The following is a 54,625-nucleotide window of genomic DNA, read 5'->3' on the forward strand; positions in this document are numbered from 1 at the left end:
AATGCTATCGCTCTCTATCTACACGCCCCCAGTCCTACCGTCCGTACAAACTAAAACACCGCCGTTGCTTTTTCTCCGCTAGCTTTTTACCCCCCCCCCCCCCCCCCCGCTTTATTGCGACAGGGGCAGGGTTCGCGTTGTGGCCAGGATTCAAAACGGTCTTGTCGAAATTTTTTCGGTAATTCCGCCACCTCACCGCGGCTTCTACTAACTTTAATGCGAGGTATAGCCTTATGCGTGCCACTGCAAGCAACAAAACAAAACACCCGCTCGACATACAAACATTCAACATCAAGCCAACCGAGCTACACACGGTGAAACTTGGCCGGTTCAGGTTCTCCGACCCAGAACCAAAGTTTCAGATCATCTACCACGAACAGGACGTTGAAAATCCGAACGTCGTCAGCTATCACGACGTTGCCGTACAGCTAAATAGCAGCACCTACAAGGTCTACCGACACTTCCAAAGCTACAGCCAGCAGGTGCACCGGCTGACTGTGCGCTTTGCGAGACAAGAAGATCGAGCGCTAGATCAGAGCTAGGCAGGATACTTGATTGCGAATGCTCGTACTCCGTCGATGAGCAGCCGCACGTCACTATCCACATAGTCACTGTACTGCCCATGTGCTGCGGAATTACGAAGACCGAGCCAAGCTGTAACCTGCTTCTGCTCCAGCGCTCCATATATAGACGCCTTCTTGAGGTCGGCGTTCATCGTATCAGCCTTCTTCGGCTTACCATTCGCATCCGCTATCGCCACTCCATGCTTCACGCAGAGCGCTCGAATATGCACTTCCAAGGATGATCCAGCAATAACAGCTGCTGCATCCTTATACTTCTTGGCAAGCAACTCCTCGGCCATCTCCAGGAAGTCACTATGAACATCAGCGTGAATCAACTCAACCAGAGACTCAATCCATCCAGCGTCTAAATCAGCGCGCAGAGCAAGCACAACGCCACCCAACCCGAGCAACCGCAGATGTGTTGGTTGATTCCTCAAGGTATCTGCTTGTCGTGCATACGTGCTGGAAGGAACCGTCAGTCTATCCACAGCAGCCTGAAGCCGATTAGCCATGATGCGGCTTTCGTCGTGCAGATCGGACATGTCATCATACTGGGAAAGCTTCGCCATTCCTTTATACTCTGCGATGAGCGTATCTAACTGACTTATGGCTGTCTGGACAGAATTCATGCCGGTCATCATACAGTAATCGACGTTCCGATACTCCTACTTCACCTCATACATCAGCGACTCATACACCGGCGCATCAGCAAACGGCTGAAGCTGCCCGAACCGCTGCCATCCCCAGGACAGGTAAGCACTCTTCGCTGGAATGTTGTCTGGCTTGACCAGCAAAGTAGCTCGTTCTTCGGTCCGCCCGTCAAGCAAGGCATCGTGCAGTTGGTGAGCATAACCGCGCCGTTGCCACTGCGGTAACACCATAAGTTGCGTCACCGCGAAGGAGCGTTTGCCGTCTTCGGTCAGCTGCTCCGGACTGGCGTCACCTTTGTAGCCTTGCCACCATTTTGAGCCGTCCGGCAAGGTGTAGCCGAGCGAATAGCCAATCAAAGTTCCGTTCAGCCAACCAGTGACCAAGCTAAATCCCGGCCAACGGGCGTACAGCTCCAGCCGCTCCCAAAAGCGTTCTGGCGTAAAGAACGGGTCGGTAAGCATGTCGGCATATACCTGCTCGTAGACCGCCAGCAGCTCTGCCTTCTGAGCGTACATGCCTTCGGCATCGTGGTGACGGACTTCGAATTTGGGCACAGCGCTGCTCACGAAAGCTTCCTCCATATTCTTAGTTAGCCGCGGCTTGGTAGCGGTCAAGCAATTGACTTACGCCTGGTACGGCTGTATACGTCGACAGACGCTTCAGGACACGAGCGAATTCCATATTGACTCGCCAGCTTTCGAGTCCATCGTCGATAGCGTCCAGGACTTCGTTGGCAGCTTCGACGGCACCATCTACTGCACCAGCTCGTTCGCGGGCGCCAGCCAACCGAACCCGATACAAGGCGACATTGCGAGCAAAGCCATCACCGTAAGCCGCAATGGCTTGTTCGAGCAGCTTTTCGGCCCGGACCGCCTTGTTCGCCTCAACCGCACAGGTAGCTTCGACGGCGTCGATTTCCATCGGGGACATAAAAGCTGCCCAGCTGGCCGTCTCACTGCTTTGGTCAGCATCGAGTGCTTTACGGGCGCGAGTAATTGCCGCTTGGCTGCTCTGGAAGTCACTGCTGCGAGCACTGGCAACTGCCAGATGCAACAGGGGTACCGCCGCCATTCGCGAACGTTGCCCAAAGCCACGAGCAGCACTATCTGCTGCACCGGAAAACCGCAAGCCTTCGCGAGGTCGACCGATCAGGTTGCTCTGGAAACCCAGACCGGCTAAGGCACGACTTTCGATCTCAGCATCACCAGCTTGGCGCCCAATGGTCAGCGCATCGGCAAAGCTGTTGCGGGCAACATCATGCTGCCCAGCATCACAGGCCAGCCAACCAGTACGAATTTGGAGATTGCCGGTAGCCAGCAACAGTTGTTGGCCGACGCTGTCACCGTAATGGCCTTGTTCCAACATAGCGTGCGCACTGCGAGCAGTCGAAACGCCAGACTGCCATAAGGTTTCGCCGCCGTGTTGGTGGTCAAGCTTGCACAGGCGATTCGTCGTGCGCTGTAACTTCGCGATATCGGCTTTGCCGACCTGACCAATACTTTCGGTACCAAATCCACTGGCGGCAGTGGCGGCTACGCCCCACTTCATTAGCGTCCGTCGCTTCATGGGATCGAACGGTACGCCCAAGTCTTCCGCCAGGTTGGCCTGGCCATCTGTTGGCGGCGAGCTGTCTTCCGCCAGCAGCGATTCGAGCTGTACGGCGTTCAGGCCGAGCAACCGGCCAAGTTTTGGTCGCTTGTGCGGCAGCGGCTCGGTGTCGCCAGCTTCCCAGCGAACGATCGTGCTCCGGTCGATCCCCAGAGCCTCAGCCAGGCCTTCCTGGGTATACCCAGCAGCCTTTCGCGCCCGAGCTAGCGCTACTCGCTTGGTCATCGACTGAGCCTTTCTTTCGCTGCGTGATCAGTAGGTTACCGCAGGTCAGGCTGCTCGGTGCATCATCCGGGCATCCAAACTGCCGCATCCGCGCTCTGGTTCAGGTTGCAGACCGTGACCAGGCTTCTGAACCGGTAGGCAGGTGCTTGGTCACCGCCATACCGCCCAGACGGACACGGACGGAGCGGACAAAGATGACGGCCTGCGCAGAACGGCCGGTACTGGAAGACCAGCCGGAGAACGATCAGCTCACACGGCCTTTGGCCTATGGCTACATGCGGGTGCCCTGTGACATCCCGGACGACAAAGTACGCCGGATGGAACACGAACTCCGGCGCTGCGCTGAGCGTCAGGGGTGGTACCTGGTGACCATCTTTTCTGAGCTCGATTGCGGCCGTCACGAGGCCTTTGACGAGTTGACGCTTGAGCTTCAGCGAGCCGATGCCCACTACGTCATCGTGCCGACCTTTCGGCACCTGGCCCGCAATGCCGTCTTGCAGAACGTCCTGTTGGCCCGGCTGGAGTTCGAGGCTGGGGCCGAAGTACTCGAACTGGTGGAAACCTCGTGATGGCAGACCAAAAGTCCAAGGTCACCCGCGAAACCATCGAGCTGGTCAACGCCCTCAGAGCAGTGACCGGCAACATCTCCGGCATTGCAGATGCCCTGCTCATCGGGCAGATGTCGACCACCAAACAGCACGAGTACGCCACGTTGCTTCGGGAGCTGGCCGACCTGCTCGATACCCACGCTGACGACCAGGATGGGCCTACCGATGCCTGAACCGAAGAAGTTGGCCGATCACCTGGAAATTATGCAGGTTCACCTGGCTGACGTGACCAGGCGCTTGGCTTCTGGACAGATACCAGCCGCTGAGCTGCACGAGTTCAGCAAGCTGCTGACTGCCTTGGCGGAAGCCGTAGCGCTGTATGCCGGAAATATGGGCCGACAGTTGCCGCCGTCTTGTGTCCGTCAAGCACTCAGGAAGCGAGCGCCCTGGCCGGAAGACGAGCCACCACCGGCCGCATGATCGGCTGGGCAGTGTTCGCCCTGGTCATCCTCGGCCTGCTCGTCGCGGTGGTCGTGACATGGCTTTGGTCAGAGCACCTGGCAGTCCAACGGCGAGCACGAGCCATAGCCAAGTACCAGCCAGAACACACGGTCGCCGCCATCCAAATGAGGATCGCCGAAGAGGAAGCCGCGGAACGGCTATCCGAAGCTCCCACCGAGGTCATACCGGTGATGGCAACAGATGACGTACCCACGGAAGTACTGCCTGCCGTTTTACCGGTGCGGCGGAAGCGCCGGTACGTCCAGCGGCCAACCCCGTATCCCCGGAACCGCAAAGATCTACGCCCGCCTGATCGAGACCTGATGCATCGCGTCCTAGACGGCCTGAAGCGTCTGGACTGACAGGCAACCCAGGTTCCTCCGTACTGCTACGGAGGTTGTTGTCCCACAAGAGAAAGAGGACTGTTGAGAAAGCCTGCTATTGCTTCCACTGCTGCACTTCTGGCGTTGTCCGGCTTGTTCAGCTCTGGTATCGCTACGGCCGTCCAGCCGGACTTGGTCGGCGGCAGTGAAGCCACCGGCAACACGAGCTGGATGGCGTCCGTCCAGTACGACGCTCCCGATTACGGCCGGGTCGCCTGGCATACCTGCGGCGGTGCGCTGCTGTTCAGGAGTTGGGTGGTCACCAATGCTCACTGTGTGAGTGACATGCCGGACAACCCTGGCGGCATCCCCACGTCGGCCAAGACATTCTCTGTGCGGGTCGGCTCTAAAGACCGTACCCAGGGTGGCGAGACCGCCAAGGTCACAAAGATCGTGGTGCACCCTGGCTGGCAGTGGTCGGCTGGCGCCCCTGAACAAACCGTCGATGACATCGCGCTCCTGAAGCTCGACCACGAGGTCGACAAGCAGCCGATTCAGCTCGCTGGCCGTCCGGCTCGGACTAGTGAACGCGTCATGCTCTACGGCTGGGGCGCTGACCAGCCGGACGGCAACCCGTCCAACCTGCCGCGCAAGCTCCAGCAGCTCAGTACTCGAGTCCTGCCGCCGGCCAGGTGCTCCGATGCTCAGCAGTCAGCTGGCGAGATCTGCACCAACAACCCGCACGGCACTGATGGGCCCGGTTCTGGAGATTCGGGCGGCCCGGCCGTCGAGGTGATCGACGGCGTAGCGAAGCTGGTGGGAACGTGCAGCCGGGCGGCAGCTCGATACCCCGGCGAAGCTCCGACCGTGTACACCAGCTCGCCAGAGTTTCGGGGATGGCTGTACGACACGGCACGAGGTGCGCCTGCTGGCGCATAGCTGATCTAGACACAAACGCCAGGTCACACAGGGGTGCTGTGGCCTGGCGTTTGATGTTGGGCATCTACAGTTTGTAGTGGATCTCACTTCCAGCCGAACCAGTGATTTAGTCCGGCGAGGACTAGGCCGCCAATTACCGTGACAACGAAGGCTTGCGCAATGGCAACTGAAGTCTTAATCGCTTTACTCGATGCCTTCGGATGACTCCGTCGAATAGACTTGTCGAGTCGGTTGGGTAGGAATAACACGACCTGGTATAGGACTCGTACCACCGTAGAACGGTTCCTTCTTGATCGTGGCTGTCTCCTCTGCGGCTTCCTGCTGTGAGCTACAGCCGATCGTTTGCCCCGTCGAGCCGGATCGCTCTGCGGGCGCGCCTGCGCCTGGCTTACGTGCTGCTGGTTGCGACTTGGCTTGTCGCTGCGCCTCTGCTGGCGACGCGGGCGCGAGTTTGGGGAGGACGCTTGGGTGACGTGTGGACGCTTCACCGCACTACGTAGCCTTCGAAACCGAGTGCGCGACCTTCGCGTGATCCCGCGCGTCCCGTCCCACGGTGTAACGGACTCGATCACCCACGCGCAGACCGGCTGAATCGCGCGACTGAAGCACAACCGAGTGCCGTCCAGAGACAATAAGTCCATCTCTTGAACCATTCGGGAGTGATTGGACGGTGCCAGTGAACAGATGATCATCTACCCGGCCGTGAGTCGACCATTTACACTTCAGTTTGTACAGATGCTCACGCCCCATCCGACTTGTTACGAGTCCATAATCCAAGGTACGCAGCACAAAGTCGCTGGGCATCGGGACTGGCCGATGCGGGTCATAACCTGAGTCAGTGATCCGCACGAACCACGTTGCAAGGGTTGTATTCCCTTTGAAAGCGTCGATTGAGAAGCTTTTGAGATCGTTGAAGTGCGCCATCGTGACAAGATCCGCGATCATGTCCTTGGTGATCACGTCACGACGAGCGTACGGCCGAACCTGGTTGTTCAGCCACCGTGCGCCACACTCAGCATAGTACGCTGCGGCATCACCTGGGGTGCGCCGCGGCTGCTTCCCCTTACCCGCTGACTGCACCGGCCGTCGACTGACAGCACCAGCACGTTGCACACCTGTGCGTCTGTTGTTCGCTTGAGACATGGACATTCTTACCTCCTGAACTTGGGCATGAAAGTCTCAGCCGCATCAGCCAGAAGCTCGTGAAGATCTAAGTTATCTCCCTGTGACGAATGCGGCCCTCTCCCTTGGTGCGTACCTTTGTCGACCAACGGCTTCCGACCGTTACAAAGACATTCGAATGGCGTAGTGACCGATAATTGAAAACGTACCCCCGGTGTTTCACGGAAGCGTCCAACAACTGGCATCCTAGGCAACCTAGGCGAGGCGTTACCGAACCTCGTCCTAACCGTGACAACCGACAGCCATTCGCAGATCGACATCAAGGAGGGGCACCGCACCTCAAGTTTGCAAATAAGTCAAACTAAACTAGCAATCATGGAGCTTGCCGAGCAACGCGTCAGGGTCTTTCACGTAGACGGCAGTCGCATACTGGCGCATTCCCGGAATGCCGATGATGCGAAACCATATTTCGGAAGTGCGCGGCTGTTCCCCAAGCTGAGGAGCAGACGACACCGAACGTCCCCTGGTCTTGCAGAGAGCCGTGACTCTGTCGCCACTGTTGAAGGTACCGTTCGCCACTTTGTCGCCCGGCACACCAGACGCACCCGGGTATACCTGGATGATCGGGGAACCACCGCCCAGATCATCGAAGATGAGCGGTTGGCCTTCGTTGGCGCTAGGGGTGGTCGGGCCGCCAGCCTGCGGATCACGAGCGCCGCTATCGCCGGAGTTCACAATCAAGTAGACGGCGATACCAAGCACTACAACAAGCACTGCGGTAGCGCCAGCCAGTAGTGGCTTAGAGATTACGACACCGTTCTTGGTCGACACGGGCGATGGATCATCAGTTTCGCCAGATATCTTATGCTGCACTTCGACAGGCTCAACGGAGAGAACATCAGGCTGATCTTCACAAGGCGACGGCAAAACAGTTACAGGTTCAGCTACCTCCTCACTCGTCGGCAGCTTGGATACCGGCTCGTACCCCGTAGCCAAAATCAGTCTCTCAAGTTGCGCTAGTATGATGCGCTTGTAGCGGCGGCCTTGCGCATCGGGCGCACGCGCCTCAGTGAGGCGCTTTCCGAGCAGGTCACACTTCGCGTTCGACGCGAGATTGAAAACGGCGTCGAAGACCTCGTTGAAGTAGACCACATTATCCGGCCTGAGCCGCTTTTCTTCCGCGGATTCATCATGCGGTATCGCAGCCTTGAGCTTAAGTAGCTCGCTTCGCACGTGATTCCGAATCGCACCTTCGTCCCAGGCTTCCGAGACGCACCAAAATTTCCACAAGTCCGGAGTCTTTGTCTGCAAAAACTCGGCAAAGTCGCTCCGCCGAATTCCTTCACGCTGTCCAAGTTCGCTTAACTGCCCTTGGAGCACGGACTCTTCATGCTGTCTTTCAGGTTCCTCAGACACTCAGATTCCTTTGCAGTGCACAGTAAAGATCGTCAGCCATAGTAACTTACGGTGCCGTAGGTTACGGTACCGTAAGTTAGCATACTGACATGCCGTTATCAAAATGTTACGCTATTTGTTAGTTAACGGAGCTAACGAAACATGACGGGAGAACAACAACCAAGCGGTGAAGATCAAGGCCATGCGGGTCTACTTTTTCCGCTCGCGGGCTTGGGTTTTACGGCGGAGCGCCTAGGGCAATACCGCGAACAGCGTGGACAGCTGCGACGGGCACTAAGTGTCTACCAACGACGCATCAAAGATGACGCTCAGACTACTGGTCGAATATACGAAATCCTTGCGGATATTCAAGTCAAGCGCGCTGAACTCGACGCTATGGAAGTTTTCCATCGACTCCGCCTGGCAGACGTAGCACTTAAGAGTATGGATGCAACCCGGGAGTTCCAGGAATTCGCTGGTCCCTTCCTTGGAGTTGTCGCCGGGATGGAGACGCCGCCGTTACCGCCAACGGCCGAGCCGCCCAGTCCTACTAATCAGTAGCAACACTGTTAACTGATCTTTGACCGGTCTGCTGACCGGTCTTTTTTGCTGGTTGCAACGGCATCTGACCAGGGCAAAACGGTTGCGCAGTGATCAGACCGGTCAGGCGACCGGTCAAACATCAACTCAGGTATTTACGGGCTTGGCTCGTACTCCTAATGTCGTTCTTGTCCGGCGCTGAAGACGCCGCACATCACATAGAACATCTGCTGCTTCTTAACTCCAGAGTGAGCCATAGTCATATCCACTTCATGCGCCAAGACAACCGTCTGGCGCTATTCAAGCATGCACAAGAAAGGTACGAACGTGTCCGACATTCAACCCTGGCAACCTGCTCCTATGGTCAATCTCGACCGTGGGGCGCGAGCGATCATCAAACAGACCAACCACGAAGTGTTGGCCGAACAGGGTAAAGCAGTTCGCAGTGCCACGGTGATTCGTAACAGCGTGGCTTTGGCGGACGGCCTCATGACCGGCATCGACCAGCTCCGGCGACACGAAGCACGAGCTGCTTCCGAAGATCCGGTTGTTGCGGATGAGTACGCCCGCATCCGCCGAGCTGTTGCCGACCTGGGTCTCAACGAGATCAACCGCTACGGACAGCGGCCGTGGCTGTGAGTGGCTGGCTGGCGGTCGGGGCGATTGTCGTCGCCCTGGCCGTCCTCGGCGGCTTCTACCTCCATGACCTGGGGCGTTTCTTGAGCAGACCGCCCGATCCCTCAGTCCTGGCCGAGATGGAAGCCATGCAGACGGCTGCTCGTATCGCGCACCTGACCAATGCCGCCGAAGACCACATGGACGTGTTCATCAGGGAGCGGCAACAGCACCAGAAGGGACGGCCGCAGTGGCCCCAGGAAGACACCGACGAAAGGACTGGGCCGTGGTGAGCGTCGGCCTGACAGTGGCTCTGACCTGCGCGGCTTTCCTGGCCGGCCGCGGTTGGCAGTGGTTCCGAGATGCCAGGACCGCCATGGGCCCCAACAAGAGAGGAAGAAAGTGACCGAAGAGAACGACTTGGCAGTCAAGCTGAGGCGACTGTCCAAGCTGCTCAACAGCACGATCCAGCGCATGGAGGAGGTGGAAAGTCTCCAGGCCGTGACGGTGGGCGAACAGGACGAGCTCGGCGAGCGGCTGTCGGCGCTGGCTGAGCGCTTGCGTATCGCTATGGAACGGCGCTGCGCCTGCATGAGGCAGGAGACACTGTCGGAAGACCCGTTCCGTAACAGCACTGAGCACGAGGAGTACCGGGGGTCGTGACGCTGCGGCCCCCGCCGGGCGGCAAGGCCGTCCTGGTACGCATCGGCCTGGCTATCGTGTTGGTGGCCTACTTCGGCCATGCCATCGCGGACATGGCAATGCCGTTGGCGACCTGGATTATTAGCATCGCATGTGTCGCCACTATCGGCACCGCCATCTTGCGCCGTTTCTGGCGCTAGACCATCGACGTAGCTATACCGATCGGTGTTGTGGAATAGACAATCCATATTGCACACCTTGGCGGACTACGGCATAACGAGAATATAGGGGGGTGTTGCTCCAGCCGGAGACACTTCATGCAGCAATGGAGGATACGTGTTCGCGGTACGCCGCGCGAGGAGGTAAACGAAAGGCTCCTTATCCAAGCCATTATTGCCCTCGGCAAGCAACTCGCCCGTGAGGCTGAGTTGCCCGCCGAGGCCCCACAACCTAACCAAAAGAGAAAGGAGGAAGTTTGAATCTAGCCTTAGCTATATTCGTGGGCGGTGTCGTCATACTGGGCGTCATCGTCGGCGCACGACTTCTGAACAGTCTGCGCTGGCGTTCATCGCTCACAGCCTACCGGCTCCAACTGCCAGCCGGTCTGACCGCAGACGACGTCACGCGCTGGCTCGGTATGTTGGCCGCCCACACGCATGCGCCGCAGTGGTCGCTGTTGCCGCTGCCACCCATCGTGGTCGAGGTCGAAGCCGATGCGGACGGCATCAGCCACTACGTGCTTGTACCCCGTGATCAGGCGTCGCATCTGCTGGGCAGCCTGCGCGCCGGTCTGCCTGGCGCGCGCATTGAAGAAGCTCCGAAGTACCTGGATAAGCCGTTTTCCGGCTTGGCGGCTGGGGAGTTCACGGCCACGAGTCGCACTCGACCGCTGGCGGTTGAACGTAATGAAGCCACCAGCGGCGCGTTCCTTGCCAGCCTCCAGCCACTCAACCGGGGTGAGCGGCTGCGCTGGCAGGTCACCCTGACCGGGGCCGGAACTCCCGCGCCGGTGCACAGTGCCTCACCTCGACCGGAAGATCGGTGGTGGTCGAGCTACCTGCTGGAAGGTGAGCCGCCCGCCGACGCTGACGCCGTACGCGCTGCCCGTACGAAGCAGAAAGATCAACTGCTCCAGGTCACGATGCGCTTGGGCGCCAGCGCGCCAACCCGGAAGCGCGCTCGTTTCTTGCTGGGCCGCACCTGGGGAACAATCCATGGTGCCAACGCCCCAGGCGTCCGGCTCGTGCGCCGCTTCTTGTCGACGGCCGACGTTGCAGCTCGACTCTCCCATCGCACGCTTCCGGTAACGGCCTGGCCTCTCCTGCTGTCGACCACTGAGCTGGCTGGACTCATCGGCTTCCGGCTGACCGACGTGGCCTTGCCGGGATTAAGCCTTGGCGCTGCACGGCAATTACCGCCACCAGCACAGATGGCCGGAAAAGGGGCAGTCGTACTCGGCATGAGCAACTACCCCGGCATGGCCGACCGCCCGATCACGCTGGCTCCCGAAGATCGCTTACGCCACATGTCGATCTTGGCTCCTACCGGCGCTGGCAAGTCCTGGCTGCTGGCCCGCATGATCTCCAGCGATATTGCCGCTGGTCACGGTGTCTTCGTCATTGACCCGAAGGGTGATCTCATCCCTGATGTGCTGGCCCGCGTCGCCGACAAGGACGCAGAACGCGTCGTCGTACTCGATGCCTCCCGGCGTGAGCAACCAATCGGACTGAACGTCATCGGCCAGGCGCACGACGAAGCCAGCCGGGAACTGCTCGTCGATAACGTGCTGTCGGTCTTCAGCTCGATCTGGTCAGGCTTCTGGGGACCGCGTTCAGACAGCTTACTGCGTATGGCCTTGACGCTACTGGTTAACAGCCGCGGCTTCGACGGCTCGGCCCTGACCCTCACTGAGCTGGTACCGCTGCTCACACAACCGGCGTTCCGGCGATATCTGGTGAACCAGCCGACCGTACCGGCAACGGTGCGGGCCTACTGGCAACGCTACGACCAGCTCTCTGATGGCGAGCGGCAACAGTCGATCATGCCGCTCCTGCACAAGGCCGAGGCGTTCACGTCGCGGACAGCGATCCGCCTGATGCTCGGCCAAGCCGAAGGACTCGACCTGTCCGCCATCTTCCGCGAGCGCAAGGCAGTGCTGATCTCCCTTTCGGAAGGCACGCTCGGCCGCGAGACTGCCAGCCTGCTCGGTTCACTGCTGGTATCGCTGCTCTGGCAGACGACCTTGGCTCGCATCGCTGTTCCCGCAGACAAACGCGGACACACGTTCGCCTATATCGACGAGGCACCCAACCTGATGCGCCTGCCGCTGCCATTGCCCGAAATGTTCAGCCAGGCGCGCGGCCTTGGCCTCGGCATCACCACGGCAGCGCAGTACCTCCACCAGTTGCCGGAAGCAATCAAGGCCGCGCTGTTTGGGACCGTACGATCACAACTCAGCTTCGCCGTCGAGCAGGACGACGCGGTGTTTCTGGCGAAGCGCTTCAATCCGCTGACCGTCGACGACCTCAAGGGCCTGGCCCGCTTTGAGGTAGCCATTCGCCTCTGCGTCGGTGGCGTCACCCAGGCCCCGGCGACCATGACGACCCTGCCACTTGACCGCGCCGTCCGAGACGCTGAAGAGCTGGCGAGTGACAGCCGTGAGCGCTATGGCGTCACACGCTCAGACGTCGAAGCTGCCATTGCGGCTCGCAACACTCCACCAACGAGTCATGGTTCCGACGCTGTGCCATTCGGCCGCCGCAAGAAGGGCGGCAAGCCATGACAACCCACCCGCTCGCTCTACCGATCGCCTCGCCGGCCGCGTTGAGTGCCCCGATCGAAGTACCGAGGTCAGCGACCTATTCACGGCACGTTCGTCCAACGACTCATGCCCTCCTATGGAGGGCATACTTCTTCCCCCGGAGTTCCTCAATGACTCGTCGACGGCTGACCACAGTCACGCTTGAAATGCTCCGCGGCCAGCTGAGTACCCGCGACCTCGCTGTCCTCGCAGACCTCGCCAAGGTTCGCGTTCTGTCCGGTGATCAGCTCACCCGCCTGCACTTTGCTGATCTTTCTCCCTCTGCTCGTGATCGCACTCGGCGGCGGGTGCTTTCCAGACTGGTTGGTTTTGGCCTTGTGACCACGCTCGAACGACGGATCGGCGGTGTACGAGCTGGCAGCGGCGGCCTGATCTACTCCCTTGGTGCAGCCGGGCAGCGGTTGACAGCGGTTCTTGTCGACCCGTCTGCTCGATCGGCCAACGCTCGCGCCCGGCACCCGTGGACACCAGGTCGACTGTTCCTCAACCACACGTTGGCTATCAGCGAGCTGTACGTACAGCTCCGTGAAGCTGAGCAGGCGGGCCGCTTCGCAATTCTTGAGTTCAGAACGGAACCGGCTGCCTGGCACGTCGACGGACACGGCGGAGTGATCAAGCCAGATGCTTACGCCGTACTCCAGTCCGCTGACGTCTCGGACTCCTGGTGGCTGGAGGTCGACCGAGCTACCGAGAGCTTGCCGACACTGCGACGCAAACTACTGGCCTACACCGAGTTCGCCCGTGACGGACAGCTTGGCCCGGATGATGTCGTGCCGCGTGTTTTGGTGACCGTGCCCGATGATCACCGCCGTGCGGCCGTACAAGGGCTCATACAGACCTTGCCTGACCCCGGAGGGCAGCTCATAAGCGTCAAGAACCATCCGCAAGCAACGAAACATATGAGCAGTGTTGTCAATAATATTGTAGACTGATCATGTGCACTGCGTTAGAATCAATAGTCGTTAAGCAGGAGCGCGATGTGTGTATCAATAAATAAGCCAGCAATGACTACTCGCCACATTGGCGACACCGCTTGATCTACCATCATCACGTCACCTGAAAATTCTACCCTAACTGCATAATCGACGTGTCTACTCGTGAGCCCAGCCGTTCACGCAATCTACGCTCAACAACTACGACTTAACGAGAGGAGGACACTGACATGAAACAAACGCTAACCACCACAGAGATGATCGAGCTTATTGCCGAATTGCAGGAACTCGCACCTAATCGACCGCTTAGCTACGGAGAATCACTCCAGGTCGCTCGCTTGCAGGCTGCTCGCCTGCGCGAACTGCTCAACGCCACCGAGCAGCCCGACATAGTCTTGACCTGGCTCATTCGGCAGAAGCACCTACCAGTGCACTTCGTCCCAAGCATCAAACTGGACGGCGGCAATGGCAGCGGCTTGACCACGAATGCCAACGACAATAAAGTCCAGATCTACATTAATGAGAGCGAGCCGTCCGTACGTCAACGGTTTTCACTCTTACACGAGTTCAAACACGCGCTCGACTTCAAGGAGTTCGACACCTTAAGCGCCCGACTTGGCAGCGGAAACCCAGAGCGACAAAGACTGCAAGTTGAACTAATATGTAATGAGTTCGCTGCACAGGCACTTATGCCTGCCACGATGGTGAAACGAGTCTGGTCTACCATGCACGACATTGAAGTAACTGCACTCTTTTTCAACGTCTCAGCCGAAGCAATGCGAACTCGACTCAGCCGTCTGGGACTTATAGACCGACCGGCAACAAGAACGTTCCTACGGAGCGCGGGAAACCTTAAACAGACCGCGTGCTGCATCTAACGAACGTCGTTCCTTAACAGAAAGGAGGCGAGTAGCGATTGTCAACCGCATCGCTCAATCGCCACGTACGAAACGAGGCCGCTAAGCCTGCACTCCGCGTCGTGCTCTACTTACGTGTGTCGAGTAAGCGACAGATGGATACTGACGCTGACCTTGACCCAGACGGCAACTCCATCGACACCCAGCGGAAGTACTGCCAGGACAAAGCTCGGCAGATGGGTGCGGTCATCATCGGTGAGTACGTCGAACCCGGTAATTCCGCACAGACCATCGCAAAGCGGCCAGTCTTCCGCGACATGATGCGCCGCATTAACGAAGATCGGGACGTTGATGGCGTGCTGATCTACATGCGCTCACGCGCATTTCGTAACTACGTCGACGCCGGAAACACCAAACTGGCGCTAAGCAAGCTGAACGTCAAGCTCATCTCAGCTAAAGAAGACTTCGGCGAAGGCATCATGGCCGAAGCGATGGAAGCCGTCACCGACGTCTTCAACTGGCTGCAAGTCCGCATGTCCGGCGAGGACATCAAGGTCAAGATGGGGAACAAAGCCCGGAACGGTGGAACTCTCGGTCGCGCGCCCGTCGGCTACCTCAACACACGTCTGCTGATCGAAGGACACCACGTCAACACCGTGGTTCCCGACCCCGAGCGAGCCAAGTTCGTCCGCATGGCCTTTGAGCTGTACGCCACGGGCGAAGAGACTTACGAAACGCTCTGCGCCAAGCTGACCCGCGCCGGACTACGGATGCCACCGCGCGCTGACCGTCCCGGCAACCCGATCAGCACCAAGAAGATCGGCCCCCTGCTCCGTGACCGGTACTACCTGGGGTACGTCTCGTATGAAGGCATCGAGTACCCCGGTCGGCACGAGGCGCTGATTACGCCGGAACTGTTCGATCAGGTTCAGCAGATGCTCGCCAAGCACACCGATGACCACGTACGACACCGAACCCACCATCACTACCTCAAGGGCCTCGTGTGGTGCGACCGATGCAAACATCGCCTGGTCGTCACACACGCGACAGGCCGTCATGGTGGTGAGTACTACTACTTCTACTGCCGTGGCCGTCAACAGGGACTGTGCGAGCTTCCCGGTATCCCCGTAGAAGTCGCTGAGGCAGCTGTTGAAGCTCACTACGGCGTGGCCCTGGCCATGTCAGCCGACTGGCTAACTGCCGTACGAGCGGGCATTGACGACGCGATAGCTGCCAGTGCCCAGCTCACCGATGATGTCCGGAGCAGCTACACCACGCGTCTTCGGAAGCTCGACCAGAAAGAGGACTACTTTCTCGACCTGGCAGCCGAAGAGGGGTGGCCCAAACCCAAGCTGAAGGCCAAGCTCGATGGCTTGCGCGCTGAGCAGCGGGAGATCACGAGCGAGCTGGAACGCTCGGACATGCAGCTCACCCACAGCCGCACGGTCTTATACCAGGCGCTCGAACTGCTGCGGGAACCTCAGCAGGCGTACCAGGTGGGTGACGAAGTCGTACGCGGCATTCTCAACCGGGCGTTCTTCACCCGGCTGTATCTCGAAGGCGTCAAGGTCACTGACCAGCAGCTCAAAGAGCCGTTCGGCGCGCTGACAGAGAGCTACCTGATTAACCGCCCAACGAACAAGAGCGCCGCACCGGCTAAGCGGTACGACGCCCTGAACGTTTCGGCTTCCTCACGCTTGCCCCTTGCGGGTCAAGGTTGTGATAAGGCCGGTTGGGTGGAGCTGAGGGGAATCGAACCCCTGACCTTCTCGATGCGAACGAGACGCGCTACCAACTGCGCTACAGCCCCTCGTTTGAAGCTCCATGAGCCTATCAAGGGCTCATGGAGCCTCGCGCGCGGGGGTATTACTCCCCCGAAGCCCGCCTGAAAGGCCTTGTCCCGGGCTCGTCGAGCTCGTGGAATGCCGGGTCCTCGTCGTCGAGGTCGACGACGACGGCCTGTCGCCGCAGCCGGGAGGTGGGCGACGGCCTGCGCTCGACCACCTCGCGGCGCGCCGCGGAGACGACTTCGATGTCTTCGAGTGGCTCTTCTTCGATCTCTTCGAACCGGTCGCGGACGGGCACGCGTCCGCCACCGCCGACGTGGCCGTGGCGGGCCATGCGGCGGGCGCGGATCTCGGACTCGATGCGGACCTGGCGGCGCAGGTAGCCGAGGTAGGCGATCAGCACGAAGTCGGCGACGCCGTTGCCCCACCAGGCCAGTGGCCAGACGAAGCCGGCGACGGCCGCCGTGATGACCACGAGCACCAGCAGGGCGACGACGACACGCTGGCGGTAGGCGTACTTGGCCCGTGCCGCGATTTCCGCGGCCTCCGGGTCGAAGCCGCCGCGGCCGGGCCGGTAGCCGCGCGGTGAGTCGGAACGGGCTGGCACCCGTTTCGGCTGCGGGAGCGGGTCCGGTTCGTCCTCTTCCAGGTCTTCGTCGAGGCCTGCTTCAAGCTCGGCGAGATCGTCTTCGACCGACGGCTCCTGGGCCATGGCGAACTCCTCCCGTGCGTCGCTGCGTGCGCTCCCGCTTCGGACCACCCTGGCGGCCAAGGCCGAGTCGGCGGTCTGTGCCACCTGCTGGCGCTTGCGCGCGACCATAGGCACGAGAACGACGAGCCATGCCACCGCCAGTGCGACGATGATCAACGAACTGGGCACTCCCGTCACCTCCCCCGATCCACTTCTGTCGTCACGCTAGTCACAGGAGTAACAGATCGGACGGAGGCTCGCCGATCTAGATCAGGAAAAGGCGTCACCGAATTAGGTGATTCTCACGCCATGTGGTAACGCGATTACGGTGTTGACCTTGTAATCAGCGATCCGCGTACTCGGCGCGCCCCGAAGCCACCAGCCTGGGCACCAGCCCGTCGCCGATCTCCTCCGAGGTGATCGCGAAGCAGAGGTGGTCGCGCCACCCGCCCGCGACGTCGAGATAGCGCCGGAACAGCCCCTCTTCACGGAACCCCGCCTTGGCGAGAACCCGCAGGCTGGGCGTGTTCTCGGGGCGAACGGTCGCCTCGAGCCGGTGCAGCCCGCCGACCGTGAAGACATGGTCGGCGACCAGTGCCACGGCGGCCGTCGCGACGCCGCCGCGGACGATCTTCGACGAGACCCAGTAGCCGACCCAGGCCGACCGGAGTGAGGCCCTGATCACATTACCGACGGTGATCTGGCCGGCGAAAACGCCGTCGACGGTGATCGCGAACGGCAGGCATTGGCCGCGTCGCGCGAGCGAGCGGAGCGCCGCCCACTGCGAAGGCCAAGAGAGGAACGCGTTGCGGTCGGCCCATGAGCCCGGCGCGCTGGGTTCCCACTTCTCCAGATGCGCTCGGTCGTGCAGCCTCGCCTTGCTCCACTCGCCGGCGTCACGCAGGCGTATCGGGCGCAGCGCGACCGTTCCCGCGGCGACCTGGAGCGGTCCGAGCTTCATCGGCCAGCCGGGATGACGGCTCTCAACGTCGTAAACCGGCCTGGCCACTACGCCCGCTGCGCCAAGAAGGTGACCTTGACCTGCTCGCCTACGGCGACTTCGGTGAGGTCCTCGTCGATGTTGATCAGGCAGTTCGCCTCGGCGAGCGAGGCGAGCAGGTGCGCACCTGAGGTGCCGAGCGGCTGTACGAGGTACTCGCCGTTGCCTTCGTCACGCAGCAGCTGCCCGCGCAGGAAGCCCTTCCGGCCCTTGGTCGACGTGATCGGCGACAGCAGCCGCGCGCTGACGATCCGCCGGTGCGGGTTGCGGGTGCCGCGCGCCGCCCTGATCAGCGGCCGGACCAGCACCTCGAACACGACGAGCGCGCTCATCGGGTTGCCGGGGATGAGGAAGGTCGGCACCGAGTCGGGGCCGAGCCTGCCGAAGCCCTGGACCGAGCCGGGGTGCATGGCGATCCGGGTCATGTCGATGCGGCCGAGGTCGGACAGCGCGGCGTGCACCTCGTCGCCGCTCGAACCACCCGCACCGCCCGCGACGACGACGATCTCGGACATGAGAAGGCGGCCCTCGACGATCTCGCGCAGCCGTTTCGGATCGCTCGAGACGATCCCGACCCGGCTGACCTCGGCGCCGGCGTCGCGTGCCGCGGCGGCGAGCGCGTACGAGTTGACGTCGTAGACCTGCCCGACCGACGGGGTCCGGTCGATGTCGACGAGCTCGTCGCCGACGGAGACGATCGAAACCCGTGGCCGCGGGTAGACGAGGACCTTGGAGCGGCCGACGGCGGCGAGCAGGCCCACCTGCGCCGAGCCGATCGTGTCGCCCTTGCGGACCGCGACGTCGCCGATCTGGACGTCTTCGCCGGTGCGGCGCACGTAGCCCGCCGACGGCACTGACCGGTGCACGGTCACCTTGGCCTGATGGCCGTCGGTGAACGCGGTCGGCACGACCGCGTCGGCGAGCGTCGGCAGCGGCGCGCCGGTGTCGACGCGCACCGCCTGCCCTGGCTGCAGCCGCCGCGGCTGGCGGCTGCCGGCCGCTATCTCGCCAACGACGGGCAGCTGGACCGGCTCCTGGCCTGCGCTCCGCACGTCGACGCTGCGCACCGCGTAACCGTCGACGGCGGCCTGGTCGAACCCCGGCAACGCGTGCTCGGCGACGACCTCTTCGGCGCACAGGAGCCCTTGCGCCTCGGAGATCGCCACGCGCACGGGCCGGGGCCGCACGGCGGCGTCCAGTGTCAGCGCGATCTGCTCGTCGACGGAACGGAACTCCGCCGTGGATTCGGTCTCGGCCGCCTCGCCGATGGGCTCCGTCATGACTGGGGGGTCTCGATCCGTTCGGTCAACCAGGCACGCAGTGAAGGTCCGTACTCCGGGTCCTCCAACGCGAAATCGACCGCCGCGCGCAGGAAGCCGCCGGGGTTGCCCAGATCGTGCCGTCCGCCGCGGTGGACGACGATGTGAACGGGGTGTCCCTCGGCGATGAGCAGCGCGACCGCGTCAGTGAGTTGCAGTTCACCACCGGAACCAGGGGTGATGCGGCGCAAAGCGTCGAAAATCGCCCGATCGAGCAGATACCGGCCCGCGGCGGCGTAGGTCGACGGCGCGTCCTCCGGCTTCGGCTTCTCGACCATCCCGTGCACCTGCTTGACGTCAGGGTCGTCGGTGTCGGACACGTCGAACACGCCGTAGGGCGAGATCTGCTCCTTGGGGATGTCGAACGCGCAGAGCACGCTCCCGCCCAGTGCGGCGCGGACGGCGGACATGCGGTCCAGCACGCCAGAGGGCAGCACCAGGTCGTCCGGCAGCAGCACGGCGACGGCTTCGTCCTCGTCGGTCAGGTTCGGCTCGGCCTGCGCGACGGCGTGGCCGAGGCCGAGCGCCTGCTTCTGGATGGCCACCTCGACGGCGATCAGGTCGGGACCGCGGCGTACCTTCGCGAGCAGCGCGGTCTTGCCACGGCTCTCCAGCTCGTTTTCGAGCTCAGGCGAGTGCTCGAAGTGCTTGATCACCGATTCCTTGCCGGGTGAGGTCACGATCACCAGCCGCGTCGCGCCCGCGTCGGCCGCTTCCTTGGCGACGAGCTCGATCGCCGGTGTGTCGACCACCGGGAGCAGCTCCTTGGGCACGGACTTGGTGGTCGGCAAGAACCGCGTGCCCAGCCCGGCGGCCGGCACGATCGCGGTTCGGAACGTCTGGTTGGTCGCTGCGCCCGTCATGGGCGCAAAGCCTAACCTGACCTCGTGCACGGGCTGGGCAATGAGCACCTGAGTAAGGCCGAGTGGCGTTCCAGGATAACCACCGAACGGCGTTCGATGGACGCGGAGAGTCACGCCGCGGAGGCGCTCGCGCTGGCCGCTTCGGCGGCGCGATTACCCGGTTCCGTCGTGTGCGCCTACGTACCGTTCGGCACCGAACCGGGCTCCCCCGCACTCCTTGATCAACTTCGGGACCAGGGAAAACGGGTGCTGCTGCCGATCGTCCCCGAAACGCCGGGTCCGCTCGACTGGGCTCACTACGAGGGTCCGTCGACGCTCGGGCCGGGGAGGCTTCGCGGGCTCATGGAGCCCTTAGGAAGCCGGTTAGGGGTGGACGCGATCGGCGCCGCCGACCTCATACTGGTCCCCGCGCTCGCGGTCGACGACGATGGCGTCCGACTGGGTCGCGGCGCGGGCTACTACGATCGATCGCTGGTCTTCGCCGCGCCAGGCGTCGAGCTGGTGGCCGTGGTTCGGGACGCCGAACTGGTGCGCCGGCTTCCTGCCGAAGCACATGATGTCCGGATGAGCGGAGCACTGACCCCAGGTCAGGGCCTGGTTACCCGGCCGGTGTGAGCAAGGGGGGTTTGCGCGCGGGGAATGCGGTGAAGCACAATTGGGTTAGCACTCTTGCCGACCGAGTGCCAGTTCGTAAGGAGCAGCAGTGCCGACTTACCAGTACGCGTGCAAGGAATGCGATCACCGGTTCGAAGCCGTGCAGTCGTTCTCCGACGCGAGCCTCACCGAGTGCCCTCAGTGCTCAGGCCCGCTGCGCAAGGTATTCGGGTCGGTCGGCGTCGTGTTCAAGGGCAGTGGCTTCTACCGCACGGACTCGCGTGACTCGAAGTCCGCTTCGACGACGGCCGCGGCGCCCGCGAAGACCGAGCCGAAGAGCTCGTCCTCGGACAGTGGCTCCTCCTCGTCCTCTTCGTCGAGCACTACGAGCCCCTCCTCATCCTCCTCCTCGGGTACGACAAAAACGGCGACAGCGGCTCCCTGACGGCCGAGTTATCCACATCTACCCAGTTATCCACAGCTCGGCTTTTTCGGCCTTCCCCGCTTGCCGGGCCGGTCCTAGCGTCGATGTCAGCGCGAGGGCGACCAGCCTTCGCCTGACTCCGGCAAGGGGATCGTCATGCGTATTCCGCGCAAGCCAGCTCTTCTCATCGACCTGCAAGCCCGGCTTCGCGGGCGTCCGGCACGCGTGCTCCGGCGGGCGACCGCCGTGGGCCTGCTGATAGCCGGGCTGTTCGAACTACGGCACGGCAATCCGGGTCCCACGGCCGTCGCCACCCCACCGCCGGCGCCCGCTGCCGACTCCGTCATCAAGCCGGCCGCCGACGGCGAGTCGGTCGTGCCGATCCGGCTCGCCGACGCCGCCGTCGCGGAGCTGCTGCGCCCCGGTTCCCGGATCGATCTCGTCTCGGTCGGCAGAGGCCCGAGTCTTCGGCAGGTGCTGGCCAGCATGGCCTCCGTGGTCCAAGTGCGGACTTGGGACGGCGAGTCCCGGCATGGCCCGCCTTCATCCGGCCAGGGGCCGATCGTCTTGGTCTCCCTGCCCGCCGATGTGGCGACACAAGTCGCCGCCTCGTCGCTGGGAAAGGAGCTAGCGGTTACGCTCCGCTAACCCCACCCGGCTTCGAGGAGCTCACATGTTCAAGGGATTCAAGGACTTCCTGATGCGCGGCAACGTCGTCGACCTGGCTGTCGCCGTGGTCATCGGCGCGGCGTTCACCACGATCGTCACGGCGTTCACCAATGGCCTGATCAAGCCGTTGATCAGCGCGATCGGCGGTTCGGACGCGGCGCAGGGACTCGGCTTCCGCATCCTGAGCGAGAACGGCGCCACGTTCATGGACTTCGGCGGCGTGATCAACGCGGCGATCAACTTCGTGATCGTGGCCGCCGTCGTCTACTTCGCGATCGTGCTACCCGTGAAGCATCTCCAGGAGCGCCGCAAGCGTGGCGAGGAGCAAGGCCCTTCCGAGCCGACCGACGTCGAGTTGCTGATCGAGATCCGCGACCTGCTGCGCGCGCAGAACGGGAGCGGGCGAGCCGCCGACGGCAAGAAGGAGTGATCTAGCGGTCGTGATGAGGCGGACGGTTCTCGAGGTACCACGAGTCGCTGTCCGTGTTCGACGGCCGCGGGTCGCGCTCGTCCGAGGTGGTTTCCGGCAGGACGTCGCCGAAGACCTCGTCAAGGCGGCGCTTGACGTCCTCGGTGCGCTTGTCCTGGTCTGAAGGCATGACTCCATGGTCCCACCCGGTCCGGCCAGGACCGAGTGGGGACCTGCGGGTCATTCCTCGTCGAAGCCGGAGAGTTCGCTGATGACGTGCGGCACCAGCGACGAGAGCGTGGCCATGCCGTCGCGCACCGCGGAGCGGGAGCCTGCCAGGTTGACCACGAGGGTGCTGCCGGAGATGCCGGCGACGCCTCGTGAGATACCCGCGTCGACGGCGCCCGCGGCGAGGCCGGAGGCACGCAGCGCCTCGGCGATGCCCGCGATCGGCCGGTCGAGCACACCGGATGTGGCGTCCGGCGTCTGGTCACGTGGCGAGACCCCGGTGCCGCCGACGGTGATCACCAGGTCGGCGCCGCCGATCACGGCGGTGTTGAGTGCGTTGCGGATCGCCGCGGTGCCGGCGTCGATGACCACGACCCCGTCGACGATGAAGCCGGTCTCTTCGAGCAGTTCGGTGACCAGCGGGCCGGCCGTGTCCTCGTGTTCGCCGTGTGCGACGCGGTCGTCCACGATGACCACCAGTGCGCGACCCAGCCGTTGTGCGCTGCGTTCCATGGTCACCACCGTAGTCGGTTTTCCACCGGAGGGAATTCGGGGCGAGTTCTGACGATTCCATGACGTGCGGCCGCTTCGGCGGGTCACGGTGACCTGGCGGCCCTAGCGTGATCGGCGTGCGAGTTCTTGTGACCGGCGGCGCCGGGTTCATCGGGTCCCATGTCGCCGATCTGCTGGCCGACTCCGGCGACGAGGTCGTTGTGCTGGACAGCATGCTGCCCACCGCGCACGGATCGCGGACGCCTCCCGGATACACCGGGCGGCACCGGTTCCTGCGCGGCGACGTCACCGACGCCGCGATGGTCGAGGAACTGCTGACGGACGTCGACGCGGTATGCCACCAGGCCGCCGTGGTCGGTCACGGCATCGACCCGTCCGACGCACCGTCCTACGCACTGCACAACGACTACGGCACGGCGGTGCTGCTGGCCGGGATGCACGCGGCCGGCGTGTCGAAACTGGTGCTGGCGTCGTCGATGGTGGTCTACGGCGAGGGCCGCTATGCCTGCGAAGAGCACGGCATCGTGCCGCCGTCACCGCGTCGCCAGTCCGATGTGGACGCGGGCAGGTTCGAACCGGCCTGCGGCGAATGCGGCGAGCCGCTGGGCTGGCGGCTGGTTCCCGAGGACGCGCCGTTGAACCCGCGGAGCACCTACGCGGCGACCAAACTCGCACAGGAGCATCTGGCCGGAGCATGGGCCCGGCAGACCGGCGGGACCGTGTGGGCGATGCGCTACCACAACGTTTACGGACCCCGGATGCCTCAGAACACGCCGTACGCGGGCGTCGCCTCGCTCTTCCGGTCCGCTTTGGAGCGTGGCGAGGCACCGACCGTGCTCGAGGACGGTCTGCAGCGACGCGACTTCGTGCACGTCCACGACGTCGCCATGGCGAACGTGCTCGCACTGCGCACCGACGGAACGCCCGGCGACATCATTCCCGTGAACGTGTGTTCCGGGCAGCCGCACACGGTCGGCGAACTCGCCACCGAGCTCGCCAGGGCGTGCGACGGCCCAGCGCCCGTTGTGGCGGGCGGCGCCAGGCCCGCGGACGTCCGGCACGTCGTCGCCGACCCGGCGCGCGCCGAACGCCTGCTCGGGTTCAAAGCGCAGACCGGCTTCGCGGAGGGCATCGCCGACTTCGCACGAGCCGAACTTCGCGATCCGGTCTAACGCCTCAGCTCAACCGACGGCGAGCGGGAGCCTGACTTCGAACCGGCACCCAGGCCCGTGGTTCCGCACGCCGATCTGGCCACGATGTGCCTCCACGAGCCCCTTGGCGATCGCCAGACCGAGCCCGCCACCGGTGGTCGTACCGGATCGGTCGGGCGTGCGGGCCTGCGTGCCACGGAACGCGACGTCGAAGACGCGGGCGATCTCGTCGTCGGGGATGCCGCCGCAGCCGTCGTCGACGGCGAGTACCGCGTTGCCGTCCTCGATGCCGATCTGCACCGCGACCGTCCCGTCCGGCGGTGTGTGACGGATCGCGTTGGACACCAGGTTGCGCACGATCCTGGCGAGCTCCGGGTCGCTGCCGGTCACCACGGGCCATGCCCCGGCGTCGGCACGCAGGCGCACCTGCTTTTGCTCCGCGACCGGCGTCTGCGCGGCGATCGCGTCACTGACGACGTCGCGCAGCGGAACCGCGGACATGGTCAGCCGCAGGGCGCCCGCGGTGATCCGTGACAGCTCGAACAGATCGCCGACCATCCCGGACAGCCGTGTCGTCTCGCCGCTGATCCGCTGGGCGTAGTCCGCGACCTCACTCCGCTCCGATACGACGCCGTCGGCGAGCGCCTCGGCCATCGCCTGGATCCCGGCGAGCGGACTGCGCAGGTCATGGCTGATCCACGCCACCAGCTCCCGCCGCGACGCTTCGGCGGCGCGTTCGCGCTCTCGGGCCTCGCGTTCCCAGACCGTGCGCCGCGCGATCGCCCGGCCGAGCAACACGGCGGCGGGCACCGTCACCAGGCCGACCAGCAGGCACACGAGCAGCGTCGTGGTCAGCATCGGCGTGAACATGAACTGGCTGATCCCCAGCACGCCCGCCAGCGTCGCCAGCACCGGGATGACCACGAGCACGGTCATCGTGCTGGCGATCGAGCCGCGGCGCAGCAGATACAGCACGACCCCGCCGAGCACCGCGACGGGCAGCGCGAACAACAACGCGAACGGCAGGATGTGCCAGACATGGGTGAGCATGCCTGCCATGGACTCGCCAGAGTCGATCATGACTTGCCCAGGTCGTAGCGGTAGCCGACGCCCCACACGGTCGCCACCCGCACCGGTTTCGCGGGCTCCGGTTCGATCTTCTCCCGCAGCCTGCGCACGTGAACGGTCACCGTGGACTGGTCACCGAAGTCCCAGCCCCACACCTTCTCCAGCAGGTCGGCGCGCGAGTACGCCACACCGGGATGCGCGAGGAAGAACGCCAGCAGGTCGAACTCCCTTGTGGTCAACGAAAGTTCGGCGCCGCCGAGCGTCGCCTGCCTGGCGCCCATCTGCAACGTCAGGTTCCCGTCGGCGAGCTCCTCGGCAGCGGGCTCAGGACGTGGCATCCGCGCGCGCCGCAGCACCGAGGTGACCCGCAGCGCGAGTTCCCGCGGGCTGAACGGCTTGGTGACGTAGTCGTCGGCGCCGAGCTGGAGGCCGGCGATCCGGTTCTCCTCCTCACCGAGCGCGGTGAGCATGACGATCGGGACCTGGCTGACCTGGCGCAGCCGTTTGCAGACCTCCAGGCCGTTGATCCCCGGCATCATGACGTCGAGCACGACGAGGTCCGGCGGCCGTGCGGTGAACGCCCTCAATCCCTCAGTGCCGTCGCCTGCCATGTCGACGGTGAACCCGGCGAGCTCGAGGTAACGCCGGACGACGTCGCGCACGGTCTCGTCGTCGTCGACCACCAGCACGCGGCCTTGCTCGTCCATGTGAGCTCCTACCAAATCGTCAGCACCAAATGATTCACCAGAAGCGCCGTCACCGCTTGCGCGGCCAGCCACCAACGCCGATGCGCACCCGGAAGCAGCGAAACCGCCGGGAGCAACCAGACGGCGAACGGCAGCCAGATGCGCTCGACCTCGGCCTTCGACAGTCCCGAAAGGTCGGCGAACGCGATCGTCAGCAAAGCCGCCAGCACGATCATCAGCACCGGGTCGCCCCACGGACGCCTGGTCAGCGCCCGCCGCGCGCCGGCGACCACCGCCGGTCCGGCGGCGATGGCCACGGCGGCCAGGTCCGCCCACACCCAGTACGAATACGGCCGCTCGCTCGCGATGCCCTGGTAGTACCGCTCGACCACCAGGTGGTAGCCGTCGAGCCACCAGAACCCGGCCAGCGTGAAAACCGCCGCCACGATGGCCGCACCCAGCACGGCCCAGCCGAGCACTCGCCAGCGTTTGCCGAGCACGACCACGGTCAGCGCGACGAGCCCCATCAACACGAGCCCGTACGACAGATACATCCCGAAACCCAGCAGCACGCCGCCACCAATCGCGTACCTGTCGCGACGCGTGTAGACGGCCGCCGCCAGTAGCATCACCCCGGTAGCCGTCACCCCCGCGAACAACCCGTCGGCCGATGCGCCGATCCAAATCGCGCCGGGCGTCAATGCCGCGAACGGCGCCGTGGCCCGCGCGGCATCAGGACGCCCCAGCAGCGCCAGCGTCGCGGGTACGGCGACCGCGATCAGGCAGCCGACGGCGACACAGGCCGTCGCGGCCCACGCCCCGCCGCCGAGCCCGATCCGGTCAAGCCAGACGAACACCAGCGTCGCGCCCGGCGGATGCCCCGACACATGGGTGGTCCACGAATTCGCCTGGAAATCGAGGATGCGCGACGAGAACTCGTTCAGCATGCGCGGGATATCGCTGATCCCAGGTACCTCGTGCAAATATTCGCTCGGTTGCGTCAGCCGCTCCGAAAACCCGCGCGTCCAACCGTCGACCATCGCCAGCGAGAACGTCCACGCCACCGCCGTGAGATAGCCGAGCGGTAGCAGCCGCCGTAACGGCAACGTCGCCGCGAGCAGCGGCCCCCAGCACACCACCGCGAACGCGATCAGCACCGCGGACACCGAGCCTGGGCCCACATGGACGAGCCAGTCCCCGTACAACGGCGGCGCGAACGCGAAGATCACGACGCCGGAACCCGGCCGATTGAAATAGATGCCGATCGCGGCGGCGGCCCCCACGAGAACGAGAGCGAGCGCGACGGCGAGCAAGTCGGCGCGCAGCCCGCTCTTCACTCGAATGGCCACCGAAGTCATTACGCGCACTTTAGTCTCAGGAAGAGCCTTCCGCGGCTTGCCGGACGATCTCGTCATGACTCGGTAAGAACTCGTTCGATGTCAGGATTCGGTAAGCAGCGTAAGGGTTTCTCAGTGTCCAAGGTGGACCTAGCGTTTTCCGCGTGACCGATGACCGGATAGACGTAGTACTGCCCTGCCTCAACGAGGCCGGCGCACTTCCCGCCGTTCTGAACGCACTGCCGCCCGGGTATCGCGCGATCGTCGTGGACAACGGGTCGACCGACGGCTCGCCCCGGATCGCCGAGAGACTGGGCGCGCACGTCGTGCACGAAAAGCGTCGAGGATACGGCGCCGCCGTACACACCGGTCTGGAAAGCGCGACCGCGGACATTGTCTGTTTTGCCGACGCTGACGGCTCACTCGACCTCGCCGAGCTTCCCAAGCTCGTCGAGGCCTTGCGCGGCGGCGCCGATCTCGCCGTCGGCCGTCGCGTGCCGACCGGCCGTGACGTCTGGCCATGGCACGCGCGCGCCGGAAACCTGCTCCTCGCTTCGCTGCTGCGCCGTCGCGGGTTACCCGTCCGGGACATCGCGCCGCTGCGCGCGGTGCGGCGCGAATCACTACTCGGTCTCGACATCACGGACCGTGCCTTCGGCTACCCGCTTGAATTACTTATTAAGGCCCAGCGAGCGCACTGGCAGGTCAGCGAATTCGACGTCAGCTATGGCGCACGCGCGAAAGGGACCAAATCCAAGGTCTCCGGATCCGTACGCGGCACGCTGCGTGCCGTCCGCGACATGAGCCGGGTGCTGGCGCGATGAACTTCTGCCTGCTGATCGTCGCCAAAGCCCCGGTCCCGGGATTCGCCAAGACCCGCCTGTGCCCACCCGCCACCGGCGAGCAGGCCGCGGACATCGCCGCCTCCGCGCTTCTGGACACCATCGAAGCCGCGCTCGGCACACCCGGCGCGCTCCCGCTCGTCGCCATGACGGGCGACCTCACCGATGCGGCACAGAGCTCCGCATTGTCCAGCGCGCTGCGCGAAACCACCGTCTTCGCCCAGCGTGGCTGGGAATTCGGCACCAGGCTGGCGAACGCGCACGCCGACACCGCCGCGCTGTTCGCGGGCATGCCCGTCCTGCAAATCGGCATGGACACCCCGCAAGTCACACCGAACCTCCTCATGGCCGCCGCGGAACCACTGCTACAGGAGGGCAGGGAGGCCGTGCTGGGCCTCGCTGAGGATGGCGGCTGGTGGGCTCTCGGCCTACGCGACCCGCGCAACGCGCACGTGCTCGCCGACGTGCCCATGTCACGCGAGGACACCGGAGCGCTGACGCTCAACGCACTCACCGACCTTGACCCGAAGCTGCTCACCACACTGTCCGATGTAGACACCATGGCCGATGCCCGCCGCGTCGCATCGCTGCGCCCGCAGAGCCGGTTCGCACGAGCCGTCGCCGAGGTGGCCGCATGAACGTCTTGCAAGGCAACGAATTCGATACCGGCCTCCTCGGGCACCAGTGCTGGCTCGAGCTGGCGAACGGTGAACGCGTCGAACTCCCCGTCGACCGCTGGACAGCCGAACCAGGCGACGGCGACGAGATTCTCCTCAACGCCTGCGACGGCCCGACGCTCGACATTGGTTGCGGCCCCGGCAGGCTGACGGCCGCGCTGCTCGAACGCGGGGTGGTCGCACTCGGCGTCGACAGTTCACGCACCGCCGTCCGCCTCACGCACGCGCGCGGCGCGATCGCACTGCACCTCAGCGTCTTCGACCGCGTCCCCGGCGAAGGACGCTGGTCACACGCACTGCTCGCCGACGGCAACATCGGCATCGGCGGCGACCCCGTCCGCCTCCTCGGCCGCGTCGCCCAACTCCTCGCGCCCGACGGCACAGTGCTCGTCGAACTCGATCCGCCCGGGTTCGGACTGCGCCATGAACGCGTCCGTCTGCACTCACCCACCGAACGCACCGGCAAGCCATGGTTCACCTGGTCCTGGGTCGGCACGGACAGCATCGCGGCGCTGGCCGCCCAAGCCGCGCTGCGCGTCTCATGGACCACGCAACGCGGTCAGCGCTGGTTCGCGGAGTTGGTGCGCCCATGAGCCTGCCGAGATTCACCAGCGCCGCGCACTCGGAACGGGTGACCAGCCGCATCGGCTTGGCGCTGGCCGTCACCTTCACGACCTGCTTCCTGACCGGCCTGATCAGCCACCTCATCCAGCACCCACCTGGCTGGTTCTGGTGGCCCAGCCGCCCGGCGGGGCTCTATCGCGTGACGCAAGGCCTGCACGTGATCTCCGGCATCGCGTCCATTCCCTTGCTGCTGGCCAAATTGTGGAGTGTCTTCCCGAAGCTGTTCGAACGACCCCTGATCAAATCGGTGCCACACGCGGTCGAACGTGGCTCGGTCCTCGTCCTGTCGGCATCGGCGTTCTTCGAACTCACCACCGGCCTGCTGAACATCGCCCAGAACTACCCGTGGAACTTCTATTTCCCGCAGATCCACTACGCGATCGCCTGGGTCGCGATCGGCTCGATCCTGGTGCACGTCGCGGTCAAGATCCCGATCCTGCGGCGCGCACTGACCAAGGGCGAACCCGAACCCGCCACGGCACCAGGCCTGTCCCGTCGAGGCTTCCTGCGGACCACCTGGCTCGCCGCCGGTGTCTCCGTGGTCGCCACGGCGGGCGCCACGGTTCCCTTGCTACGCGGCATTTCCCCGCTCAAATGGCGTTCCGACGAAGGCTCGCAAGGCGTTCCGGTCAACCGGACCGCGGCAGGCGCGGGCATTACCCCGGTCACGGCGGACTGGCGACTGGAAGTCGTGACACCGTCGGGTACGCGCGGCTTCTCGCTCGACGAACTCCGCGCATTACCTCAAACCACGGCAGAATTGCCCATCGCCTGCGTCGAAGGATGGAGCCGGTCGGCCGTCTGGACGGGAGTGTCCTTTCCGGACCTTCTGCGCGCGGCGGGCGGGAAGCCCGGCATGCAGATGATCGTGACCTCGATGGAGAAATCCGGCATCTACGCGACCAGCGTGCTGCCTGGCGAACACACCGCGGACGGCATCACCTTGCTCGCGCTGAAACTCAACGGCGAGGTCCTCGACCTCGACCACGGCTATCCCTGCCGGGTCATCGCCCCGAACCGGCCCGGCGTGCTGCAGACCAAGTGGGTCGCGAAACTGGAGGCGGCGTGAAACTGTTCCGCGCACTGCTCGTGGCGCCCGGCCTGGCCACGCTCGCTTGGGGCGCCGTCCTGATCTACGAGTTCGCGTTCCCGTTGTGGCCGGGGACTTTCGTCGCGGCAGGCTGGCTGCTCGGCTTCCCTGTACTGCACGACGCGCTGATCGCGCCGCTGGTCGGTGTCGTCGCCTTCGCCTTGAGCCGCGTGCTGCCGAAGACGTGGAAAGCCCCGGTGATGGTCGGCGCCGTGCTCACCGGCGTGCTCGCGATCGTCGCGTTTCCCTTGCTCTGGCGCACCTACGGCGCACCGCCACCGCCTGGTCCGCGTGACAATCCAGAGCTGGGACTGGCCATCTCGCTGGCGGTCGTCTGGCTGGGCGTGATGATCAGCGGGCTCGTGCGCCATCTGCGGACAGATCGCGCACGAGCCCGGGCTGGTCTCGGCCGCCCTGAGCGGCCGAGCGTCTGAGAGTGACTACTTGGGCTCGATGTCCTTGCCACCCAAGGTGATTTCGAGGACGCGCTGATCGGAGGTCGTGAACTTGACCTTCTCGTTGGGCGCCCTGGTGCGGACCGCGGCAATGAGCGCGTCGGCGTCGTCGATCAGCCGATCGTCGATCTTGACGACCACGTCGCCGACCTTGAGCCCGCCCTGCTCGGCCGGGCTGCCGGGCTCGACGCTGATGATCGAGGCACCACCCTGCTCCGCAGGCTTGACGCCTGCGCCGATGAAGGTCTGCTTGGCCTTGCCGGTCTTGATGATGTCGTCGGCCGTGCGGCGTGCCTGGTCGATCGGGATCGCGAAGCCGATGCCGACGCTGCCGCTCTCGCCGCCCTGCTGGCCGCTGCCCCCGGCCGAGCGCGGGCTGTAGATCGCGGAGTTGATGCCGATGACCTGGCCCTGCATGTTCGCCAGCGGGCCACCGGAGTTACCGGGGTTGATCGCCGCGTCGGTCTGCACCGCGTCCATGACCGTGGTCTGGTCGCCGCTGCTGCCGCCCGCCTGCACGGGCCGGTGCAGCGAGCTGACGATGCCCGAGGTCACGGTGCCCGCGAGCTCGAACGGGGAGCCGATGGCGACCACGCCCTGGCCGACCGCGAGGTCGTCCGACCGGCCGAGTTCGACCGGGACGAGGTTGCTGACGCCGGTGGCCTTGACGACCGCGATGTCGGTCGTCGGGTCACGCCCGACGATCTGCGCGACCGCCTTCTTGCCATCGCGGAACACGGCCTGGATCTGGCCGCCGTTCGCGGCGACCTCGACGACGTGGTTGTTGGTCAGGATGTAGCCGTCCGCGCTGAGCACGAAACCGGAGCCTTCGCCGGCGCCGCGGCTGCCCGACACCTGGAGCTCGACGACACTCGGCGAGAGCTTCTGGGCGACCGATTCAACAGATCCAGCTGGCGCGTTTCCGGTCTGCTTCGCCGGCTTCGGCGCGTCGAGCGCGTTGTAGCTCGAACCGGTGCCGCCACCGCCGGCGAGATACCCGCCGAGGGCCCCCGCTCCACCCCCGACCAGCAGAGCGAGGACCGCCACCCCGGCGACGAGTTTCCCGGCCCCCTGCTTCTTCGGCTCCTGCTGCGGCGGCACCGCGTACACCGACGTGTTCCCCTGCGGAACCTGCCCGTAGGCGTGCTGGTACTGCTGCTGGTAGGGAGCCTGCTGTGGCTGCTGCTGTGGCGACCAGGGGCTCGGCGCGACGTAGGCCTGCTCGCCACTGACCGCGGCGTTCCCCCGCGGCGGCGTGCTCGGCTCGTCGTGCGGAGCCGGGGTCACCGGCTGGCCACTCTGCTCACCCGGCACCGGGTTGTTCTGGGGGTCGTTCTCGGTCATGTCTCTACCTTGCGGGATGGTCCTGAGAAAGACCTGAGCCCCGCCTGTGATTATGACTTAAGAACCGCGCAGCCTCTCGGCGATCTGCTCGGGAGTGGCGTCGTTGATCCACACGGCCATCCCGGACTCCGAACCGGCCAGGTACTTCAGCTTGTCCTTCGAGCGCAGCACGGAGAACAGTTCGAGGTGCAGCCAGCCGAGTTCCCTGTCCTGGTTGACCGGCGCCTGGTGCCAGCCCGCGATGTACGGCAGCGGCCTGCCGTAGAGGGCGTCGCAGCGCTTGAGCACCTGCAGGTACACCTCGGCGAAGTCATCGCGCTCGGCATCGGTGAGCGCGGGGATGTCCGGCACCTGACGATGCGGCACGACCTGGACCTGCACCGGCCAGCGCGCCGCGGGCGGCACGAACGCGGTCCAGTGCTCACCCTCGGCGATGACCCGCGTGCCGACCTTGCGCTCGGCGGCCAGCACGTCGCCCAGCACCGGGCGGCCGTGCTCGGCCTCGTACGCGCGGGCGACCTCGATCATGCGAGACGTCTTGGGCGTGACGAACGGGTACGCGTAGATCTGGCCGTGCGGGTGGTGCAGCGTGACGCCGATTTCCTCACCACGGTTCTCGAACGGGAAGACCTGCTCGACACCGTCCAAGCCGGACAGGAACTCGGTGCGGTCGGCCCACGCGTCGACCACGGTGCGCACCTTGCGCGGGCTCAGCCCGGCGAAGGAACCGTTGTGCTCGCTGGTGAAACAGACGACCTCGCAGCGGCCACGGCCCGGCGCGGTCGGCACCAGTCCCAGCCCGTCCACAGTGGATTCCTCGCCGACGACGCCCTGCGAGAACGATGGGAAGCGATTCTCGAACACGACCACGTCGTAGTCGGCGTCCGGGATCTCGCTCGGCTTGCCAGGCTTGCTCGGGCAGAGCGGGCACAGGTCGGCCGGCGGCTTGTACGTGCGCGTCTGGCGGTGCGCGGCCATCGCCACCCACTCGCCGGTCAGCGGGTCACGCCGGATCTCAGAGGTCGCGGCGACCGGTGGGAGATCACGCGTGTCGACCGCGTCCCGCTCGGTCGGCGCCTCGTCGAAATAGATGATCTCGCGGCCATCGGCCAGCTGCCTGACGGTTTTCCTCACGCCTCTTCCGCCTCGGCGACCGTCTCGGCGATCGTCAGTTCCCCCGCTTGTTCGGAGAGCACTTCCCTGGCGTGCTCGGCCAGGCCGTCGTCGCTGACGACGACATCGGCCTCGTTCAGATCGGCGATGGTGGAGATGCCCACCGTCCCCCATTTCGTGTGGTCGGCGAGCACGACCAGCTTGCGGCCGGCCTCGACCAGCGCCCGGTCGGTCTCGCTCTCGGTCAGGTTCGGGGTGGTGAAGCCGGGGCCGTCGGCCATTCCGTGCACACCGAGGAAGACGACGTCGAGGTGGAGCGTGCGCAGGCTCTGCACCGCGACCGGCCCGACGAGCGCGTCGGACGGCGTGCGGACACCACCTGTCAGCACGACCGTTCGTTCAGATTGACTCGACCCGCGCAGCACGTCGGCGACCTGGATCGAGTTCGTGACGATGGTCAGTCCCGGCACCGCGTCCAAGGCCCTCGCCAGCGTCCACGTCGTGGTGCCCGCCGAGATGCCGATCGCGGTGCCCGGCCGGACGAGCCCGGCGGCGAGTTCGGCGATCGCTTCCTTCTGGACGCGCTGGCGCACGGACTTCGCCTCGAAACCCGGCTCGTCCGTGCTCTTGCCGACGATCGAGGTCGCGCCGCCGTAGACCTTTTCTACGAGTCCTCGCCCGGCGAGCACGTCGAGGTCGCGGCGCACCGTCATATCGGATACGCCGAGCCGCCCCACGAGCTCACTGACCCGGACCGCTCCGGTCCGGCGTGCCTCTTCGAGGATCATCGCCTGTCGCTGCCGCGCAAGCACTGTTTACTCCGTCCGCCGCGCCAACCACACAAAATCCTACACGATCAAACATGTGGAAGGCGCGGCAAGTCACCCGGGTGTCCCAGGCAGCCGAAGTGTCATCAGCGCGCCACCCTCGGGCGAGCGGGCGGCGTAGACCGCGCCGCCGTGCCGCTCGGCGGCGTGCTTGACGATCGCGAGGCCGAGCCCCGAACCGGGCAGGGTACGGGCCTCTGACGAGCGGTAGAAGCGATCGAAGACCTTCGGCAGGTCCTCGTCGGCGATGCCGGGACCCGCGTCGGCGACCTCGAGCACGGCAGTGCCGTCACCGACAGGGAAGAGCCGCACCTGAACGGACGATCCGGGCGGCGAGAACTTCACCGCGTTGTCCAGCAGGTTCAACACCGCGCGCTCAAGCGCACTGGAGTCACCACTGAGCACCCATGGCTGGAGACTGACCGCGAAGTCGATCTCCCCGGCCCGCCGCCGGGCCCGGTCCAGCGCCCGTTCCACGACATCGGCGAACTCGACACGCTCGAACTGCGCGTACGGCTCATCCTGACGGGCGAGCTCGACGAGGTCACCGATCAGCTGCGTCAGCTCGTCGAGCTGACCGCGGATATCGGCCTCGATCTCGGCGCGATCCCCGTCGGGCAGCGTCCGCGCGCCCGGCCTGCTCGCGCTGAGCAGAAGCTCGAGGTTCGTCCTGAGCGAGGTGAGCGGCGTGCGCAGCTCGTGGCCGGCATCGGCGACGAGCTGACGTTGTCGCTCCTGCGACTCGCTGACCGTCCCGAGCATCGTGTTGAAGCTGGTGGTCAACCGGGCGAGCTCGTCGTCGCCGCTGACCGGAATCGGCGTCAAATCACCCGTGCGGGCGACCCTTTCGGTCGCTTGCGTCAGCCGTTCGACCGGCGCGAGGCTTCCGCGCGCCACCGCCGTCCCCGCCGCGGCGGCGAGCAGGATCCCGGCCCCGCCGATCAGCAGCAGCACGACCGACAGCTCGTTGAGCGTGCGTTTGGTCGACGCAAGCGATTGCGCCAGCACCATCGCGGAGCCATGCCCGGAGGGAAGCGCGATAACCCGCGAATCCGTCCGCTGGTCAGTGCGGATCGACTCTTCCCGGCTGCCCTGCGCGACGGCCAATTCCGACGATCCCCAGGCGGGCGGGGTACCGGCCCGTGGATACGTCAGCTGTCCACTGGGGTTGGAGGTGATGCTGAGCTGTCCGATTTGGATGTCGATGCTCGACAGGAACGCACCGGGAATCGACTCGATCCCCGCATTCACCGTCGGCGACTGGACCGCGTTGTCCGCCCTGGCACGCAGGTTGTCGTCGAGCTGCTGGTACAGGTTCTCCTTCACGGTGTAGTAGGCGCCGATCGACGCCAGCGCGACCGCGCCGGCGACGCAGGCCGCCGCGAGCAGGGCGACCCTGCGACGCAACGAGAACCGGGTGGGCTGCTTGGGGTCCGCCAGGTCGATCACGGAGGAGTCTCGCGCAGTACGTAGCCCACGCCACGGACCGTGTGGATCAGCCTCGGCTCCCCCTCCGCCTCCGTCTTCCGGCGCAGATATCCGACGTAGACCTCCAACGCGTTGCCGGACGTCGGGAAGTCGTAGCCCCATACCTCCTCCAAGATCCGGCCCCTGGTGAGCACGTGTTTCGGGTAAGACAGGAAGAGTTCGAGCAGGGCGAACTCGGTGCGGGTCAGGCTGATCTCCCTGGTCCCGCGGCGCACCTCGCGCGTTCCGGGATCGAGGGTCAGATCGCCGAACGTGAGCATCTCGCTGGCCTGACCGGAGTCGGTGTCCGGCATGGCGCGGCGCAGGAGCGCGCGAAGCCTGGCGAGCAACTCCTCGAGCGCGAACGGCTTGGGGAGATAGTCGTCGGCGCCCGCGTCCAATCCGGACACCCGGTCCGAGACGGTGTCGCGGGCGGTGAGGACAAGGATCGGCAGGTCGTCGCCGGTGCTGCGCAGCCTGCGGGCGACTTCGAGGCCGTCCAGCCGAGGCATCATCACGTCGAGGACCATCGCGTCCGGCCGGCTCGCGATGATCGCTTCGAGCGCCTGCGCACCGTCACTGGCCAGGTCGACCTTGTAGCCGTTGAACTCAAGGGAACGACGCAGGGACTCCCGAACGGCCCTGTCGTCGTCGACTACGAGAATGCGCATGGCTGTAGTTTTACCCAGCGTGCTGAGACGCGCCTAAGAACAAACACAGATTTCACGAAGCATCTTTGGCGACCGGCGCGTTCCAACGCCGCCAAAGAGCCAAAACCCGCAGTGCGACGACCACGGCCGCGGCCACCACAGTGGTGACCGCCGACGGAAGTCGCAGAACGTAACCAACCCCGACCAGCGTCGCCCCGGCCAGCGCGGCCACCGCGTAGATCTCCCGCCGCAGCACCAGCGGTATTTCCCGCAGCAGGAGATCGCGCACAGCACCGCCCCCGATCCCCGACGTCATGCCGATCAGACACGCCGCGTACACAGGCGCCCCGTAGTTGAGCGCCGTCGTCGTCCCGGCGGTCGCGAACACCCCCAGCCCGAGCGCGTCCGCGAGCAGCACGCCCCGCCGCAGCCGTGCCACTTGCGGGTGAAACACGAACACGGTGAGTGCGGTAGCGGCGCAGGTCGCCAGGTACGGCCAGTTCCGGAGCGAGGTCGGCGGATGGATCCCGAGCATCACGTCCCGCATGACCCCGCCCCCGAGCGCCGTCGTGAGCCCCACGACGACGACCCCGAAGACATCCAGCCGAGCCCTGACCGCCGCCAACGCCCCCGAAGCCGCGAACGCGACCAGTCCCAGGAACTCCAGCGCCGTGAGCAGCACTTTTTACCCGAGCAGCCCGCCGCGATAGGCAAGCAGCGCGGCCTGCACGCGGTTGGCGGCCCCGATCTTGGACAACACCGCGGAGACATACCCCTTGACCGTCGCCTCGGACAAGTGCAACTGCCCGCCGATCTCGGCGTTCGACAGCCCTTGGCCGATCAAGCCGACAACCTCACGCTCCCGTTCGGACAGAGACGCGAGCAGCTTCCGAGCGGGCTGAGCGGCCCGCTGTTCATCGCGATGAGCGCTGACCATCCGCGCGGCCACACCGGGGTCGAGCACCGCTCCACCCCTGGCCAGGTCCCTGACCGCCCTCAGCAGCGCGGCCGGATCGATGTCCTTGAGCAGGAAGCCGTTGGCCCCGAGCCGCAGCGCGAGACTCACGTACTCATCGATGTCGAAAGTGGTCAGCATGGCCACGGTCGGCGGATCGGGCAGCGCGAGGATGGCCCGCAGCGCCCGGATGCCGTCGTCAGGGGCCCGCATCTTGATGTCGAGCAACGCCACATCAGGGTGATACCGCCGGGCAGCCTCGACCGCGGATCTCCCGTCACTCGCTTCGCCCACGATCTCGATGTCAGGCGCGCCCGACATCATCGCGCGCAGCCCTGAGCGAACCAGTTCCTCGTCGTCCGCGAACATGAGCTTGATCAACGAAGCCCTCCGGCGTCCGGTGGCGCGGGTCTCCCGCAACCGTTGACAAAGGCTACCCACTGGCACCCGGAGTTTCGAAACGAGACACCTTCACGTGCTCCCCTGAGACCTCACCGAGACGTCACACACCCGGTGCATGTCCGGCTGGGCCTGGGCCGGTAGGGTGGGGGTGCACGTCCCCGCCCTCGTAGCTCAGGGGATAGAGCACCGCTCTCCTAAAGCGGGTGTCGCAGGTTCGAATCCTGCCGGGGGCACTCATCCAGCCAAGGTGCGCGCCTGGCGTGAACGGCGGCAGCATGGCGCAGCAAAGACTTCCAGAGTAGACACCCTTCAGCCACGATGTTTGGGCTGAAAAAGCAGCCGGACAACACGACCTCTCTGGAATACCGCAATCGACGACAGCAAGCCGGTCTTGATGTCGCGTGCGCGCATAGCCGCGGCTCCCTCGTCACTCAGCAGCCAGTCCTCCAGCAGTGCAGGCAAAGCGAAGCGAAGCCGAAATTCCTGAGAACCATCAGCAGGAACGATCACCCAATCTCCAACGACTTCACGACGCTCAGCGAACTCGATGTGCACCGGAATATCAGGTCCATGTCGTAAAACATAGGCGAAAAATGCTTCGACGCTATCCGGAAAGAGAACCAGCACAAACGGTGCTGCAGGGAACGCCAGCAACAAGCCGCCCGGCAGATCGGCCAGATCTTCGAAAATTCCGGAAAGATGGTCGATAGGCAGGTGTTCGACTTCTCCGCGAGCCGGATTGAGTTCGGACGCCGACCAAGCGCGGTCCACCCACCCGGCGCGACCGAATTCGACATCGTCCCTCTCGTCCGCCGTCCAAGTGCCCAGGGCAAGTCTGAACGCCGTGCGGACTTGACCTCGAGGGAAGTTGGTGATGCCGTTGGCGGTCGCGAGCCGATGTAAAGCTCGCGCAACTCGATCAGCCTCGTCAAGCAAAGACGAGAAGGCCGGGTTCGACAAGTCAACCAGCGAGATCTGCTGTGCGAGAGCGTACTGTTGTGCCGGCCAAGTGAAGCCCGCCGCAGAAAACAGGGCGTATTGATACGTGTAACGTCGGATCGGCAACCTTCGAGCACCAGCGGACGCCGTCACGTACTGTTCATTGACATCGTGCAGAACGCCGTGGGCGTTTCGAACATCGCGCAGGCTCGTCTTGGCATTGCGATACTTCGCCTCGACAAAAAGACGCAACGGCAACGAGAACGGCACCGGAAGCGCGAGTTCGCCGAGCACATCGGCTTGGTGATCCGTTCCACGACCACGAACCAAGAGTCCGTGCGCGCCCCGCTTGAGCGAATCTGGGTCTTGATCAGCGGATACCAGCAGCCGATACCCGTTGTCAAACAGGAGCCGAGCCAACAGCTCCTCCAAGACATAGCCCCGCAACGCTTCGATGGTAACCATCACGTCCCCCTGGAGATCCGGATCATGCGACATGGTCGACGACGAATCCTGGCCAATATTGCAGACACAGTTCACCTGCCCCCTAGCGAGTCATCGAGTAATCGCGACACCGCCCGAACAAGAACGCAGATCACAATACCGTCCGTCTTCGCACTAAAAGAGTGAAGGCGCCCCACGTCTTCAACTACCCAGCGGAGTTGGGAGCGACGTCAGCCTGCGCGGCGCCATGTGAGATGGCTCAATGAGTAGTTCCACGGATTCGTGAAGGCGCGCCAGTACGCACACTTAAGCCATGACCACCGCCAGCACCGACACCAAGCCGAGTCTTTTCCCGAAGCGGGTCGAGCCGAGCCGACGGGACAAAGCGCTGACCGGGGCGTTGCACGCCATCATCGCCTGGCCGTCGTTCATTGTCGTACTGATGCTGGTCGGCTTGATCGGCCTCTGGGGTAGTACCGGCATGGACAGCAGCACCGTGTTGTTCATGTTCATGCTCTTCGGTGGGCTTGCCTACGGAATGGTCGCCTGGCCGGCGGTGGTCGTGCTTTGCGCGATGTTCGCCGCACTTGTGCCTGGGCGTCGAGCCAAGAAGACGGCGTGGATCCTGTCCGCAGTCTGTGCTGTCGCGTTTCCGTTCGTGGTTCCGCACGTCATGGCGGCTCTGGGCTGAACGGCCACCCCGGCTCGGATGGGGGCAGACGATCGTCGTTCGCTCGGCCAAATGGCGTATTTCGGACATACCAAATGCTCAATAACCTCGATCGACGTGGGGCTACCGCAAACGACGCTCCGCGCGGTCGTGTGACCGATCCTCCCCGTGTGGTTGCCGGCCGATCCCTGCGAACGACAGGACGAGACGCATGCGCAAAGTACGTTGGGTGACTGCCGCGAGCGTGGTCGCGCTGGCGACCGGGCTCACGACGACGCCGGCTCAGGCTGCCGAGGGGCAGATCCTGGCCGCTGGGTCGCCTGAGGCGATCGCCGGCAGTTACATCGTCAAGCTCAAGGACGAAACCGACTCGAACAAGATCGCGGCCAAGTTCGGCGTGAAAGTCGAGCGGACCTACCAGAACGCGCTCAAGGGGTTCGCCGGGACGCTGAGCGAACGGCAGGCGAAGCGGCTGGCCGCTGATCCGTCCGTCGAATACGTCGAGCAGAACCAGGTGTTCCATGCCGAGACGACGCAGCCGAATCCGCCGTCGTGGGGGCTGGACCGGGTCGACCAGCGGAACCTTCCGCTGAGCAAGAGCTACAACTACACCTCGACCGGGGCCGGGGTGAACGTCTACGTCATCGACACCGGGCTGCGGGTCACGCACACCACGTTCGGCGGGCGGGCGAAGAACGGGTACGACTTCGTGGACAACGACGCCGTCGCGCAGGACGGCAACGGGCACGGGACGCATGTGGCCGGGACGATCGCCGGGTCGCAGTACGGCATCGCCAAGAGCGCGACCGTGTATGGCGTCCGGGTGCTGAACAACTCCGGTAGCGGGACGACGGCCGGGGTTGTCGCGGGGATCGACTGGGTGACCAAGAACGCCGTCAAGCCCGCCGCTGCCAACATGAGCCTGGGTGGTGGCGCTTCCACCACTCTCGACGCGGCTGTGCGGCGGTCGATCGCGGCCGGCATCACCTATGGGCTGGCCGCTGGGAATTCCAACACGAACGCCGGGAACACGTCGCCTGCGCGGGTGACCGAGGCGATCACCGTCGGAGCGACCACCAACACCGACGCGCGGTCCAGTTTCTCGAATTATGGGCCTGTCGTGGACATTTTCGCTCCGGGCACCGGCATCACGTCCTCGTGGGGCACCGGTGACACCGCCACGAACACCATCAGCGGGACGTCGATGGCGACTCCGCATGTCGTGGGGATCGTGGCCCGGTACCTGCAGAACCACAAGACCGCGACGCCTGCTCAGGTGCAGTCCGCGCTGGTCGCGGCCGCCACTACCGGCAAGGTGACCGGCCTGCCCTCCGGGACGGCGAACCGGCTGCTCTACCTGGACCCGGCTCAGTAAGCGACCGAGCGGCCCCGGGCTTGAGTGCCCGGGGCCGTTTCAGCGCACCACGTGCAGCGGCAACCCGGTCGCGACGTCGGTGAGGAAGTCCAGCGTGCTGAGAAGCTGGTGGGAGTCCAGGAAATCGTTCTTCTCGATCGAAAGCATCCCGCCCGCCGCGCGGAATGGGTTGAAGCGGCGGTGGTTCTCCGCGAACCAGGCTTGGAACTGCGGCGTCAGCTCGGCCTCGGAATCGATGGCCTTCGTCTTGGTCGGGTAATGCAGCGTGCTGTATTCGATCGTGGCGTCCGGCAGCGGCTGGGTGACGTGGACGACCACGGTCGTGCGAACCCCGTCGCCGACCGGATTCCCGTTGACGTCACGGGATCCGCGTTCACGGGGTGAGACGTACTCGTAAGCCGCGAACGGGAAACCGTGGTACGTGCCTTCGAGGCCGGTGCCGATGTACTCGCCGCCGTTGCGATACGGCGTCGACGCGTACTCGCGAACTTCCCGGCCGTCGTTGGGGAAGCGGGACTTCTCGAGTGCGAAATGCTCCGGCGGGTACTCCTGGAAAAGGCGCCAGCCGTTGGCTCGTGCCAAGTCCGCCGCGCCCGACCTTTGAAAGCGGCGGCTTCGCACGTCCTTCCGGAACAACCTGAAGAGGACAACGGCCATCACGGCCACAAAGATCAGGCCTGCTATGCCGCTCGCGTCCCAGTACATCAGAAGTCCAAGTTCTCCGAATTTTCCTCGCGGGTCTGGTCGTCGCCGATATCACCGTAGTCGCCCGCTTTTTCGGCACCGCTTTCGACCTCGCTGGCCTTGCGGCCGACGCTGATTCCGGTCTTGGTCCATTCCTTGCCACCGGAAGGCGGCTTGATCCCGCCGGTCTTGCCGTCGACGAAATCACCGAGCCCGGCGGCGTCCGCGGCCGCCTTCTTCGCCGTGGTGCCAAAAGACTTGCCCGCACCGGCCGTCACGCGCTTGCCGATCATGCCTTCTTCGGCGTTGTACAGCTTCTCGCCGAGCGAAGCGCGCTTGCCCGCTTCCTTGGCGGCGCTGACTTCCAGCTTGGCCATGCCGGCCTGCAACTTCTTGGTGTCCATGATCTTCTTGAAGTTCGTCTTCCACTCGGTGAAGAACTTCTTCAGATTCTGCAGCAGCTCCTGGATCTTGTTCAGCAGCTGCTGAAGCTTGCTGACCTGCTTGGTCGCCTTCGCGCCGGTCTGCGCGCCCTTGGCGGTGGTGGCGGTGCCCGCCGCGGCGGTCGAGCCGCCGAAGGTGGGCACGGCCGCGGCGAGCGCGGGGATCCAGATCATGATCAGCCAGGTGATGAACTCCGTGAGCAGCGCTTTGATGAACTCCTCGATGACCGTCATGATCATGCTGGAGATCTGCAGCAGCTTCGCGATGTCACCGGCTTGCCCGGCGATACCGTCGATCCCGGTGGAGAACTCGGCGAGCTTCTTGCCTGCGGCTTCGGCCGCGGGGCCCTTCCAATCAGCGAGCGACGAGATCGCGTCTTCGGCGAACTTCTTGCTGTAGTCGGCCAATCCGGTCCCGATGTTGCCGAAGTTCTCCGCCGCTTCCGCGAGCGCCGGGCCGTCGCCGCTGACGAAGTGGATGGCGTCCTGCAATGGCTGGACGACCGCGATCAGGAAGTTCAAGCCCTGCCCGACCAGCCAGCCGATCGGGTCGGTCGCGATGTCCTTGACGTCCATGCAGGAGCTGACAAACCCCGCGCCCGACGACGCGATCGTCTGGATCTCACTGCCTTCGACCTTGCCGTCCTTGGTCGCGTCGGTGACGTCCTTGAACACCGACGCCGCCGAACCCAGCGGTCCCGGAAGCGAGCTCGCGATCTTGTCCGTGTTGATGAAACCGGAATCGGTCGTCTTGATGCTGATACCGGTCTTCTCGCCGGTGGTCTCGGTCATTTCGCGGGCCCGATCTTCGGCGTGCGGCTCTTCGCGGGCGTCTCGAGCAGGCGCAAGATCTCCTGGAGCGCGGCGACACTGTCGTCCTCATGCGCTTGATAAGCGTTCGCGGCGCCGTTCATCTTCTCCGAAGCGGCTTCGAGACCCGCGGACATCTCGCGGAGCAGGTCGTTGAGCTCCGTGAGCATCTCCGTGTACTTACCTTTGACGAAGATGCCGACGACGCCCCAGGACTTGTCACCGACGTCGGACTGCCCGACCAGACCGGCGATCTCACGCGGAATCGCCATGTCCCCGTTCAATTTGCCCGAATACTTGCGCAGCTCGTCGATGACGACGGCGTGGCCATCCGGCATCAGTGATCCTCCTCGTCGAACAGGTTCTTCAGGAACGAATCACCCGCCGAGCCGCCACCGGAATAAGGCGGCGGCTGCGGTGTGTCGTCGGCACGCCGCAGCACCGTCTGCTCGGAGAAGTCGTCGGACGGCGGGGGCGCCGCTGGTGCTTCGTCTCGCATGTTCGACTTCAGATCGTCCACTGTGGTTCCCAGTGCCTCGGCCTGAACTTCGAGAACCTGGTCGACCAGGTCCAGCGCGCCGTTCGTGTGCTCGTCGACGATCACCGCCTGCTTGCGCGCGGCCTCCGCGACTGCCCGCTGCAGCGTCGCCATCACCACCGCGCCCAGCCCGGGGTTGTCGGCGAAACGGATCTCCTTGATCGACCCGCCGACACCCGCCACCACGGTCACCGCCCGGTCGGGTGAGGTCGCGGTGCTTTCGAGCTCGGTGAGCTCCTGCTGCATGCCGCCGAGATCGGCGAACGGCTCATCGACGTGCTTGAGCTTGGACTGGAACTGCTCGAACTGCGCCACGAGCTGGTCGAACTCGGCCGACACGATGCCTCCCGTTACTGCTTTCGGACTACGCGGGTCATGATGGCGCATTTTCCACGGCAGTGCTCGCGACTACGGGAATCTTCGCCAGAACTAAGCCCGCAGTTCCACACAGCATTCGCCGGGGCGCGGGCTCAGCACGGCCTCGGCGGGTGCTTCGAGCGCGCCGAGCAGCCCGGAGAGAAACGCCTGGTTGATCCCGCAGACCAATCCCGGCGCCTTGGCCGCCATGGGATGGAACGGGCAATTGCGCAGCCGCACGCAGGTCGGCGCTTCCCGCGCCGGCTCGAACCCGGCCCGCTGCAGTATCCCGGCCGCGACGGTCAGCGCGCGCTCGGCGCCCAGCCGCCCCGTGCGCAAACGTTCGCGTTCAGCCTCGCCGAGTGCCGAGCCACGGGCGTAGGCGCAGCGCAGAGCGGCGTCACGAGCGGTCTCGCCTTCGCGCTCGGTGAGGACGGCGTCCAGCAGGATGTCGGCGAGCACGTCGTGCTGCCGGGGCGGGATGCTGATCCGGATGTCCACCCCGGACGGCCGGTAGACCTTGGGCGCGCGCCCGACCTTGCCCGCGTGCTCATAGCCCGACCGCAGCACGCCAGCCTCGACGAGCTTGTCCAGGTGGAACGCGGCGAGCTTGCGGGAGATGCCCACCGAGGCCGCCGCCTCGTCGCGCGTGACCGGCCGCCGCGCCTGCCGGATGAAGGCGTACATGCCGTGACGCAGGTCATCCTCCAGCGCGGCGACCGCCCTGATCTGCGCTTGGGGGTCATCCGTCACCCTCTTACGATAACGCCAACGATGATGGTCGCAAGCGCGAGCCTTGACTGGTTACGTGAATAAGACCAAGATTCGTTGGCGAAACCCACGCCCAGGAGGAGACGGTCATGCACGCAGGATCCGCATTGCGCGTCGTCCATGAGCCCGAGGCGGGCGTGGATCTCGCCGCCGCCGAACTGGCCGCGGCGGCGTTCCTGCAGGCGCTGGGCATCTCGACCGGGTCGGAGAGCCTCCAGGGCACCCCTCGGCGGATGGCGAAGGCGTACGCCGAGCTGTTCACGCCCCGGCCGTTCGACCTGACGACCTTCCCCAACGAGGAAAGCTACGACGAGCTGGTGCTCGCGCGAGCCATCCCGGTGCGCTCGGTCTGCGAGCATCATCTGCTGCCGTTCGTCGGCGTCGCGCACGTCGGCTATCTGCCAGGCGAGCGGATTCTCGGGCTGTCGAAGCTGGCCAGGGTGGTCGAGCATTTCGCGTGCCGCCCGCAGGTGCAGGAGCGGCTGACCAAGCAGGTCGCCGACTGGCTGAACGACCAGCTCTCCCCCAAGGGCGTCGGCGTGGTCATCGAGGCCGAGCACAGCTGCATGACCCTGCGTGGCGTGCAGGCCGTCGGGTCGAGCACGGTCACCTCGACGCTGCTCGGGTCGTTGCGGTCGGACCCGCGCTCCCGGCAGGAGTTTTTCGCGCTGACCGGGGTGAACGCGTAACACCGATGAGTTCAGCGGCGCGGTGACGTTCTACTGTGCATGAACCGCACAGACACTTCTGGACTGGCCATGCAGGACGAAGCCACTTTCGCCGCCCTCGTCGGGCGCCACCGGCGTGAGCTCCACGTGCACTGCTACCGCATGCTCGGCTCGTTCACCGACGCCGACGACCTGGTGCAGGAGACCTTCCTGCGCGCGTGGAGCAAACGCGAGACGTTCGACGGCGACGCCTTCCGGGCGTGGCTGTACCGGATCGCGACCAACGCGTGTCTCGACTTCCTCCGCCGGACCTCGCGCCAGGTCACGAAGCTGACCTCCTTCGCCGAGGTCTCCTGGCTCCAGCCGTATCCGGACCGGCTGCTGGACGGGATCGAGCAGCCGGACGCGGTGGCCGTCGCCCGCGAGACGATCGAGCTGGCGTTCCTGGCCGCCATCCAGCTGCTGCCGCCGAAGCAGCGGGCCACGCTCATCCTGCGTGACGTGCTCGGCTGGTCCGCCAACGAGACCGCGGAAACCCTCGAGCTCAGCGTGGCTTCGGCCAACAGCGCTCTCCAGCGCGCGAGAGCCACCCTGCGCGAGGAGCTGCCTTCAAGGCGGCTCGACTGGACCACGAACGAGGCCAGCGCTGAGGAAATGGCCACGCTCAAACGCTTTGTGACCGCACACGTCGAGTCGGACTGGGCCGCGCTGGCCACCTTGGTCAGCGAGGACGTCCGGGTCACCATGCCGCCGCATCCGGTCTGTTTCGACGGCCGCGACGCGCTTTCCGGGCTCGGCGAGGAGGCCGACCGCATGGGCGTGTGGAAGCGCGTGCTCACCACGGCCAACCGGATGCCCGCCGCCGTCGGCTACGTCAAACGGCCGGGCGACACCGAGTATCACGCCTGGATGATCGACGTCCTGCGCGTCGTGGACGGCCGGATCGCCGAGATCACGACCTTTCCGCCGGACCTCCTTCCCGCGTTCGGGCTGTCCGCGACGCTGTGAGCCTGCCGGTCAGGAACGCGCGCTCGGCCTCGTTCTCCGCGAGGTCGAGCGCGGCCAGGTAGGCGTCGGCCGCATCTGCGTGCCTGCCGAGCCTGCGCAGGAAATCGGCCTTCGCCGCCGGAAGATAGCGATATCCCGCCAATCTGCTGTCGGCTTCCAGCCGCTCGATCTCGGCGAGCGCCTCGGCCGGACCGTCCACCATGGACACGGCGACCGCGCGGTTGAGCGCGACGACCGGGGACGGCCAGATCTTGAGCAACGCGTCGTACAGCGTGACTATCTGGGACCAATCGGTCTCCTCGAAGCTCGGCGCTTCGGCGTGCAACGCGGCGATGGCCGCCTGCAGCCCGAAACGGCCCGCGTTCCCGCCACGCAACGCGCCGACGACCAGCTCATGACTCGCCGCGATGGCCTCGTGGTCCCACAACGACCGGTCCTGCTCCTCCAGCAGGAGCAGGCGGCCATCGGCGTCGGTGCGGGTCGCGCGGCGGGCGTCGGTGACCATCAGCAACGCGAGCAGTCCGCGTACCTCGCGCTCGTCCGGCATCAGCGCGTGCAGCACCCGCGCCAGTTCCAGCGCGCGCTCGACCAGGTCGTTGCGGACGAGCTGGTCGCCGGATGGCGCGGTGTGCCCGGTCGTGTAGAGCAGGTGGACGACGGTGAGCACGGCGTCGAGCCGGTCCGGCAGCTCGCTGGCCGACGGCACCCGGTACGGGATACGGGCGGCGGTGATCTTCTTCTTGGCCCGTGTCACCCGCGCGGCCATCGTCGAATCCGAGACGAGGAACGCCTTCGCGATCTCGTCGGTGGTCACGCCGCACACCAGCCGCAGGGTGAGCGCGATCTGCGCTTCACGCGCCAGCGCCGGGTGGCAGCAGGTGAAGATCAGCCGGAGCCGGTCGTCCGGCACCGCGTATTCGGTGGGAATGTCCATCTCGGACTCTTCCGGCTCGATGAGGAGTGGCAGTTTCTTCTTGAGTGTCTGGTCGCGCCGTAACACGTCCAGCGCGCGACGGCGGGCCGCGGTGGTCAGCCAGGCGCCGGGACTCTTGGGCACGCCATCGCGTTCCCAGGCGTCCAGCGCCGACAAATAGGCCTCCTGAACGCATTCCTCGGCCAGGTCGAAGTCGCGCGTGACCCGCGCCGTCGCGGCGAGCACGAATGTCCACTCGCGACGGTGCGCGTCCGCGACCGCGGCCTCGGCGAGACTCACGGCCTGAGTTCGAGGCCCAGCAACGGCCGCACCTCGACCCCGCCGCGCCAGGTCGCCGGGTTGAGCCTGGCCATCGACAGCGCGTGGTCCAGGTCCCGCGCCTCGAGGATGTACAGGCCGGCGATGACCTCCTTGGACTCGATGAACGGCCCGTCGGTGATGACGTCGCCGCGGATCGACGTGGCCGTGGTGCTCGGCTGCAGCGCCACGCCCGCGCGGATGGACCCGCCGAGTTCCTTCACCTGGTTTTCGTGGTTCATGTGGGCTTCGAGCTCCTCCGGCGGTACGTCCGCGTCATCGCCGGGAGCGGGTGAGTAGAGCAGAACCGCGTACTGGGCCATGGGACCGACCTTTCTGTTGATCTCTTCTTACACGGAGGCACCGACAGGATCAGCGCACGCCGAGACGGCCCGCGTCCCTCCGCCGAGGGGTCCTCCACCCCTACGACGAACGGACGGAGCCGGATTCGACAGCCTCCGCGAAAGTTCTCAGCCGACCGCCGAACTCGGCGGCCGGAGCCGGATCAACGGCAGCCGTCGCCGGAAGTCACCCGACGTCGGCTGCCTCGGCACGGCGGCGGGCAGCCGCAACCAGCCACGGTGATACTGCCCGGCGACCCGCACCTGCACCGAGGGCTGGAAGTCGTGCTGGTCGATGCCCTCGTAGCCATGCCGGACGATCGAGAAGTAGATGTTGTCCGAAACGACCACCGTCAGCGGATCCGCCGACTTCTTCAGCGCCTGCTTCACCTGCGGCGCGTCGAGCAGCCGGAAGGCGACGTCGAGCGTCTCGCCGAACCAGCCCTGCGGATCGCAGTGCACCTCGCCGGCGTGCAGCACCGCCCTCATCCGGAGCCGCATCTCCGGGTAGTCGAGCGTGTGCTCGACCAGCAGCGCGCTCAGCGTCGGGATGAGGTGACTGAGGAACACGGTCTTCGGCACCTCGTCGACGGGCTGGATCAACACCAGCACGCCGTCGCCCCGATCGATCAACGGCTCGCGGAACGCCTCGGCGATCCCGGCTTCAGCCATGCTCCGCGCCAGCAGGTCGTACATGACGGCACGAAGCCCGCCCTTGGCCACGTTGTTGTGTGCGGTCGACCCTTCCATGTCCACCGCGAAGACGGTGCGGTGCCTGGGTGGACAGGGAAGCGGGACGTTCACGGCGCCCGCCTGAGACAGGATTTCATGGTGTACCTCCCCGCAAACCAAACGCGAATACCGTTACGACTTTGCAGATGCCCTTGCGTGCCAACGATTTCACGTCGACACCCAAGGACCGGCTCCTTCATTGGAGTGACCGGGGTCGGCAAGGCGGTTCGGCAGCGGTACGGTAGCCCGTACGGCATCGACTCCCTGCCGCATGCACGCGGGTCGGACGATTTGCCTACGGGGCGGCTTCTGTTGCAGCAGGAGCCGCCCCCTTTTCCTTCGCTCATCTCATGAGCTTTCCCCTAACTCAGCCAAGATCTTGTCGATCAGCTTGACGCTGTCGTCCTCCGTGAGCGCGAGCCCTTCGAGCTCGTCGAAGATCCTGAGGTAGTCCTTCGTCTGGTCGGTGAACTCCTCGACGAGGATGTCCTGATCCGGGATCTCGAGCAGCAGCACGACATCGTTCTCCATCTCCGAGAGCTGGAAGAGAGCGAAGGAGCTGGCCAAACCCTTGTGCGGACCCGCGGAGAACGGGATGACACGGACGTCGACATTCGTCAGTGCGGCGACCTCTTTCAACCGAAGCAACTGCCCGCGCATCACCTTCGCGCTCCCCATCGTGCGGCGCAGGACAGCCTCATCCATAAGGAACACCATGTGCGGGCCGTCGGGCGCGATGAGTTCTTGGCGCCGCAGCCGGACCGCCGTGCCCCGTTCGATTCGTTCCGGCTCGGTGTGGTGCCGGCCCATCAGAGCCGTCGCATAGTCCTTCGTCTGCAAGAGGCCGGGGATCACCCGCCCCTGGAACTGCTTGACTCCGATCGCGGAGGCTTCGAGCCCCAGGAAGTTCAGGAACTGCTGGTCGTAGATGTCCTTGTAGGCATGCCACCAGGCAGGTTTCTTACCAGCACGAGCCAGCTCCACCAGCTGCTCGACTCGGTCGTCTTCGGTGATCCGGTAGTGGAGCAGCAGGGCTTTGAGATCGGTGATCGAAATCCCCACCACCCCCTTCTCGATGCGAATCAGCTTCGAAGAGGACCAATCAAGAGCGTCGGCGACATCTCGCTGCGTGAGCCCTTGCTGCTCACGTTCCTGCTTCAGGACGGCCCGCAGGCGTCGAAGCTGGCCGACGGGGGTTTCACCCCTGGTCATCATGTTCCTCCTCGTCGAGCAGCAGATCGCAATCTGCCACATGGCACTATGTTAGCAAGCATCGTGGCACACCGCATATCGCCGCGTGCGAAAGGAGTGTTTCTTCTCGGACACATGGCGGATCGCCACGATGCGAGCACATACTGGCCTAAGCCACGGCCGATGACCGGGAGGCAGGCTGAAGCTTCACACGATCGGGCTACAAAGAGCCCAAGAGCCCCCGCCACGCGGCGACAGGGACGCGGAGGCGAAGACCGGAACGGTCCTGGGAGTCCCTCACCAGGACCAACGCGTCACAAAACGCCAGCTCGACACAGGCGTCGCCGTCACTGCCACTGGCCGAACTCTTGACCCACTGGACGCCGGACGGCTCGACTTCCACCACAAAAGCGCTCTTCCGACGTGCCACGCGCACTCTCCTGCTTCTCCCCGGGAGTCGACACCCGATTCAGGGTATGAGGCGTGAACCACCGTTTACTACCGCCGAGAGAGCTAGCCCGGAGAAGGCAAAAGGATCAGACCACTGAGCTGATCACCACGGATCGTCGCGGCAAGCGCACATGCACATGCGGCCCCGTCGGGCGAGTCCTTTATGGACTCACGGAACGGGGCCGCGACGGCTGTTCAGAGACGGCGAAGGTCGACGACCGGGATGACCCGGCTCGTCTTCTCCTGGTACTCCTTGAAACCGGGCATGAGCTCGGCCTGCTTGCCGTAGTACAGAGCGCGTTCCTCGCCCTGCAACGGCGTGGCCTCGGCTTTGAACTTCTCCGTGCCGATCTCGAGCGTCACGGTCGGATTGGCCAGCAGGTTGTGATACCACGCCGGGTGCTTGTCGGCGCCCGCCGCGGAAGCGATGATGAAAAGCCTGTCCCCGTCGGAGGAGTAGACGAGCGGGGTCGTCCGCTCCTGTCCGCTCTTCGCGCCGATCGTGGTCAGCAAGACCATCGGCGCGCCTTCGAACGGCCCGCCGACCTTGCCGTCGTTTTCCCTGAATTCCTTGATGATCCCCGCGTTCCAGTCGCTCATGGGATCATCCTGCCCTAAGCCTGTTCGCCACGCGCCTTGCGTCGCTGCGCCTCGGCGCGCTCGCGGCACTGGCGCAGGAATTCCTCATCCGACGCGCTGTCGGCCGCCGAGAACCGGCCTGGCCGGTCGTACTCGGGGAACCGCGGCGCGTCGCGCTCGTACGGGGTGCGGCGGGCGCGCGCGGCGGTCTGCGGGCGTCCCGCGACCAGCCACACGATCGACCCGACCAGCGGGATCAGCAGCACGATCAGCAGCCAGGTCAGCTTCGGCAGGTTGCGGCAGGACCCGTCTTCGGTCGTGATGACGTCGACGAGGCAAAAGATCCAGAGCCCGAGCGTGACCACGCCGACGAGCCCGTCGAAATACAGCATGAAAGACCCTCCCAGAGCCGGAACACCCCTCCGGCGACGCGGTAAGTCTTAGCACACCGACCGACGAGTCGCGTCGAGAATCCCGGATGCGATCGCCAGCGCGTGCGCCTGCCCTGGGCAGGCCTTGGGACCGTGGCCGAACGGCAACCCGGCGAGATCGACCTCGACCACGTGCCCGTCCTTATATCTTCTGGTCACCGAGACCGGCGGGCGTTCTCGCAAGGTGACTGCCAGCGCTTCTTCCGCGGCAACGGTTTCGCCGAGCGCGTTCTCGACGAGCCCGGCCGTCGCGTCACAGGCCTGCACGAGCAGGCCGATCCGGGCCGCGGTGTGTTCCGACGCCCCGCCACAGGCTTCGGCGAGGCGGGCGACAGCGGCGTCTTCGACGGACGTCGCTTCCACATGGGGTTGATAAACCTTCGCGACGATCGCGATATCCGCGGAAAGCCCGGCGGGAAGGCCGAGCGCCGCGGCGAGTGTTTCCACCACGATCACCTCGAGGTCGACCGGACCAGAGTTCTTCGCCTCAACGGTCCGATCGAACGCCTCGCGGCGCAACCGCGCGGGATCCACGCCCGCGAGTTCCTCCATCACCAGCGAACGACGTCGCGTGTGGGCCTGTCCGGTACTGAACCGGGCGACGTTCGCCCGCAGCCAGCCAACGGTTCCCGGCGCCCCACTGAAAACAGGCGGGAGTGTGAAGCGCGGGTCGGCGAGCAGTTCGCTTGCTTCGATCATGCGGAGCACCGTAGGCCCGTGAAATGTCGGTGCTCACCGATATGTTCAGGCGACCAGGCCGACGCGGCGGGAGGTGATCTCCCACAGCTCGTTGGCGAGGTTCTCGTCGGAGGCGAGCTTGGCGGGCTTGGCCGGCTTGCTCTTGACGTAGTAGCCACCGTGCAACGGCTCGGTGGTGCCCGAAAGGTAGACGAGGGTCTCGGCGCCCTGCTCCGGGCTGGTCAGGAAGTGACGCATCGGCTTGCCCAGCGGGGAGTTCGCGAAGGCGTGCATGAGCTTCATGTCGCGGGAGAACTCGGACGCGACCACACCGGGGTGGAAGTCGGCGACACCCAGCTCGGGGTAGCGGCGGGCGTACTCGCGGTTGAGGATGGCCGCGGCCAGCTTGCTGTTGGCGTACGCCTTCTGCGACTTGTAGCCCTGCTCGCTGTCGAGGTCGTCCAGGTTGACCTTGCCGGTCTTGTGGTTGTCCGAGGTGGTGATGACCACGCGGCCGCCGCTCTCGCGCAGCCGGTCGGTGAGCAGGCGGGTGAGCAGGTACGGGGCGAGGCAGTTGACCTGGAAGGTCTGCTCGTAGCCGTCGACCGTGATGTTGCGCTGGGTCCACAGGCCGCCCGCGTTGTTCGCCAGCACGTCGATGCGCGGGCAGCGCTCGAGCAGGTCACCGGCGAGGCGCCGGACATCGGCGAGGTTCGTGTAGTCCACCGTAAGACCTTCGACACCGAGCTCCTTCGCTATGGCGGCCGTCTTGTCGGCGGACCGGCCGACCGGGATGACGTTGGCGCCCGCGGCGTGCAGCTGGCGTGCCGCGGCGGCCCCGATCCCGGCGCTGGCACCGGTGACGACGATGGTCTTGCCTGCGAGGTTCTGCATGTCTCTGCGCTCCTGGGGTTGTGGGGAGTTGTCCGCATGTCCGTCTTACACGGTCGTACTATACACATGTGCTAGACGCTTGTATAGTGGATCTCATGACAACTACCGAAACCCGCGCCGGCCGCCGTGAGTGGATCGGCCTGGCCGTACTGGTCCTCCCCATGCTTCTGGTGTCGATGGACATCACCATCCTTTACTTCGCGATCCCCTCCATAGCCGCTGACCTGCAGCCCAGTGGCCCGCAGCAGCTCTGGATGATGGACATCTACGGCTTCGTGCTCGCCGGCCTGCTCATCACGATGGGCGGCCTCGGTGACCGGATCGGCCGGCGGCGTCTCCTGATCGCGGGCACGGTCCTCTTCGGGCTCGGCTCGGTCGCCTGCGCCTTCGCGTCCAGCCCGGAACTGCTCATCGCGGGACGCGCGCTGCAGGGCATCGGCGGCGCCACGCTCGCCCCGTCCACGCTGGGCTTGATCCGCAACATGTTCCACAACGACAAGCAGCGCCGTACGGCCATCACCGTGTGGTCCATCGTGCTGTCGGCGGGCGCCGGCCTCGGCCCGGTCGTCTCCGGTCTGCTGCTGTCGACCTTCTCCTGGGGCTCGATCTTCCTGGTCAACATCCCGGTGATGGTCGTGCTGCTGGTGCTGGCCCCGATATTGGTGCCCGAGTACCGCGCCCCGTCACTCGGCAAGTTCGACGCGCTTTCGGCCGTGCTGTCGCTCGGCGCGATGCTCGCGATCATCTGGGGTGTCAAGGAAAGCGCCGTCAGCGGCCTCGAGGCGACCCCCGTCGCCGCGATCGCGCTGGGTCTCGCGCTGGGCGTGCTGTTCGTGCGCAGGCAGTCCACCATGACCGACCCGATGATCGAGCTGTCGCTGTTCCGAAACCGTGGCTTCGGCGCCTCGATCACCATCGCGCTCGTGTGCCTGTTCGGCATGGTCGGGTTCGGCATCTTCACCACCCAGTTCCTCATGCAGGTGCTGGAGATGTCGGCGATCGAAGCCGCGATGTGGACGCTCGCCAGCCCGGTGGTCGTCGCGGTCGTCGCCCCGCTGGCGGCGAAGCTGGCGCAGCGGACCCGTCCCGCGTACATCATCGCGAGCGGTTTCACCGTGGCGGCGCTGGGCTTCCTGCTCATCACGCAGGTCAGCACCGAGCGGAACATCCCGCTGATCATCAGCGCCACCGTGCTCATCGGTGTCGGCATCGCGGTCGTGATGTCGATCGTCACCGACATGGTCATGGCGACCACCCCGGCCGAGCGGGCCAGCGGTGTCTCGGCGCTGCTGCAGACCGCCCAGGAACTCGGCGGTGCGCTGGGCATCGCGATCCTCGGCAGTGTCGGCGCGGGCGTCTACACCGCGACCATGGTCAAGACGGCCCCGTCCGGGCTCACCACCGACCAGCTCGTGGCCGCGCGCCAGACGCTCGGCGCGGCACAGGAAGCCGCGGCGAAGCTGCCGCCGGGCAAGGGTGACCAGCTGGTCCACGTCGCGCAGGAGGCCTTCGTCTCCGGCATGCGGCCCGCCGCGATCGTCGCCGCGCTCGTCGTGCTCGCCGCGGCCGCTGCCGCCGTCGGCTTCCTCCGCCACATCGAGAACACCGCCACTCCCGCACCGGAAGAGGTCATCGCGGAAGATGCCAAGGAACTCATCGCAGCCTGATCAGCACGGTTGACGGCCCGCGTAACGAAGCAGGCCGTCAACTCAAGAACACCGCCGTGGCTGCGCTACCTCGTGGTGGAACCAGTAGGACGCCATCACCCGGCCGTTCGGCAGCGTATGCGTCGGCGGGCCGTCCCCTTGCCGCATCCCGGCCGCGCGCAACGCGCCCTGACTGGCCAGATTGGCCGTCTCGACCCCGGCACGCACCGACTTGAGCCCCAAATGCTCGTGCGCGAGCACCAGCCCCGCCTTGAACA

The 54,625-nt window shown here is 65.1% G+C and carries 65 protein-coding genes, 2 tRNA genes and 1 pseudogene (1 of these 68 running past the window's edge); 29 read left to right on the forward strand and 39 right to left on the reverse strand.

Going from position 1 to position 54,625, the window contains the following annotated elements; genetic code table 11:
- Positions 1–233: 233 nt before the first annotated feature.
- Positions 234–542: a hypothetical protein gene (locus tag ACFV15_RS03310; RefSeq protein WP_378348502.1), complete on the forward strand. Its 309-nt coding sequence runs from the start codon at positions 234–236 to the stop codon at positions 540–542.
- Here ACFV15_RS03310 and ACFV15_RS03315 read toward each other — a convergent pair.
- From ACFV15_RS03315 to ACFV15_RS03325, 3 genes are read right to left on the reverse strand one after another with little or no spacing between them, the layout of a single operon-like run.
- Positions 539–1,192: a hypothetical protein gene (locus ACFV15_RS03315; protein WP_378348503.1), complete on the reverse strand. Its 654-nt coding sequence runs from the start codon at positions 1,190–1,192 to the stop codon at positions 539–541. The two genes, ACFV15_RS03310 and ACFV15_RS03315, sit on opposite strands and share 4 nt — an antisense overlap.
- Positions 1,193–1,228: 36 nt before the next feature.
- The gene (locus ACFV15_RS03320) at positions 1,229–1,780 is read right to left on the reverse strand and encodes a GNAT family N-acetyltransferase (protein WP_378348504.1); all 552 of its coding nucleotides are present in this window, start codon (positions 1,778–1,780) and stop codon (positions 1,229–1,231) included.
- A 19-nt stretch (positions 1,781–1,799) separates the two neighbouring features.
- Positions 1,800–3,047 (reverse strand): helix-turn-helix transcriptional regulator, encoded by a 1,248-nt coding sequence (locus tag ACFV15_RS03325; RefSeq protein ID WP_378348505.1) that lies wholly within the window; start codon positions 3,045–3,047, stop codon positions 1,800–1,802.
- A gap of 194 nt (positions 3,048–3,241) precedes the next feature.
- Here ACFV15_RS03325 and ACFV15_RS03330 point away from each other — a divergent pair, with 194 nt between their 5' ends.
- From ACFV15_RS03330 to ACFV15_RS03345, 4 genes are all read left to right on the forward strand, one after another.
- Positions 3,242–3,616, forward strand: a complete 375-nt coding sequence (locus ACFV15_RS03330) for a recombinase family protein (RefSeq protein WP_378348506.1) — start codon at positions 3,242–3,244, stop codon at positions 3,614–3,616.
- Positions 3,616–3,828 carry a hypothetical protein gene (locus ACFV15_RS03335; protein ID WP_378348507.1) on the forward strand — a complete coding sequence of 71 codons (213 nt, stop codon included), beginning with the start codon at positions 3,616–3,618 and terminating at the stop codon, positions 3,826–3,828. Before ACFV15_RS03330 ends, ACFV15_RS03335 begins: the two co-directional genes overlap by 1 nt.
- A gap of 243 nt (positions 3,829–4,071) precedes the next feature.
- Positions 4,072–4,458 carry a hypothetical protein gene (locus ACFV15_RS03340; protein ID WP_378348508.1) on the forward strand — a complete coding sequence of 129 codons (387 nt, stop codon included), beginning with the start codon at positions 4,072–4,074 and terminating at the stop codon, positions 4,456–4,458.
- Positions 4,459–4,563: 105 nt separating this feature from the next.
- Positions 4,564–5,358: a S1 family peptidase gene (locus tag ACFV15_RS03345; RefSeq protein WP_378348509.1), complete on the forward strand. Its 795-nt coding sequence runs from the start codon at positions 4,564–4,566 to the stop codon at positions 5,356–5,358.
- A gap of 492 nt (positions 5,359–5,850) precedes the next feature.
- Here ACFV15_RS03345 and ACFV15_RS03350 read toward each other — a convergent pair whose 3' ends face one another.
- Positions 5,851–6,318 carry a hypothetical protein gene (locus ACFV15_RS03350; RefSeq protein ID WP_378348510.1) on the reverse strand — a complete coding sequence of 156 codons (468 nt, stop codon included), beginning with the start codon at positions 6,316–6,318 and terminating at the stop codon, positions 5,851–5,853.
- Positions 6,319–6,846: 528 nt separating this feature from the next.
- Positions 6,847–7,896 (reverse strand): hypothetical protein, encoded by a 1,050-nt coding sequence (locus ACFV15_RS03355; protein WP_378348511.1) that lies wholly within the window; start codon positions 7,894–7,896, stop codon positions 6,847–6,849.
- 879 nt (positions 7,897–8,775) lie between these two features.
- Between ACFV15_RS03355 and ACFV15_RS03360 the strand changes: the two genes are divergently transcribed.
- From ACFV15_RS03360 to ACFV15_RS03395, 8 genes and pseudogenes are all read left to right on the forward strand, one after another.
- Positions 8,776–9,054 (forward strand): hypothetical protein, encoded by a 279-nt coding sequence (locus tag ACFV15_RS03360; RefSeq protein ID WP_378348512.1) that lies wholly within the window; start codon positions 8,776–8,778, stop codon positions 9,052–9,054.
- Positions 9,045–9,323, forward strand: a complete 279-nt coding sequence (locus ACFV15_RS03365) for a hypothetical protein (protein WP_378348513.1) — start codon at positions 9,045–9,047, stop codon at positions 9,321–9,323. Before ACFV15_RS03360 ends, ACFV15_RS03365 begins: the two co-directional genes overlap by 10 nt.
- Positions 9,324–9,432: 109 nt before the next feature.
- On the forward strand, positions 9,433–9,693 hold the full coding sequence (locus ACFV15_RS03370; RefSeq protein ID WP_378348514.1) for a hypothetical protein: 261 nt from the start codon (positions 9,433–9,435) through the stop codon (positions 9,691–9,693).
- A complete protein-coding gene (locus tag ACFV15_RS03375; protein ID WP_378348515.1) occupies positions 9,690–9,872 on the forward strand; it encodes a hypothetical protein in 183 nt (60 codons plus the stop codon). Before ACFV15_RS03370 ends, ACFV15_RS03375 begins: the two co-directional genes overlap by 4 nt.
- A gap of 275 nt (positions 9,873–10,147) precedes the next feature.
- Entirely contained in the window at positions 10,148–12,454 is a 2,307-nt protein-coding gene (locus ACFV15_RS03380; RefSeq protein ID WP_378348516.1) for a type IV secretory system conjugative DNA transfer family protein, read from the forward strand.
- 149 nt (positions 12,455–12,603) lie between these two features.
- On the forward strand, positions 12,604–13,425 hold the full coding sequence (locus ACFV15_RS03385) for a replication-relaxation family protein (protein ID WP_378348517.1): 822 nt from the start codon (positions 12,604–12,606) through the stop codon (positions 13,423–13,425).
- A 230-nt stretch (positions 13,426–13,655) separates the two neighbouring features.
- Positions 13,656–14,303: an ImmA/IrrE family metallo-endopeptidase gene (locus ACFV15_RS03390; RefSeq protein WP_378348518.1), complete on the forward strand. Its 648-nt coding sequence runs from the start codon at positions 13,656–13,658 to the stop codon at positions 14,301–14,303.
- Positions 14,304–14,437: 134 nt separating this feature from the next.
- Positions 14,438–15,382, forward strand: a pseudogene (locus tag ACFV15_RS03395) (recombinase family protein); the annotation flags it as partial.
- Positions 15,383–15,475: 93 nt separating this feature from the next.
- Here ACFV15_RS03395 and ACFV15_RS03400 read toward each other — a convergent pair.
- From ACFV15_RS03400 to ACFV15_RS03425, 6 genes are all read right to left on the reverse strand, one after another.
- Positions 15,476–15,718, reverse strand: coding sequence for a hypothetical protein (locus ACFV15_RS03400; protein WP_378348519.1), 243 nt, complete (start codon positions 15,716–15,718; stop codon positions 15,476–15,478).
- 301 nt (positions 15,719–16,019) lie between these two features.
- Positions 16,020–16,092: transfer RNA gene (locus tag ACFV15_RS03405), tRNA-Ala, on the reverse strand.
- 56 nt (positions 16,093–16,148) lie between these two features.
- Complete coding sequence (gene glpR, locus ACFV15_RS03410; RefSeq protein ID WP_378348520.1) at positions 16,149–16,949, reverse strand: gephyrin-like molybdotransferase receptor GlpR; 801 nt, start codon at positions 16,947–16,949, stop codon at positions 16,149–16,151.
- Positions 16,950–17,103: 154 nt separating this feature from the next.
- Positions 17,104–17,721 carry a GNAT family N-acetyltransferase gene (locus ACFV15_RS03415; RefSeq protein ID WP_378348521.1) on the reverse strand — a complete coding sequence of 206 codons (618 nt, stop codon included), beginning with the start codon at positions 17,719–17,721 and terminating at the stop codon, positions 17,104–17,106.
- A 47-nt stretch (positions 17,722–17,768) separates the two neighbouring features.
- Entirely contained in the window at positions 17,769–19,040 is a 1,272-nt protein-coding gene (glp, locus tag ACFV15_RS03420; RefSeq protein ID WP_378348522.1) for a gephyrin-like molybdotransferase Glp, read from the reverse strand.
- Complete coding sequence (locus tag ACFV15_RS03425) at positions 19,037–19,942, reverse strand: UTP--glucose-1-phosphate uridylyltransferase (protein ID WP_378348523.1); 906 nt, start codon at positions 19,940–19,942, stop codon at positions 19,037–19,039. The genes glp and ACFV15_RS03425 overlap by 4 nt, the downstream gene beginning before the upstream one ends.
- Positions 19,943–19,966: 24 nt before the next feature.
- On the opposite strand from ACFV15_RS03425, the gene ACFV15_RS03430 reads away from it, so the two are divergent.
- From ACFV15_RS03430 to mscL, 4 genes are all read left to right on the forward strand, one after another.
- Positions 19,967–20,557: a 5-formyltetrahydrofolate cyclo-ligase gene (locus ACFV15_RS03430; RefSeq protein WP_378348524.1), complete on the forward strand. Its 591-nt coding sequence runs from the start codon at positions 19,967–19,969 to the stop codon at positions 20,555–20,557.
- Positions 20,558–20,645: 88 nt separating this feature from the next.
- On the forward strand, positions 20,646–20,981 hold the full coding sequence (locus tag ACFV15_RS03435; RefSeq protein ID WP_378348525.1) for an FmdB family zinc ribbon protein: 336 nt from the start codon (positions 20,646–20,648) through the stop codon (positions 20,979–20,981).
- A gap of 135 nt (positions 20,982–21,116) precedes the next feature.
- Positions 21,117–21,608: a hypothetical protein gene (locus ACFV15_RS03440; protein WP_378348526.1), complete on the forward strand. Its 492-nt coding sequence runs from the start codon at positions 21,117–21,119 to the stop codon at positions 21,606–21,608.
- Positions 21,609–21,633: 25 nt separating this feature from the next.
- Complete coding sequence (gene mscL / locus ACFV15_RS03445; protein WP_378348527.1) at positions 21,634–22,059, forward strand: large-conductance mechanosensitive channel protein MscL; 426 nt, start codon at positions 21,634–21,636, stop codon at positions 22,057–22,059.
- A gap of 1 nt (position 22,060) precedes the next feature.
- Here the strand turns inward: mscL and ACFV15_RS03450 are convergent, their stop codons facing one another.
- Positions 22,061–22,228 (reverse strand): hypothetical protein, encoded by a 168-nt coding sequence (locus ACFV15_RS03450; RefSeq protein ID WP_378348528.1) that lies wholly within the window; start codon positions 22,226–22,228, stop codon positions 22,061–22,063.
- A gap of 50 nt (positions 22,229–22,278) precedes the next feature.
- Positions 22,279–22,779, reverse strand: a complete 501-nt coding sequence (locus ACFV15_RS03455; protein WP_370944774.1) for a molybdenum cofactor biosynthesis protein B — start codon at positions 22,777–22,779, stop codon at positions 22,279–22,281.
- Between the two features lie 116 nt (positions 22,780–22,895).
- Between ACFV15_RS03455 and ACFV15_RS03460 the strand changes: the two genes are divergently transcribed.
- Entirely contained in the window at positions 22,896–23,951 is a 1,056-nt protein-coding gene (locus ACFV15_RS03460) for an NAD-dependent epimerase/dehydratase family protein (protein WP_378348529.1), read from the forward strand.
- 9 nt (positions 23,952–23,960) lie between these two features.
- Here the strand turns inward: ACFV15_RS03460 and ACFV15_RS03465 are convergent, their stop codons facing one another.
- Genes ACFV15_RS03465 through ACFV15_RS03475 form a run of 3 tightly spaced genes read right to left on the reverse strand, consistent with a single transcriptional unit; the run spans position 23,961 to position 27,042 of the window.
- Positions 23,961–25,010: a sensor histidine kinase gene (locus ACFV15_RS03465; protein WP_378348530.1), complete on the reverse strand. Its 1,050-nt coding sequence runs from the start codon at positions 25,008–25,010 to the stop codon at positions 23,961–23,963.
- Positions 25,007–25,705, reverse strand: coding sequence for a response regulator transcription factor (locus ACFV15_RS03470; RefSeq protein ID WP_378348531.1), 699 nt, complete (start codon positions 25,703–25,705; stop codon positions 25,007–25,009). The genes ACFV15_RS03465 and ACFV15_RS03470 overlap by 4 nt, the downstream gene beginning before the upstream one ends.
- 8 nt (positions 25,706–25,713) lie before the next feature.
- On the reverse strand, positions 25,714–27,042 hold the full coding sequence (locus ACFV15_RS03475) for a hypothetical protein (RefSeq protein ID WP_378348532.1): 1,329 nt from the start codon (positions 27,040–27,042) through the stop codon (positions 25,714–25,716).
- A gap of 143 nt (positions 27,043–27,185) precedes the next feature.
- Here ACFV15_RS03475 and ACFV15_RS03480 point away from each other — a divergent pair, with 143 nt between their 5' ends.
- Genes ACFV15_RS03480 through ACFV15_RS03500 form a run of 5 tightly spaced genes read left to right on the forward strand, consistent with a single transcriptional unit; the run spans position 27,186 to position 30,688 of the window.
- Complete coding sequence (locus ACFV15_RS03480) at positions 27,186–27,845, forward strand: glycosyltransferase family 2 protein (protein ID WP_378348533.1); 660 nt, start codon at positions 27,186–27,188, stop codon at positions 27,843–27,845.
- A complete protein-coding gene (locus tag ACFV15_RS03485) occupies positions 27,842–28,501 on the forward strand; it encodes a DUF2064 domain-containing protein (RefSeq protein WP_378348534.1) in 660 nt (219 codons plus the stop codon). The genes ACFV15_RS03480 and ACFV15_RS03485 overlap by 4 nt, the downstream gene beginning before the upstream one ends.
- Positions 28,498–29,133 (forward strand): methyltransferase domain-containing protein, encoded by a 636-nt coding sequence (locus tag ACFV15_RS03490; protein ID WP_378348535.1) that lies wholly within the window; start codon positions 28,498–28,500, stop codon positions 29,131–29,133. Before ACFV15_RS03485 ends, ACFV15_RS03490 begins: the two co-directional genes overlap by 4 nt.
- Positions 29,130–30,233 (forward strand): molybdopterin-dependent oxidoreductase, encoded by a 1,104-nt coding sequence (locus tag ACFV15_RS03495; RefSeq protein WP_378348536.1) that lies wholly within the window; start codon positions 29,130–29,132, stop codon positions 30,231–30,233. The genes ACFV15_RS03490 and ACFV15_RS03495 overlap by 4 nt, the downstream gene beginning before the upstream one ends.
- The gene (locus ACFV15_RS03500; RefSeq protein ID WP_378348537.1) at positions 30,230–30,688 is read left to right on the forward strand and encodes a hypothetical protein; all 459 of its coding nucleotides are present in this window, start codon (positions 30,230–30,232) and stop codon (positions 30,686–30,688) included. Before ACFV15_RS03495 ends, ACFV15_RS03500 begins: the two co-directional genes overlap by 4 nt.
- A gap of 6 nt (positions 30,689–30,694) precedes the next feature.
- Here the strand turns inward: ACFV15_RS03500 and ACFV15_RS03505 are convergent, their stop codons facing one another.
- From ACFV15_RS03505 to ACFV15_RS03535, 7 genes are all read right to left on the reverse strand, one after another.
- A complete protein-coding gene (locus tag ACFV15_RS03505) occupies positions 30,695–32,053 on the reverse strand; it encodes a S1C family serine protease (RefSeq protein ID WP_378348538.1) in 1,359 nt (452 codons plus the stop codon).
- A gap of 57 nt (positions 32,054–32,110) precedes the next feature.
- On the reverse strand, positions 32,111–33,187 hold the full coding sequence (gene galT, locus ACFV15_RS03510) for a galactose-1-phosphate uridylyltransferase (protein WP_378348539.1): 1,077 nt from the start codon (positions 33,185–33,187) through the stop codon (positions 32,111–32,113).
- Entirely contained in the window at positions 33,184–33,978 is a 795-nt protein-coding gene (locus ACFV15_RS03515; RefSeq protein ID WP_378348540.1) for a DeoR/GlpR family DNA-binding transcription regulator, read from the reverse strand. Before ACFV15_RS03515 ends, galT begins: the two co-directional genes overlap by 4 nt.
- A 69-nt stretch (positions 33,979–34,047) precedes the next feature.
- A complete protein-coding gene (locus ACFV15_RS03520) occupies positions 34,048–35,442 on the reverse strand; it encodes an ATP-binding protein (protein ID WP_378348541.1) in 1,395 nt (464 codons plus the stop codon).
- Positions 35,439–36,131, reverse strand: coding sequence for a response regulator transcription factor (locus ACFV15_RS03525; RefSeq protein WP_370944787.1), 693 nt, complete (start codon positions 36,129–36,131; stop codon positions 35,439–35,441). The genes ACFV15_RS03520 and ACFV15_RS03525 overlap by 4 nt, the downstream gene beginning before the upstream one ends.
- A gap of 52 nt (positions 36,132–36,183) precedes the next feature.
- A complete protein-coding gene (locus ACFV15_RS03530) occupies positions 36,184–36,792 on the reverse strand; it encodes a trimeric intracellular cation channel family protein (protein WP_378348542.1) in 609 nt (202 codons plus the stop codon).
- Between the two features lie 3 nt (positions 36,793–36,795).
- Entirely contained in the window at positions 36,796–37,446 is a 651-nt protein-coding gene (locus ACFV15_RS03535; RefSeq protein ID WP_091290244.1) for a response regulator transcription factor, read from the reverse strand.
- A 181-nt stretch (positions 37,447–37,627) separates the two neighbouring features.
- Between ACFV15_RS03535 and ACFV15_RS03540 the strand changes: the two genes are divergently transcribed.
- Positions 37,628–37,700: transfer RNA gene (locus ACFV15_RS03540), tRNA-Arg, on the forward strand.
- Positions 37,701–37,776: 76 nt separating this feature from the next.
- Here ACFV15_RS03540 and ACFV15_RS03545 read toward each other — a convergent pair.
- On the reverse strand, positions 37,777–38,946 hold the full coding sequence (locus ACFV15_RS03545) for a hypothetical protein (RefSeq protein ID WP_378348543.1): 1,170 nt from the start codon (positions 38,944–38,946) through the stop codon (positions 37,777–37,779).
- A gap of 217 nt (positions 38,947–39,163) precedes the next feature.
- Between ACFV15_RS03545 and ACFV15_RS03550 the strand changes: the two genes are divergently transcribed.
- Complete coding sequence (locus ACFV15_RS03550) at positions 39,164–39,541, forward strand: hypothetical protein (protein ID WP_378348544.1); 378 nt, start codon at positions 39,164–39,166, stop codon at positions 39,539–39,541.
- 190 nt (positions 39,542–39,731) lie between these two features.
- Positions 39,732–40,895: a S8 family peptidase gene (locus tag ACFV15_RS03555; RefSeq protein WP_378348545.1), complete on the forward strand. Its 1,164-nt coding sequence runs from the start codon at positions 39,732–39,734 to the stop codon at positions 40,893–40,895.
- Positions 40,896–40,934: 39 nt separating this feature from the next.
- Here the strand turns inward: ACFV15_RS03555 and ACFV15_RS03560 are convergent, their stop codons facing one another.
- The 5 genes from ACFV15_RS03560 to ACFV15_RS03580 all read right to left on the reverse strand — a co-directional run bounded on the left by ACFV15_RS03560 (position 40,935) and on the right by ACFV15_RS03580 (position 44,414).
- On the reverse strand, positions 40,935–41,477 hold the full coding sequence (locus tag ACFV15_RS03560) for a hypothetical protein (protein ID WP_378348546.1): 543 nt from the start codon (positions 41,475–41,477) through the stop codon (positions 40,935–40,937).
- A 122-nt stretch (positions 41,478–41,599) separates the two neighbouring features.
- Positions 41,600–42,814: a hypothetical protein gene (locus ACFV15_RS03565; RefSeq protein ID WP_378348547.1), complete on the reverse strand. Its 1,215-nt coding sequence runs from the start codon at positions 42,812–42,814 to the stop codon at positions 41,600–41,602.
- Positions 42,811–43,170: a hypothetical protein gene (locus tag ACFV15_RS03570; protein ID WP_378348548.1), complete on the reverse strand. Its 360-nt coding sequence runs from the start codon at positions 43,168–43,170 to the stop codon at positions 42,811–42,813. The genes ACFV15_RS03565 and ACFV15_RS03570 overlap by 4 nt, the downstream gene beginning before the upstream one ends.
- Positions 43,170–43,709: a YbaB/EbfC family nucleoid-associated protein gene (locus ACFV15_RS03575; protein WP_378348549.1), complete on the reverse strand. Its 540-nt coding sequence runs from the start codon at positions 43,707–43,709 to the stop codon at positions 43,170–43,172. Before ACFV15_RS03575 ends, ACFV15_RS03570 begins: the two co-directional genes overlap by 1 nt.
- Positions 43,710–43,799: 90 nt before the next feature.
- Positions 43,800–44,414, reverse strand: a complete 615-nt coding sequence (locus ACFV15_RS03580; RefSeq protein WP_378348634.1) for a helix-turn-helix transcriptional regulator — start codon at positions 44,412–44,414, stop codon at positions 43,800–43,802.
- 173 nt (positions 44,415–44,587) lie between these two features.
- Here ACFV15_RS03580 and folE point away from each other — a divergent pair, with 173 nt between their 5' ends.
- Positions 44,588–45,187, forward strand: coding sequence for a GTP cyclohydrolase I FolE (gene folE, locus ACFV15_RS03585; RefSeq protein ID WP_378348550.1), 600 nt, complete (start codon positions 44,588–44,590; stop codon positions 45,185–45,187).
- A gap of 39 nt (positions 45,188–45,226) precedes the next feature.
- A complete protein-coding gene (locus ACFV15_RS03590) occupies positions 45,227–46,174 on the forward strand; it encodes an RNA polymerase subunit sigma-70 (protein ID WP_378348551.1) in 948 nt (315 codons plus the stop codon).
- On the opposite strand, the gene ACFV15_RS03595 is transcribed toward ACFV15_RS03590, so the two are convergent.
- From ACFV15_RS03595 to ACFV15_RS03635, 9 genes are all read right to left on the reverse strand, one after another.
- Entirely contained in the window at positions 46,119–47,387 is a 1,269-nt protein-coding gene (locus ACFV15_RS03595; protein WP_378348552.1) for an RNA polymerase sigma factor, read from the reverse strand. The two genes, ACFV15_RS03590 and ACFV15_RS03595, sit on opposite strands and share 56 nt — an antisense overlap.
- Positions 47,384–47,728 (reverse strand): YciI family protein, encoded by a 345-nt coding sequence (locus ACFV15_RS03600; protein WP_378348553.1) that lies wholly within the window; start codon positions 47,726–47,728, stop codon positions 47,384–47,386. The genes ACFV15_RS03595 and ACFV15_RS03600 overlap by 4 nt, the downstream gene beginning before the upstream one ends.
- 147 nt (positions 47,729–47,875) lie before the next feature.
- Complete coding sequence (locus ACFV15_RS03605) at positions 47,876–48,496, reverse strand: hypothetical protein (RefSeq protein ID WP_378348635.1); 621 nt, start codon at positions 48,494–48,496, stop codon at positions 47,876–47,878.
- 330 nt (positions 48,497–48,826) lie between these two features.
- Positions 48,827–49,690: a helix-turn-helix transcriptional regulator gene (locus tag ACFV15_RS03610; protein ID WP_378348554.1), complete on the reverse strand. Its 864-nt coding sequence runs from the start codon at positions 49,688–49,690 to the stop codon at positions 48,827–48,829.
- Between the two features lie 199 nt (positions 49,691–49,889).
- A complete protein-coding gene (locus ACFV15_RS03615; protein ID WP_378348555.1) occupies positions 49,890–50,105 on the reverse strand; it encodes a DUF397 domain-containing protein in 216 nt (71 codons plus the stop codon).
- A 209-nt stretch (positions 50,106–50,314) separates the two neighbouring features.
- Complete coding sequence (locus ACFV15_RS03620; protein WP_378348556.1) at positions 50,315–50,719, reverse strand: nitroreductase family deazaflavin-dependent oxidoreductase; 405 nt, start codon at positions 50,717–50,719, stop codon at positions 50,315–50,317.
- 14 nt (positions 50,720–50,733) lie between these two features.
- Positions 50,734–51,090, reverse strand: coding sequence for a PLDc N-terminal domain-containing protein (locus ACFV15_RS03625; protein WP_378348557.1), 357 nt, complete (start codon positions 51,088–51,090; stop codon positions 50,734–50,736).
- Between the two features lie 48 nt (positions 51,091–51,138).
- Positions 51,139–51,828 (reverse strand): oxidoreductase, encoded by a 690-nt coding sequence (locus ACFV15_RS03630; protein ID WP_378348558.1) that lies wholly within the window; start codon positions 51,826–51,828, stop codon positions 51,139–51,141.
- Between the two features lie 45 nt (positions 51,829–51,873).
- Entirely contained in the window at positions 51,874–52,701 is an 828-nt protein-coding gene (locus tag ACFV15_RS03635; RefSeq protein WP_378348559.1) for an SDR family NAD(P)-dependent oxidoreductase, read from the reverse strand.
- 95 nt (positions 52,702–52,796) lie between these two features.
- Here ACFV15_RS03635 and ACFV15_RS03640 point away from each other — a divergent pair, with 95 nt between their 5' ends.
- Entirely contained in the window at positions 52,797–54,368 is a 1,572-nt protein-coding gene (locus ACFV15_RS03640) for an MFS transporter (protein ID WP_378348560.1), read from the forward strand.
- Positions 54,369–54,410: 42 nt separating this feature from the next.
- Here ACFV15_RS03640 and ACFV15_RS03645 read toward each other — a convergent pair whose 3' ends face one another.
- On the reverse strand, positions 54,411–54,625 hold the final stretch of the coding sequence (locus ACFV15_RS03645; protein WP_378348561.1) for a GNAT family N-acetyltransferase. 364 nt of this gene lie beyond the right edge of the window; the window shows 215 of its 579 coding nt (coding positions 365–579); its start codon lies off the right edge, out of view — the gene reads right to left on this strand; the stop codon is at positions 54,411–54,413.

This window comes from Amycolatopsis sp. NPDC059657, from assembly GCF_042734395.1.
In the GTDB taxonomy this organism is placed as follows: Bacteria; Actinomycetota; Actinomycetes; order Mycobacteriales; family Pseudonocardiaceae; genus Amycolatopsis.

Excerpts from the sequence above, each read along its gene's own strand:
- ACFV15_RS03310 (WP_378348502.1), top strand. The coding sequence starts at position 234 with ATGCGTGCCACTGCAAGCAACAAAACAAAACACCCGCTCGACATACAA.
- ACFV15_RS03315 (WP_378348503.1), bottom strand. The coding sequence starts at position 1,192 with ATGAATTCTGTCCAGACAGCCATAAGTCAGTTAGATACGCTCATCGCA.
- ACFV15_RS03325 (WP_378348505.1), bottom strand. The coding sequence starts at position 3,047 with ATGACCAAGCGAGTAGCGCTAGCTCGGGCGCGAAAGGCTGCTGGGTAT.
- ACFV15_RS03330 (WP_378348506.1), top strand. The coding sequence starts at position 3,242 with ATGACGGCCTGCGCAGAACGGCCGGTACTGGAAGACCAGCCGGAGAAC.
- ACFV15_RS03335 (WP_378348507.1), top strand. The coding sequence starts at position 3,616 with ATGGCAGACCAAAAGTCCAAGGTCACCCGCGAAACCATCGAGCTGGTC.
- ACFV15_RS03340 (WP_378348508.1), top strand. The coding sequence starts at position 4,072 with ATGATCGGCTGGGCAGTGTTCGCCCTGGTCATCCTCGGCCTGCTCGTC.
- ACFV15_RS03360 (WP_378348512.1), top strand. The coding sequence starts at position 8,776 with ATGGTCAATCTCGACCGTGGGGCGCGAGCGATCATCAAACAGACCAAC.
- ACFV15_RS03385 (WP_378348517.1), top strand. The coding sequence starts at position 12,604 with ATGACTCGTCGACGGCTGACCACAGTCACGCTTGAAATGCTCCGCGGC.
- ACFV15_RS03390 (WP_378348518.1), top strand. The coding sequence starts at position 13,656 with ATGAAACAAACGCTAACCACCACAGAGATGATCGAGCTTATTGCCGAA.
- ACFV15_RS03415 (WP_378348521.1), bottom strand. The coding sequence starts at position 17,721 with ATGAAGCTCGGACCGCTCCAGGTCGCCGCGGGAACGGTCGCGCTGCGC.
- glp (WP_378348522.1), bottom strand. The coding sequence starts at position 19,040 with ATGACGGAGCCCATCGGCGAGGCGGCCGAGACCGAATCCACGGCGGAG.
- ACFV15_RS03425 (WP_378348523.1), bottom strand. The coding sequence starts at position 19,942 with ATGACGGGCGCAGCGACCAACCAGACGTTCCGAACCGCGATCGTGCCG.
- ACFV15_RS03440 (WP_378348526.1), top strand. The coding sequence starts at position 21,117 with ATGCGTATTCCGCGCAAGCCAGCTCTTCTCATCGACCTGCAAGCCCGG.
- mscL (WP_378348527.1), top strand. The coding sequence starts at position 21,634 with ATGTTCAAGGGATTCAAGGACTTCCTGATGCGCGGCAACGTCGTCGAC.
- ACFV15_RS03450 (WP_378348528.1), bottom strand. The coding sequence starts at position 22,228 with ATGCCTTCAGACCAGGACAAGCGCACCGAGGACGTCAAGCGCCGCCTT.
- ACFV15_RS03455 (WP_370944774.1), bottom strand. The coding sequence starts at position 22,779 with ATGGAACGCAGCGCACAACGGCTGGGTCGCGCACTGGTGGTCATCGTG.
- ACFV15_RS03465 (WP_378348530.1), bottom strand. The coding sequence starts at position 25,010 with ATGATCGACTCTGGCGAGTCCATGGCAGGCATGCTCACCCATGTCTGG.
- ACFV15_RS03470 (WP_378348531.1), bottom strand. The coding sequence starts at position 25,705 with ATGGACGAGCAAGGCCGCGTGCTGGTGGTCGACGACGACGAGACCGTG.
- ACFV15_RS03475 (WP_378348532.1), bottom strand. The coding sequence starts at position 27,042 with ATGACTTCGGTGGCCATTCGAGTGAAGAGCGGGCTGCGCGCCGACTTG.
- ACFV15_RS03485 (WP_378348534.1), top strand. The coding sequence starts at position 27,842 with ATGAACTTCTGCCTGCTGATCGTCGCCAAAGCCCCGGTCCCGGGATTC.
- ACFV15_RS03490 (WP_378348535.1), top strand. The coding sequence starts at position 28,498 with ATGAACGTCTTGCAAGGCAACGAATTCGATACCGGCCTCCTCGGGCAC.
- ACFV15_RS03495 (WP_378348536.1), top strand. The coding sequence starts at position 29,130 with ATGAGCCTGCCGAGATTCACCAGCGCCGCGCACTCGGAACGGGTGACC.
- ACFV15_RS03505 (WP_378348538.1), bottom strand. The coding sequence starts at position 32,053 with ATGACCGAGAACGACCCCCAGAACAACCCGGTGCCGGGTGAGCAGAGT.
- ACFV15_RS03525 (WP_370944787.1), bottom strand. The coding sequence starts at position 36,131 with ATGCGCATTCTCGTAGTCGACGACGACAGGGCCGTTCGGGAGTCCCTG.
- ACFV15_RS03550 (WP_378348544.1), top strand. The coding sequence starts at position 39,164 with ATGACCACCGCCAGCACCGACACCAAGCCGAGTCTTTTCCCGAAGCGG.
- ACFV15_RS03555 (WP_378348545.1), top strand. The coding sequence starts at position 39,732 with ATGCGCAAAGTACGTTGGGTGACTGCCGCGAGCGTGGTCGCGCTGGCG.
- ACFV15_RS03565 (WP_378348547.1), bottom strand. The coding sequence starts at position 42,814 with ATGACCGAGACCACCGGCGAGAAGACCGGTATCAGCATCAAGACGACC.
- ACFV15_RS03570 (WP_378348548.1), bottom strand. The coding sequence starts at position 43,170 with ATGCCGGATGGCCACGCCGTCGTCATCGACGAGCTGCGCAAGTATTCG.
- ACFV15_RS03580 (WP_378348634.1), bottom strand. The coding sequence starts at position 44,414 with ATGTACGCCTTCATCCGGCAGGCGCGGCGGCCGGTCACGCGCGACGAG.
- folE (WP_378348550.1), top strand. The coding sequence starts at position 44,588 with ATGCACGCAGGATCCGCATTGCGCGTCGTCCATGAGCCCGAGGCGGGC.
- ACFV15_RS03590 (WP_378348551.1), top strand. The coding sequence starts at position 45,227 with ATGAACCGCACAGACACTTCTGGACTGGCCATGCAGGACGAAGCCACT.
- ACFV15_RS03600 (WP_378348553.1), bottom strand. The coding sequence starts at position 47,728 with ATGGCCCAGTACGCGGTTCTGCTCTACTCACCCGCTCCCGGCGATGAC.
- ACFV15_RS03605 (WP_378348635.1), bottom strand. The coding sequence starts at position 48,496 with ATGGAAGGGTCGACCGCACACAACAACGTGGCCAAGGGCGGGCTTCGT.
- ACFV15_RS03610 (WP_378348554.1), bottom strand. The coding sequence starts at position 49,690 with ATGACCAGGGGTGAAACCCCCGTCGGCCAGCTTCGACGCCTGCGGGCC.
- ACFV15_RS03620 (WP_378348556.1), bottom strand. The coding sequence starts at position 50,719 with ATGAGCGACTGGAACGCGGGGATCATCAAGGAATTCAGGGAAAACGAC.
- ACFV15_RS03625 (WP_378348557.1), bottom strand. The coding sequence starts at position 51,090 with ATGCTGTATTTCGACGGGCTCGTCGGCGTGGTCACGCTCGGGCTCTGG.
- ACFV15_RS03630 (WP_378348558.1), bottom strand. The coding sequence starts at position 51,828 with ATGATCGAAGCAAGCGAACTGCTCGCCGACCCGCGCTTCACACTCCCG.
- ACFV15_RS03635 (WP_378348559.1), bottom strand. The coding sequence starts at position 52,701 with ATGCAGAACCTCGCAGGCAAGACCATCGTCGTCACCGGTGCCAGCGCC.
- ACFV15_RS03640 (WP_378348560.1), top strand. The coding sequence starts at position 52,797 with ATGACAACTACCGAAACCCGCGCCGGCCGCCGTGAGTGGATCGGCCTG.